Here is a 57,104-nt window from a genome sequence, read left to right as displayed (position 1 = left end):
AAATCGCCGGGGCCGCCACTGAAATAGAACAGCTGGTCGGGTTCCGGGCGATGGTTCCAGTCCGAGACGCTGTCCATCAACAACAGGCGCTGGAGATCGCCGCCGAGCCCGGCGGAAATCAGTTTTTCTTCAACCAGATGAACCGTCGCCACGATGCCCATGGCGAACGCCCCTGCCACCAACGCGCTCATCAACGCAAACGCGATGATGATCCGTTGGGCAAGGCTTTGCTTAAACTCCATCCCGGCCCTCGGCCAAGCGATACCCGACACCGTGCACGGTGTGCAGCAGCGGCTTTTCGAACGGTTTGTCGATCACCTGGCGCAATTGATGGACGTGGCTGCGCAGGCTGTCACTGTCCGGGCAATCATCGCCCCACAGCGCCTCCTCGAGGATTTCCCGGCGCAGCACATGGGGGCTCTTCTGCATCAGCACCGCCAACAGCTTCAGGCCTACGGGGTTGAGCTTGAGCAACTTGCCTTCACGGGTCACTTCCAGGGTGTCTAGGTCGTAGCTCAGGTCACCGACCTGCAACGCTCGCCGACCACCGCCCTGGGTTCGACGCATGACCGCTTCGATTCGCGCCGCCAATTCCGACAGCGCAAAGGGTTTGATCAGGTAATCGTCGGCCCCGGATTTGAAACCTTGCAGACGATCATCCAACTGGTCCCGCGCGGTGAGCATGATCACTGGCGTGTCGCGCCGGGCGTCTTCGCGCAGGCGCTTGCACAAGGTATAGCCGTCAATGCCCGGCAGCATGATGTCGAGCACGAGCAGGTCGTAATGCTCGGTCGCGGCCAGGTGCAACCCTGACAAGCCGTCCTGGGCACAATCGACGGTGTAGCCCTTGAGGCCCAGGTAATCGGCCAGATTGGCCAGGATGTCGCGGTTGTCTTCGACCAATAGAATTCGCATGGGCACCTCTGCGTACACGGGTAACGGCCGTCTTGGCCCGCGCAGCTTACGGCCAATGCTGCCTCAGGGCTAGGGTGGAAAGGGCCCGAGTCCGTACTTTCGACCTGTCATGATCCTAATGAGTTTTTCACTCTCGATTCACAACTTCGCTACACTGAAACAGCGAAACTTACGCGCTAGTGATTTGAAAAATAAAAGGAATGCGGTAAATGGACTTTGTGAAAACGGCGCCTGTGCGCTATCTGCTGCTGATCACCAGCACCTGGCTGGCGGTGTTCTTCCTGACCCGAACCGTTCTGCTGCTGGCCCATCTGGATGAGGCCGGAGGCGGTGCGTTTTCCGTGTTCGGCATCGGCTTGCTGTATGACCTGGGCTTTCTCGCCTATGCGATCCTGCCGATGGGCCTGTACCTGTTGCTCTGCCCGCCAGCGCTGTGGCGCCGGCGCGGTCATCGCTGGTTTCTCCAAGGGCTGCTGACACTCAGCATGTTCGTCATGCTGTTCACCTCGGTGGCCGAATGGTTGTTCTGGGATGAGTTCGGCGTGCGCTTCAACTTCATCGCCGTCGACTATCTGGTCTATTCCGACGAGGTGCTGAACAACGTATTGGAGTCGTACCCCATCGGCACCCTGCTGTCGATTATCGCCGCGTTGGCCCTGGGTTTGAGCCTGGCCTTGCGCAAACCGTTCAATGCAGCGTTGGACGCCCCGTTGCCACCCCTGCGCGGGCGCCTGGTCAATGCGCTGGGCCTGCTGGTGGTCGCCGGCCTGAGCCTTCAATTGCTCAGTCAGGACGCGCCACGCGCCCAGGGTGGGAATGCCTACCAGAACGAACTGGCGAGCAATGGCCCGTACCAGTTCTTCGCGGCGTTCCGTAACAACGAACTGGATTACGGACAGTTTTACAGCAGCTTGAGCCCGACCACCGTCGCCCAACAGATTCGCGCGGAACTGAACGAGCCCGATGCCCACTTCATCGGCGAAGACCCGCAAGATATCCGCCGGATGATCGATAACCCTGGCACCCTCCGCAAACCGAACATCGTGCTGGTGACCATCGAAAGCCTCAGCGCCAAATACCTGGGCAGCAATGGCGACAAGCGCAACCTGACCCCCAATCTGGATGCACTGCGCAAGCACAGCCTGTACTTCAACAACTTCTACGCCACCGGTACCCGCACCGACCGCGGCCTGGAAGCCATTACCCTGGCGATTCCGCCTACACCGGGACGCTCGATCGTCAAGCGCATCGGCCGGGAAAGTGGCTTCGCCAGCCTGGGCCAGCAATTGAGCGCGGTGGGCTACGACAGCGTGTTCGTCTACGGTGGGCGTGGCTACTTCGATAACATGAACGCGTTTTTCAGCGGCAACGGTTACCGGGTCGTCGATCAGACCAGCATCGATGAGTCCGAGATCCATTTCAAGAATGCCTGGGGCATGGCCGACGAGGACCTGTACAAGCAGACGTTGAAACTGGCCGATGCCAATCATGCCCAACAACGGCCATTCCTGTTGCAATTGATGACCACCTCCAATCACCGCCCGTACACTTACCCGGAAAACCGCATCGACATCGCCTCCGGTAACGGCCGTGACGGGGCAGTGAAATATACCGACTACGCCATTGGTCAGTTCCTCGAACAGGCCCGGCAAAAACCGTGGTTCGATAATACGATTTTCGTCTTCGTGGCCGATCACACCGCAGGCAGTGCCGGCAAGGAAGACCTGCCAATCAGCAACTATCAGATTCCACTGTTCATCTACGCACCCAAGCTGATCGAGCCCCGTGAGACCGACCAGCTCGCCAGTCAGATCGACCTTGCGCCGACCCTGCTCGGGTTGCTGAACCTGGATTACCAGTCGACGTTCTTCGGCCGTAACCTGTTGCAGGACAACCCGTTGCCGCCCCGTGTCGTGGTAGGCAACTATCAGCACCTGGGCCTGTTCGATGGCAAGGATCTGGCGATTCTCAGTCCGCGCCAGGGCCTGCGCCGGCATGACGATGCGTTGACCGAGAGCCGTGAATCCCGGGTGACCCACGACGATCCGTTGATCAGCCGTGCCATTACGTATTACCAAACCGCCAGTTATGGCTTCAAGCAACAGCTGCTTGGCTGGAAAGCACCCAAGGAGGGTGCCGAGCAAGTCAGCGAACGTTAACCGAACGGCCCCGGGCTGATGTCCCGGGGCGCCTTTCTTGTGCAGGATCTGTCATGTCGTCAAGCGTTCTACGCTCCTCCCCTCGTCCGCTGAATCTCTGGCTGTGCCTGGGGATTCCTGTTGTTACGGTGCTTGTTCTGATCTTGCTGGAATGGACCGATCTGGACATGGAGCTGGCTCAACTGTTCTATGACCCGACCGCTGGCAACTTCATTGGCCGCCACAGTTACTTCCTGGAGAACATCCTCCACGACCGCGCCAAGCAAGTGGTCATCGCCTTCTCGGTGTTCTCCATCATCGGTTTCATCAGCGCTTTTTTCGTCGACCGGCTCAAACCGTTCAAGCGGGAACTGGGCTGCCTGGTCCTGTCCCTGGCACTGGCCACATCATTCGTCACTCCGATGAAAGCCGTCACGGCCGTGCAGTGTCCCTGGAGCCTGAAAGAATTTGGCGGCAAGGAAACCTACAGTGAACTGCTGAGCCCACGCCCGGCCACCGATAAGCCCGGCCGCTGCTGGCCTGGCGGTCATGCCGCCACCGGGTTCACCCTGTTTGCGCTGTTCTTTGTACTGCGCGACCGCCGCCCACGCCTGGCCCGTCGCGCCTTCGTATTTGCCTTCGCCCTGGGTACGGTGTTTTCCGTGGGCAGGATGATGCAGGGCGCACATTTCTTTTCCCACAACGTCTGGACCGCGGTGTTCTGCTGGTTGATCTGCCTGGGTTGCTATTACTTCATCCTCTATCGCCCGGCCGTCAGGGCTGAGCGCGGGACCGAGGCACTGCCGGTCAACGCCTGAGCAGCAGTCAGCTGAAACCTGTGGGAGCGAGCTTGCTCGCGATGATGTAGGCACGTCCAACACCCTTGCAGGCTCGCCCACCGCTATCGCGAGCAAGCTCGGCTCCCACAGTGAGGACTCCAGGAAAAATCGGGGTACCTCAGGCGACAGCCAATAAAAAACCCCGCCTGCTTTCGCAGGCGGGGTTTTTCGTTACAGGGGTAAGGCTGGCTTACATCATGCCGCCCATGCCACCCATGCCGCCCATGTCTGGCATGCCGCCGCCAGCGCCACCGTCTTTCTTCGGTGCGTCAGCTACAGCCGCTTCGGTGGTCAGGATCAGACCACCGATGGAAGCAGCTGCCTGCAGAGCCGAACGGGTTACCTTGGTTGGGTCCAGGATGCCCATTTCGATCATGTCGCCGTATTCGCCAGTTGCAGCGTTGTAGCCGAAGCTGCCTTGGCCGTTCTTGACCTTGTCAACCACTACGCTTGGCTCGTCGCCGGAGTTGGCAACGATCTGGCGCAGCGGTGCTTCAACAGCGCGACGCAGGACAGCGATACCGACGTCCTGATCAGGGTTGTCGCCTTTCAGCTCGGTCAGGGCTTCCAGTGCGCGGATCAGCGCAACGCCACCGCCAGGTACCACGCCTTCTTCAACGGCTGCACGGGTCGCGTGCAGGGCGTCTTCAACGCGGGCTTTCTTCTCTTTCATTTCGACTTCGGAGCCAGCGCCAACCTTGATCACTGCAACGCCGCCGGACAGCTTGGCCAGGCGCTCTTGCAGTTTTTCACGATCGTAGTCCGAGGAAGTTTCGGCAACCTGGGCACGGATCTGGTTGATGCGTGCTTCGATGTCGCCTTGAACGCCAGCACCGTCGACGATGATGGTGTTTTCCTTGGACAGGGTGACGCGCTTGGCGTTACCCAGGTGCTCCAGGGTGGTGCTTTCCAGGCTCAGGCCGATCTCTTCGGAGATCACGGTACCGCCGGTCAGGACGGCGATGTCCTGCAGCATGGCCTTGCGACGGTCGCCGAAGCCAGGCGCCTTGACGGCGGCGACTTTGACGATGCCACGCATGTTGTTCACAACCAGGGTCGCCAGGGCTTCGCCTTCAACGTCTTCGGCCACGATCAGCAGTGGACGGCCGGCTTTGGCAACAGCTTCCAGCACTGGCAGCATTTCGCGGATGTTGGAGATCTTCTTGTCGACCAGCAGGATCAGCGGGCCGTCAAGCTCGGCAACCATGGTGTCCGGCTTGTTGACGAAGTACGGCGACAGGTAGCCACGGTCGAACTGCATGCCTTCTACGACCGACAGTTCGTTTTCCAGGCCCGAGCCTTCTTCAACGGTGATCACGCCTTCTTTACCGACTTTTTCCATGGCTTCGGCAATGATGTCGCCGATGGAGTTGTCGGAGTTGGCGGAAATGGTGCCAACCTGAGCGATGGCTTTGAAATCGGCGCAAGGCTTGGACAGGCCCTTCAGCTCTTTGACGATGGCGATGGTCGCCTTGTCGATACCGCGCTTGAGGTCCATCGGGTTCATGCCGGCAGCGACGGCTTTCAGGCCTTCGTTGACGATCGACTGAGCCAGGACAGTGGCGGTGGTGGTGCCGTCGCCTGCGTCATCGTTGGCACGGGAGGCAACGTCTTTGACCAGCTGCGCGCCCATGTTCTCGAAGCGGTCTTCCAGTTCGATTTCTTTTGCTACGGAAACGCCGTCCTTGGTGATGGTCGGAGCGCCGAAGCTCTTCTCGATGATCACGTTACGGCCTTTCGGGCCCAGGGTCGCTTTTACTGCGTCAGCCAGGACGTTGACACCGGTGAGCATTTTCTTGCGGGCGGAATCGCCGAATTTAACTTCTTTAGCAGCCATGATCGATATTCCTTAAATACTGTGTAGTAGCGGGAAAATGGACGGGGGAATCAGCCTTCGAGGACAGCGAGGATTTCGCTTTCGCTCATTACCAGCAGGTCTTCGCCGTCGACTTTCACTGTGTTGCTGCCGGAGTAAGGGCCGAACACAACCTTGTCACCCACTTTCACGGCCAGCGCACGCACTTCACCGTTGTCCAGCACACGGCCGGTACCTACAGCGAGAACTTCACCGTGGTTGGCTTTTTCAGCAGCCGAACCTGGCAGGACGATACCGCCAGCGGTTTTCTTCTCTTCTTCGCTGCGACGGATGACGACGCGGTCATGCAGAGGACGAAGCTTCATTGTCGATCTCTCCTAATTTCTGGTTTCATCGGCCGGTGTAGTCCCGGCGGGTTAAACAAAGCCGGCAAAGCCGGGTGCGGTTCGTCAGTCGAACCGCGGAAGTCTGTCCGGTGTTGCCACCGGAAACCTTGCGGTGACCCATACATAGGGGCGTACAAGCCGATTACAAGGGCGGGGTGGAAATTTTTTTACTTCCCGGAGCGGGAACGAACACGGCGCCCGAGGGCGCCGTGTCAGGGTGTTTACTTGGAATCGCGGTGTTCGAATTCGCCTTCGATCACGTTCGGCTCACGGCCCACGGGCTCTCGAGGCGACGGACCGCCACGGGGCTGGAGGTCGTCGGCGAACGCTCGCTGGCGCATCGCCTGCTCTTCGGCGCGCTGGCGCATCTTGTTGGCCAGCATCCGACGGCTGAACGGCAGCAACAGGACCAGGCCGAGCACGTCGCTGATGAAGCCGGGCAGGATCAACAGACCGCCACCCAAGGCCAGCATCAGGCCTTCGAGCATGGTCTGGGCCGGCAACTCACCGCGGTTCAGGCTTTCACGGGCACGCAGTGCCGTGGCGAGGCCGGCGATGCGCAGCACGAACACGCCGAGCATCGAGCCGAGAATGACCAGCAGCAGCGCCGGGAAAAACCCGATCGCAGCGCTGACCCTGACGAATACGAACAGCTCCAACACCGGGAACAGCAGAAAGAGCAACAAAAAAGGGCGCATCAAATGGTTCCTCAACGCAAGAATGCCTTGCTATCAAACCTTAAATGACGTCGCCCTTTCGTGAATTCAAGCGTTGGCCTCTGCATTTTTCGGCCATTGCGCGGCGTGAGCCAGGTAAACCAAGGCTTCGCGCACTTGTGTCGGCGTGTTGCAGGGCGTAGGAAACGCCAGCCAATACACGCCCTGGCCGATGCGCAGGTGCATGCCTTCGCTGTCGATACCCACCATCTGCGCCGGCTCACGGTCCGGCAGGCCGGCCAGTGCCACGTAATGGGCAATGGCCTTGGCGTGGTCGGCGTTCATGTGCTCGATCATGCCCGCCTCGGCCTGGCCGGCGAACGGGTTGGCGAGGGTGACCTGGTCGAGCCAGTGAATGGCACCGAAGCCGCCGATGTAGCGATGCCGTACCGGGTTGAGCACCCAGAAATCGAAATCGTGGGCCTGGTGATAGTCCTGCGACTCAGGGAAGTAGCGGTAGTAACGTTCGGCGGCGGCATCGATGGTGACGCGCTCTTCGAGCTTCTGCGCTTCGGCCAGGCAGGTCAGGCGTCCCACGGCCTGGACATCTTCAGCGCCGCGCTCGCCCACCAGCAGCGAGCACTTGGGATCCTTCTGCAGGTTGTGGGTGTGCTGGGCGATACGGCTGATCAGGATCAGAGGTCGGCCCTGCTCGTCCAGGCAATACGGCACGACGGAGCCGAACGGAAACCCGGGCATGGATTTGGAGTGGGTGGAGAGCATTCCACGGTATTCCTTGAGCAGCAGCTCTCGGGCATGCTTGACAGCTTCAACGCTCAATTTATGACTCCTTCGACTAAATTCGTCTTGAATGCGATCAGGCAGCTGGACTATGTTCCAGCGAGCCGTTGGGCAATGCTCGTGTGCAGAGGTCAATACCTCGCAGATGAGAGGCCGCCTGACCAGACCTCTTCAACCACACTGCCAACCCGGGACATGCACATGCAACTCACTGACAAAGTAATCATTATCACTGGCGGTTGCCAGGGCCTGGGGCGTTCCATGGCCGAGTATCTGGCGGGCAGAGGCGCGAAGCTGGCGCTGGTCGACCTCAACCAGGAAAAGCTCGACCAGGCGGTGGCCGCCTGCGTGGCCAAGGGCGTCGAAGCCCGGGCCTACCTGTGCAACGTGGCCGTTGAAGAGCAAGTGAGCGACATGGTCGCCCGGGTGGCCGAAGACTTCGGCGCGATCCACGGCCTGATCAACAACGCCGGGATCCTGCGCGATGGCCTGTTGCTCAAGGTCAAGGACGGCGAGATGAGCAAAATGAGCCTGGCCCAGTGGCAGGCCGTGATCGACGTCAACCTCACCGGCGTGTTCCTGTGCACCCGCGAAGTGGCGGCGAAAATGGTCGAGCTGAAGAACAGCGGCGCGATCATCAACATTTCTTCGATTTCCCGCGCCGGCAATGTCGGCCAGACCAACTACTCGGCCGCGAAGGCCGGCGTGGCGGCGGCCACCGTGACCTGGGCCAAGGAGCTGGCGCGCTACGGCATTCGTGTCGCCGGCATCGCCCCGGGTTTCATCGAGACTGAAATGACCCTGGGCATGAAGCCCGAGGCCCTGGAAAAAATGACCTCGGGGATCCCGCTCAAACGCATGGGCAAACCCGAGGAAATCGCTCATTCGGCGGCGTACATCTTCGAGAACGACTACTACACCGGGCGGATCCTGGAGATGGATGGCGGGCTGCGCATTTAAGAACCTTGCACGTCCCACTGTGGGAGCGGGCTTGAGCAAGCCCGCTCCCACAGTTGATCGCGTTTCAACCATCAATCATCGCTGACAGTGATGTTCGGCATCGCCGGTGCGGCCGCTTCCTGCAGCACGATCCGCGCGCCGACGTGGCGGGCCAGTTCCTGGTAGACCATGGCGATCTGGCTGTCCGGTTCGGCGATCACCGTGGGCTTGCCGCCGTCGGCCTGTTCGCGGATCAGCATCGACAGCGGCAGCGAGGCCAGTAGCTCGACACCGTACTGGCTCGCCAGTTTTTCCCCGCCGCCTTCACCAAACAGATGCTCGGCGTGTCCGCAGTTCGAGCAGATGTGCACGGCCATGTTCTCCACCACGCCCAGCACCGGGATGTTGACCTTGCGGAACATTTCCACGCCCTTGCGCGCGTCCAGCAGGGCCAGGTCCTGCGGCGTGGTGACGATCACCGCGCCGGCCACCGGGACTTTCTGCGCCAGGGTCAGTTGGATATCCCCGGTGCCTGGCGGCATGTCGATCACTAGGTAATCGAGGTCACCCCAGGCGGTTTGCGTCACCAGTTGCAACAGGGCACCGGACACCATCGGCCCGCGCCAGACCATCGGCGTGTTGTCGTCGGTGAGGAAGGCCATGGACATGACTTCCACGCCATGGGACTGGAGCGGCACGAACCACTTCTGGTCCTTGATCCGGGGCCGGGTACCTTCGGGGATACCGAACATGATGCCCTGGCTCGGGCCGTAGATGTCCGCGTCGAGGATCCCGACCTTCGCCCCTTCACGGGCCAGGGCCAGGGCCAGGTTGGCAGCGGTGGTGGACTTGCCCACCCCGCCCTTGCCCGACGCCACGGCGATCACGTTCTTGACGTTCGCCAGCCCCGGCACCTGGGCCTGGGCCTTGTGGGCGGCGATCACGCTGGTGATGTCGACCCGGGCGGCAGTCACACCGTCGAGGGCTTCGATCGCCATCTGCAGCATCTGCGCCCAACCACGCTTGAACAGGTCGGCCGCGTAGCCGATTTCCAGCTGGACGCTGACGCGATCGCCCTGGATATCGATGACGCGCACGCATCCGGCGCTGACCGGGTCCTGGTTCAGGTAGGGGTCGGTGTACTGGCGAAGGACGGCTTCCACCGCTGCGCGATTGACGGCGCTCATGGGCAACTCCGATAGCAAGACTGGAAAATCAAGGCCGCTATCCTACGCCGCCCATCCGTGGGAGCAAGGCTTGCCGGCGACGAAGTTCACGCGGTTTATCCTGAAACCGAAGCGCCCCCATTGCGGGCAAGCCTTGCTCCCACAGTTCGCCCCCCGTTGCGGGTGCATCCCGAAACAGGCCCGAAGGGTGAAAAAAAGCCGCTGGCGCTTTATAGTGGCCGACCTCCGTTTCATCAAGTAGCCGAGCCCCATGTCCGAGCCACGCAAGATCCTCGTCACCAGCGCCCTGCCCTATGCCAATGGTTCGATTCACCTCGGCCATATGCTGGAATATATCCAGACCGATATGTGGGTGCGCTTCCAGAAGCATCGCGGTAACCAATGCATCTATGTCTGCGCCGACGACGCCCACGGTTCGGCCATCATGCTGCGTGCAGAAAAGGAAGGCATCACCCCGGAACAACTGATCGCCAACGTCCAGGCTGAACACAGCGCCGACTTTGCCGAGTTCCTGGTGGACTTCGACAACTTCCACTCCACCCACGCCGAAGAAAACCGTGAGCTGTCGAGCCAGATCTACCTCAAGCTGCGTGACGCCGGGCACATCGCTACCCGCTCGATCACCCAGTATTTCGACCCGGAAAAGAAAATGTTCCTGGCCGACCGCTTCATCAAGGGCACCTGCCCGAAATGCGGCACCGAGGACCAGTACGGCGACAACTGCGAAAAGTGCGGCGCCACCTATGCACCGACCGACCTGAAGGACCCGAAATCGGCGATTTCCGGGGCCACGCCGGTGCTAAAGGACTCCCAGCACTTCTTCTTCAAGCTGCCGGATTTCCAGCAGATGCTGCAAACCTGGACCCGCAGCGGCACCCTGCAGGACGCCGTCGCCAACAAGCTTTCCGAATGGCTCGACGCCGGCCTGCAGCAGTGGGACATCTCCCGCGATGCGCCGTATTTCGGCTTCGAGATTCCCGACGAGCCGGGCAAGTACTTCTATGTCTGGCTGGACGCGCCGATCGGCTACATGGCCAGCTTCAAGAACCTCTGCAACCGCACGCCGGCGCTGGACTTCGATGCGTTCTGGGGCAAGGACTCCACCGCCGAGCTGTACCACTTCATCGGCAAGGACATCGTCAACTTCCACGCCCTGTTCTGGCCGGCGATGCTCGAAGGCGCGGGCTACCGCAAGCCGACCGGCATCAACGTGCACGGCTACCTGACCGTCAACGGCCAGAAAATGTCCAAGTCCCGCGGCACCTTCATCAAGGCCCGGACCTACCTGGACCACCTGTCGCCGGAATACCTGCGCTACTACTACGCGGCCAAGCTCGGCCGTGGCGTCGATGACCTGGACCTGAACCTCGAAGACTTCGTGCAGAAGGTCAACTCCGACCTGGTGGGCAAGGTCGTCAACATTGCCAGCCGCTGCGCCGGTTTCATCCACAAAGGCAACGCCGGCGTGCTGGTGGCGGGTAACGCTGCACCGGAGCTGACCGAGGCGTTCCTGGCCGCTGCGCCAAGCATCGCCGAAGCCTACGAGGCCCGCGACTTTGCCCGCGCCATGCGCGAAATCATGGCCCTGGCCGACCGCGCCAACGCCTGGATCGCCGATAAAGCACCGTGGTCGCTGAACAAACAGGAAGGCAAGCAGGCGGAAGTCCAGGCGATTTGCGCCCTGGGCGTCAACCTGTTCCGCCAGTTGGTGATTTTCCTCAAGCCGGTGCTGCCGCTGCTGGCCGCCGATGCCGAGGCGTTCCTCAACGTCGCGCCGCTGACCTGGAACGATCACCAGACCCTGCTGAGCAACCATCAGCTGAACGAGTTCAAGCCGCTGATGACCCGTATTGATGCCACCAAGGTGCAAGCGATGACCGACGCCTCCAAGGAAGACCTGGCCGCCAGCCAGACCGACACCGGGGCGCCGGCCGGCAACGGCGAACTGGCCAAGGACCCGCTGTCGCCGGAAATCGAGTTCGACGCCTTTGCCGCCGTGGACCTGCGCGTGGCGCTGATCGTCAAGGCCGAAGCCGTCGAGGGTGCGGACAAGCTGCTGCGCCTGACCCTGGACATCGGCGATGAACAACGCAACGTGTTCTCCGGGATCAAGAGCGCCTATCCGGACCCGGCCAAGCTCGAAGGTCGGCTGACCATGATGATCGCCAACCTCAAGCCACGGAAAATGCGCTTCGGGGTGTCCGAAGGCATGGTCATGGCGGCGGGCCCCGGCGGTGAGGAAATCTACCTGCTGAGCCCCGACAGCGGCGCCAAGCCGGGCCAGCGGATCAAGTAACGCAACGCCCTGCTGCACCGATCCCACAGTCGCTTCGCAGGCGGCTGTGGGATTTTCATATCTGGCCCACCCTCGTCGCGTGGCGGATAATGCCTAATCTTGTAACAGGTTGGTTGTCGCCCTACGCCCATGACCGAATTCGTCCTCACATTGCTCAGCACCGCCCTGATCAACAACCTGGTGTTGCACTGGCCGCTGGGCGTCGATCCGCTGCTGGACACCCATGGCAGGCGCCAGGTCCACGCCCTGGGGCTGGCGACGACTTGCCTGATGCTGACGGTGGGCACCCTGGGGTATCTGATCGACCACTGGCTGCTGGCGCCGACACACCTCACCTCCCTGCGCCTGCTGGTGTGGTTGCCCTTGAGCGCGCTGCTGATCGGGCCGTTGCTGCGCGTGCTGGCGCGCTGGCTGCCCACAGTGCCATTCGACGGGTTGTGGCCGCTGTTGCTCGGCAACGTCGGCGTATTGGGCATCACGCTGCTCAACGGCGAGGATGACCAGGGCCTGGGCCACGCCATTGCCTTGAGCCTGGGCGGCGGGTTGGGATTCTGGCTGGTGCTGAGCCTGTTCGAGGATTTGCGCCAGCGCACCTTCAATCACGCTATTGCCATGCCCTTTCGCGGCCTGCCGATTCAGTTGATCAGCGCCGGACTGATGGCAGTGGCCTTCCTTGGATTGCGCGGGCTGGTCAAAACATGAGTCTGATTCAACGTATCGACGCCCTGCTGCCGCAAACCCAATGCGGCAAATGCGGCCATCCGGGCTGCAAGCCCTACGCCGAAGGCATCGCCCAGGGCGAACCTATCAATAAGTGCCCGCCTGGCGGACATGAAACCATCGCGGCCCTCGCCGACCTGATGAAGGTGCCGGTGTTGGAACTGGACGCCAGCCGCGGCTCAGCGCCGGCGCAAATCGCCTTCATCCGTGAGGCCGAATGCATCGGCTGCACCAAGTGCATCCAGGCCTGCCCGGTGGACGCGATCGTCGGCGCGGCAAAGCTGATGCACACCGTCCTCATCGACGAATGCACCGGTTGCGATCTCTGCGTCGCGCCTTGCCCGGTGGATTGCATCGAGATGCGCCCCTTGCCGGCGTCGACCGTGCTGCCGATTGTCGGCGGCCTGGCCTTCAGCATCGAGGAGCACCAGGCACGCGCGGCCAAGCGCAACCATGCCCGGCGGCGTTTCGAACAACGCACTGCACGTTTGCGTCGCGAAGAAGCGCAGCGCCAAGCGGAGCGCCTGGCCCGCACCCAACGCGCCGCGCAACCCCAGCCCCACCTCGATCCCGTGCAAGCTGCACTGGAGCGTGTGCGCGCGCAAAAAGCGGCCAACGCCGATGCAGCCTTGAAAAAAGCCAAGATCGACCTGGCCATGAGCCGCGCGCAGCTGAATAAATCCTTGAAGGCCTTCGGTCACCCACCGACCTTCGAGCAGCAATCGCAACTGATCGTGCTGCAACGTCAATTCGAAGCGGCAGAACAGGCCCTGGCGCAACTGGAACGCACCGCGTCGCCGGTCGCTCCGGCCGCTCCAGCCCCTGCACCCGCGCAGAGCGCCGAACTGAAGCGCGCCAGGATCCAGTTGGCGATGCGCCGGGCCGAACTGAGCAAAGCCCGCGCGGCTGCAGCTACGCAGGACCAGGTGTTGGCGCTGGAGCAAGCGGTGCAAGACGCCGAGCGCCAGGTGGACGCCCATGCCGCGTCCTGAGCCCGTGGACGAACGGCTGCGCCAGGCGATGAAGCGGGTGCTGCTGGCGACGCTGCCGGGCGTGCTGGCGCTGCTGTGGTTCCAGGGTTGGGGCGTGGCGCTCAACCTGTTGCTGGCTGCCCTCACTGCGCTGGCGGTCGAGGCGCTCGTGTTGCGCCTGCGCCACCGGCCACTCACACCGGACCTGAACGACGGCAGCGCGCTGGTCAGCGCCACCCTCCTGGCCCTGGCCTTGCCGGCGTATTGCCCCTGGTGGTTGACCGTCACAGCGGCGGCCTGTGCACTGCTATTTGGCAAGCACCTGTGGGGCGGCGTCGGCAACAATCCGTTCAACCCTGCGATGCTCGGGTACGCGCTGGTGTTGGTGGCGTTTCCTGCCCACATGAGCCAATGGCCAGCGCCCCACGGCGTAGGTTGGGTGGAAGGCCTGCACCAGGTGTTCGGTGCCCAACCGCCGGCCGATGCCTGGGCCGGAGCGACGGCGCTGGACAGTCTGCGTATCAACCGGAGCCTGACCATCGATGAACTGTTCGCCAGCCACCCGGCGTTCGGCCATTTCGGTGGCCGGGGTGCCGAATGGGTCAATCTGGCGTTCCTGGCGGGCGGTCTGTTCCTGTTGCAACAACGGGTCTTCAGTTGGCACGCGCCGGCGGGCATGCTGGCAAGCCTGTTTCTCGTCAGCCTGCTGTGCTGGAACGGCTCAGGCTCCGATTCCCACGGCTCGCCGCTGTTGCATCTGCTCAGCGGTGCAACCATGCTGGGCGCGTTCTTTATCGCAACCGAACCGGTCTCGGGCGCCAGGGCGCCGCTCGCTCGCCTGTTGTTTGGCGCAGGCGTCGGGCTGCTGGTGTACCTGATTCGCACCTGGGGCGGTTACCCGGATGGCGTGGCCTTTGCGGTGTTGCTGATGAACCTCGGCGTTCCGGCACTGGATCGGTTTGCCGAAACGCGACAACAGCGGCTGCCCACATGAAAAACCCCGGAGGCCTCGCCATCCTGATCGTTTTGATTGGCCTGGGGTGCGGCGCCACTTACCTCACGCACCTTGGCACCGCCGGACGTATCGAGGCCAGGCAGCAAGCGCTCGCGAACAGGACGTTACTGGAGATATTGCCCGCCGGGCGCTATGACAACCAGCCCCTGACGCAGCCCGTCCTGACGGGCCCGGTGCCCCTGATCCATAGCACGCTGCTGAACGCCTACCTGGCGACCCACGGCGGCCAGCCCACTGCCGTGCTGTTACGTAGCGAAGCGCTGGGCTACGAAGGTCGCATCGAATTGCTGGTGGCGGTCGACTCGCACGGTCGATTGCTCGGGGTGAAAACCCTGCATCAAGCGGAGACACCCGGCTTGGGCGCGGCGATTGCCGACTGGCCGAATGCCTGGTTGCACAGCCTCACCGGCCAATCCCGCCAGGTGTCCGCCGACTGCGACTGGGCCTTGAAAAAGGACGGCGGGCAGTTCGATCAACTCGCCGGCGCAACCGTGACGTCCCGCGCGGTTCTCCAGGCCGTTCAGGATGCGCTGCGCTACTTCGATGCGCACCAGGCCCAATTGACCAGAGTGGCCGAGGATGAATAAACCATGGGCACTGACACGCGGGCTGCTGCTCGTGCCGTTGATCGGCGCGAGCGATTCGCTGGCTGGCGCGCTAGGCCTGTGGCTGGCCTGGGTTGTGATCAGCTTCGCTCATGGTGCAGCGATGGGAGGTGTCCGGCCCCGCCTGACGGCCGCTCAACGACTGCTCGCGTCCATCGTGCTGGCCGCCACCCTGACCGCCTGCGCAGGCTTCGCGCTCCAGGCCTGGGCGCTGGAGCTGTACCGCCCCCTTTATGTAGGCTGGATCGCCTTGAGCTGCGTGGCGCTGGAACAGGACGGTGGCTTCGTTGAGTCCCACTTGCCCGGACACCTGAGATTGGCCGGGCTGTTCGGCCTCTGGCTGATCGGGCTGGGTGTCGCGCGCGAGCTGATCGGCAGCGGATTGCCCCTGGCCCTGCTCGCCCCTGGCGGGTTCATCCTGCTTGGCCTGCTGCTGGCGGCCCGCCAAGCCTGGACCGCCGCAAAAAAACCTTTACCTACCGAGGAAACGCCGCGCCTATGAACGCCGCAAAACGCCTGGAAATATTTCGTCGTTTTCACGCAGACAACCCGGAGCCGAAAACCGAGCTGGCCTATTCCTCACCGTTCGAGTTGTTGATCGCGGTCATTCTGTCGGCCCAGTCCACCGACGTCGGCGTCAATAAAGCCACGGCCAAGCTGTTCCCGGTGGCCAATACGCCGGAGGCCATCTACGCCTTGGGCGTTGAAGGTTTGTCCGAGTACATCAAGACCATCGGCCTGTTCAACAGCAAGGCCAAAAACGTGATTGAAACCTGTCGCCTGCTGATTGAGCGCCATGGCAGCGTGATCCCACAAACCCGTGAGGCACTGGAAGCCCTTCCAGGCGTTGGTCGCAAAACCGCCAACGTGGTGCTCAATACCGCGTTTCGGCAACTGACCATGGCCGTCGACACGCACATTTTTCGAGTCAGTAACCGTACCGGGCTCGCACCGGGTAAAAACGTGGTGGAAGTCGAGCAGAAACTGATGAAATTCGTGCCCAAGGAATATCTCCTGGACGCCCATCACTGGCTCATTCTTCACGGACGCTACGTCTGCCTGGCCCGCAAGCCGCGCTGCGGCAGCTGTCCGATCGAAGATTTATGCGAATACAAGCACAAGACCTCCGACGATTGAGGCGCTATTGGATTTATTGATCCATCGATTGAAAAAATCTTTTTTACCCGCCCGTGGTTTATCGATATAAGGAGCGCCAATGGCAGTCTTAGCCTGGAGTCGAACCCATGAGTGCTGGCAAGGAACAACTGGACGTAGAAGACGAATTCATCGCCGTTGACGTTGACGACGCGGAACCTGTGGTCGTGGAAGTGGCGAAAACCAACCTGAGCAAACGCCGCACCATCGATAATCTGCTGGAAGAGCGCCGCTTGCAGAAGCAACTGGCCGATTACGACTTCGATCTCTGACACGTAAAAGCCTCCCAACGGAGGCTTTTTATTGAGTACGCGTGACCGCAAACCTCACACCAACCCATTACGCTGCGCCAACTCGATCAGATCGACCAGCGAGCGGGCATTGAGCTTCAACAATAAACGGGTTTTGTAAGTACTGACCGTCTTGTTGCTTAAAAACATTCCATCGGCAATTTCCTTATTGGTTTTTCCGCGAGCCAGTTGTTGCAGGACCATCATTTCCCGCCCGGACAACCGATCTACCATGTCCGACTCGCTGGCATTACCCAGGCTCGAACGCACGGTATGCAATGCCTGGTTGGGGAAATAACTGTAGCCGGAGAGTACCGCCTTGATCGCGCTCAATAACTCGGTAAGGTCTTGTTGCTTGCAGACATACCCGGCCGCACCGGTCTGCATGCAACGCATGGAAAAATGACCGGGTGACTGGGACGTCAAGACTAATACTTTCATCGCTGAAGGGATGGCGGTCAGCCGGGCAATGACCTCCAATCCGTCCAGTTTCGGAATACCGATATCCAGAATGACAATATCGGGCATGAGTTCACGCGCGTGTTGCAGCGCATCGACGCCGTTATCTGTTTCAGCAACCACTTCATAACCATGCCGCTCCATCAGCAAACGTACAGCAAGACGAATGACGGGGTGATCATCCACGATCAGCACTTTATTCATGGGCAAATCCAACTTCGCTGTTCGAATTTTTAGAGCACGCACAATAGCCTAGTCATTTCTCCCTTGGCATACCGCCCCCCCTAGGCCGTTTGCAGGCAGAGACGAAACCTACACGCTATACAGAAAAATCCTACAAAATACCGCGGAAAAAATGTGTCATGAATTTTTCTGCAGCATCGCAGCGACCTTTCTTAACCTTCCGGTAACCTGTGGTGAATGTGAATTTACACCCCGACGCCGACCTTTCGGACAGGTAAATGGCGAATGCATCGGCGCTGAAGAGCAACCCAATAATCGATTGACCGTCTATTTCCTGCCCTGCCCGACCCATCAAGACATTATAAGAAACAGCGGTGTCCTGGCGCGTGAGTAGTCATCGCTTGCCACCTCGCTCGTATTGGACTAATTATTAATAACCCTACCCACTTACTTATTAACAGAGACTTTCCATGAGCACTCATCATGAGCAAACCTTTGAAAAGCATTACCAACCCTCTGACCCTCATCGCCATATTTGCAACGTTATCCGAAACCTCGGCGGCGATTTCGCTGCCCTTCCTGGACGATGAAGATCGTGAATACTATCTTTGGTTCCTGATCTGCTTTCCGTTCTATTTGTTATTGCTCTTTTTCACCACGCTAAACTTCAACCATCGTTCGTTATATTCACCCTCGGACTTCTCCAAGGGCAAACACTTCATCAAGACCCTGAACACTACGACCTGCCGGCGTAAACGAATGTTGCGCCGGGCAAACAAGAATAAGGCGTTATTGACGGCGCTTCATCGACGCCGACGCGCATCACGGCAGGCCGTTTGCATCGTGTGCAGGCAATCGCAACACGTGCGATCAAAACGCCCCAGGCATGCTGCCAGCCTCATCGTGTACGTCATTTACAAAAGTGCAGGCGATGCACCGGACAAGCCGGATGAATAAGCAGCACGTACAAAAAGGATCGCCCAAAAAAACGGCCTGCGCAGGGCAGGCCGTTTTTTATGACAGGCAGGGTCAGAACAACTTGCGACCCTTGTTCGCCGCAATGCGCATGCGCAGGGCGTTGAGCTTGATGAAGCCGGCCGCGTCGGCCTGGTTGTACGCACCGCCGTCTTCTTCGAAGGTCGCGATGTTGGCATCGAACAGCGAGTCGTCGGACTTGCGCCCGGTGACGATCACATTGCCTTTGTACAGCTTCAGGCGCACAACGCCGTTCACGTTGACCTGGGAGGCGTCGATCATCTGTTGCAGCATCAGGCGCTCAGGACTCCACCAGTAGCCGGTGTAGATCAGGCTGGCGTACTTGGGCATCAGCTCATCCTTGAGGTGAGCGACTTCGCGGTCCAGCGTGATCGATTCGATTGCGCGGTGGGCGCGCAGCATGATGGTGCCGCCCGGGGTCTCGTAGCAACCACGGGACTTCATGCCGACATAGCGGTTCTCGACGATGTCCAGACGGCCGATGCCATGCTCGCCACCGATGCGGTTAAGCGTTGCCAGCACGGTTGCCGGGCTCATTTCCACGCCGTCCAGGGCGACGATATCGCCGTTGCGATAGGTCAGCTCCAGGTATTGCGGGGCATCGGGGGCCTTCTCCGGGGAAACGGTCCAGCGCCACATGTCTTCTTCGTGCTCGGTCCAGGTGTCTTCCAGCACGCCGCCTTCATAGGAAATGTGCAGCAGGTTGGCGTCCATCGAGTACGGGGATTTCTTCTTGCCGTGACGCTCGATCGGGATCGCGTGCTTTTCGGCATAGTCCATCAGTTTTTCACGGGACAGCAGGTCCCATTCACGCCACGGGGCAATGACTTTCACGCCGGGCTTGAGGGCATAGGCGCCCAGCTCGAAACGGACCTGATCGTTGCCTTTGCCGGTGGCGCCATGGGAAATGGCATCGGCGCCGGTTTCGTTGGCGATTTCGATCAGGCGCTTGGCGATCAACGGACGGGCGATGGAAGTACCCAGCAGGTACTCGCCTTCGTAAACGGTGTTGGCGCGGAACATCGGGAACACGAAGTCGCGGACGAACTCTTCGCGCAGGTCATCGATGTAGATCTCTTTGACGCCCATGGCCTGTGCCTTGGCGCGTGCAGGCTCGACTTCCTCGCCCTGCCCCAGGTCTGCGGTGAAGGTCACCACTTCGCAGTTATAAGTGTCCTGCAGCCACTTGAGGATCACCGAAGTGTCCAGGCCGCCGGAATACGCCAGAACGACCTTGTTTACGTCCGCCATGCCATCACTCCACGGGTTGTACGGAAAGCCGGGAAGTCTAACGTCCGCCGCGGATAATTTACAGAGGCGCGACAGCTTATGACGACGAAGCGACAGATTATGTCGACTGCGCGACGATCAACGGGGATCAGGATGCTCGCGCTGTCGCCGGAGCCAGTGCTTTGGACGGAGCTGCGGCGGGCGCAGGAACCTTGGCCGGTGCGGCAACAGGCGCGGGTTGCGCCGGGGTCGGTTGCACGGCCGGTGCTGGCGCCGACGCCGCACCAGGTGCTACGCGCGTCAACTGCACGACCACCCGACGGTTCTTGGCCCGATTGGCAGCATTGGTATTGGGCACCAGCGGATAGCGCTCACCGTGAAAACGCAGGGTGATCTGCGACTCCTGGAAACCATTGGCCTTGAAGAAGTCCTGGACCGCCAGGGCCCGGCGGCGCGACAGCTCGCGATTGGTCAGGCGGTTGCCGCTGTTGTCGGAGTGCCCGTCAAGCTCGACATGATTGACACTCGGGTCGGCCTTGATGAAATCGAGCATCACCTGCAACTGGGCCTTGGCACGGGCATCGAGCTCGACTTCCTCGCCCGGGAACGCGATCTGGGTCTGCTTCACCTGTTCGAAATTCTTTGGCAACAGTTTTGCCACGCAGCCTTGATAGTCATTGAAGGCCTTGTTGAAACGCACCGGCAGCAAACGGACCTCCGATACGCGCCCGTCCTCGGTGTTGCGACGCACCACCGGGCTGCGCCCCTCCATCAGCCCGCTGATCAGGCGGCCCGCCTGGACCTGGGAGCTGTTGAACAGCACGTCGCCACTGCCAATGCTGACCGAGCCCAGGTTGATATCGCCGCGCCCCGGTTGCCAGGGCGCAGCGGCCGCCAGCAAGGTCGCGGAGCCGCCACCCAGCATCGGGTTATAGGCCTTGAGGCGGAACGTGGCCTGCTCACCCGCCCGGCGCACGAACTCGCCCGTGCCGAAATCGGTGATCGGCTGGCTCAGCCGGCACTCGAACTTGTCACCTTCGACCGTCCACTCAATGCTCTCCAGACGGGTCTGGAAAGTGAGCGCCATCGCGGGAAGGCTGGCAAACACACTGAGCAGGGCTAGATAACGCTGGCGCACGGGAGGCTCCACTGGCTTTTATTACAAATATCGTCACCCGCTGAGCGTATGACGCAGGTCCCTGGCGATCCACCGATTCGTGGCACACCTGTAGGAGCTATCGGTCACTTGGGCCAGAACTTGATAGCGGGTGCCTGAATCGGTCTTTTCCGGTAGCATTCCCCAGAGTTTGACCCGCCTGGAAGCCCCCTAATGTCCGACCGCCTGACCCTGCTGCGTCCCGACGACTGGCATATTCATCTTCGCGATGGTGCTGTGTTGACCCATACCGTCGCCGATGTCGCGCGCACCTTCGGGCGCGCAATCATCATGCCGAACCTGGTGCCGCCCGTGCGCAACGCCGCCGAGGCCGATGGCTATCGCCAGCGTATCCTCGCCGCGCGCCCGGCCGGCAGCCGCTTCGAGCCGCTGATGGTGCTCTACCTCACCGACCGCACCCAGCCCGAAGAGATCCGCGACGCCAAGGCCAGTGGTTTTGTCTACGCCGCCAAGCTCTACCCGGCCGGCGCGACCACCAACTCGGATTCCGGCGTTACCAGCATCGACAAGATTTTCCCGGCGCTGGAGGCCATGGCCGACGTCGGCATGCCGTTGCTGATCCACGGTGAAGTGACACGCGCTGACGTCGATGTGTTCGACCGCGAGAAGATCTTCATCGACGAGCACATGCGCCGCGTCGTGGAGCGTTTCCCGACCCTCAAGGTGGTGTTCGAACACATCACCACCGGCGATGCCGTGCAGTTCATCAACGAGGCCCCGGCCAACGTCGGCGCGACGATTACCGCGCATCACCTGCTCTACAACCGCAACCACATGCTGGTGGGCGGGATCCGGCCGCACTTCTATTGCCTGCCGATCCTCAAGCGCAACACCCACCAGGAAGCCCTGCTCGACGCCGCCACCAGTGGCAGCGCCAAGTTCTTCCTGGGCACGGACTCGGCGCCCCACGCACGGGGAGCCAAGGAAGCGGCCTGCGGTTGCGCCGGCTGCTACACCGCCTACGCCGCCATCGAAATGTACGCCGAGGCGTTCGAACAGCGCAATGCGCTGGACAAGCTCGAAGGTTTCGCCAGCCTGCATGGCCCGCGTTTCTATGGTCTGCCGGTGAACACCGACCGCATTACCCTGGTCCGCGACGAGTGGACCGCCCCCGCCAGCCTGCCTTTCGGCGAGCTGACTGTCATCCCGCTGCGCGCCGGTGAAAAACTGCGCTGGCGCCTGCTGGAGGAAAACGCGTGAGTGAAGATCATTTCGACGATGAATTGGACGGCAACGGTGGTTCGGGCGGCGCCCGGCACCCAATGGCGGCCCGCTTCCGCGGCTACCTGCCAGTGGTCGTCGACGTAGAAACCGGCGGTTTCAACTCCGCCACCGATGCGCTGCTGGAAATCGCCGCGACCACCATCGGCATGGATGAAAAAGGCTTCGTGTTCCCCGACCACACCTATTTCTTCCGCGTCGAACCGTTCGAAGGCGCCAACGTCGAAGCCGCCGCCCTGGAATTCACCGGGATCAAGCTCGACCACCCGTTGCGCATGGCGGTCAGCGAAGAGACGGCCCTGACCGACATCTTCCGTGGCGTGCGCAAGGCGCTGAAGGCCAACGGCTGCAAGCGCGCGATCCTGGTCGGCCATAACAGCAGCTTCGACCTGGGCTTCCTCAACGCCGCCGTCGCGCGCATGGACATGAAGCGCAACCCGTTTCACCCGTTCTCCAGCTTCGACACGGCCACCCTGGCCGGCCTCGCCTACGGCCAGACCGTGCTGGCGAAAGCCTGCCAGGCGGCCGACATCGACTTCGACGGCCGCGAAGCCCACTCGGCCCGCTACGACACCGAGAAGACCGCCGAGCTGTTCTGCGGCATCGTCAATCGCTGGAAGGAGATGGGTGGCTGGCAGGATTTCGACGACTGAGGCCACAGGCCTTGCTCCCATGGGGCTCCTACAGATTTTTCCCCAAAAAAAACCGGCCAATCAAAGGCCGGTTTTTTTGTACCTGATGTGCTTACAGCTTGTCGCTGTGCTCGCCCAGGTAAGCGGCAACGCCTTCAGGCGATGCGGTCATGCCCTTGTCGCCTTTCTTCCAGTTGGCCGGGCAGACTTCGCCGTGCTCTTCGTGGAATTGCAGGGCGTCGACCAGACGGATCAGCTCTTCCATGTTACGGCCCAGCGGCAGGTCGTTGATGATCTGCGAACGGACCACGCCTTTGTCGTCGATCAGGAACGCGCCACGGAAAGCCACGCCGCCTTCGGACTCAACGTCATAGGCCTTGGCGATTTCGTGCTTCATGTCGGCAGCCATGGTGTATTTCACCTGGCCGATACCGCCATTGTTGATCGGGGTGTTGCGCCAGGCGTTGTGGGTGAAGTGCGAGTCGATCGAGACAGCGATCACTTCAACCTTGCGCGCCTTGAAGTCGTCCATGCGGTGATCCAGTGCGATCAGCTCGGACGGGCAGACGAAGGTGAAGTCCAGTGGGTAGAAGAACACCAGGCCGTATTTGCCTTTGATGGCCGAGGACAGGGTGAAGCTGTCGACGATTTCGCCGTTGCCGAGGACGGCCGGTACGGTGAAGTCAGGGGCTTGTTTGCCTACGAGTACGCTCATTGGATATCTCCTGGTGTAGTAACGTGAAAACAAGGTCCGGGCCAGCCTGTCACCCTCAGGCGACAGCCCTGTGACACGAACCCGCTTTACAAGGACCGACCATCATACACCGCGCATTTGGCCTGTCTTCAACGGTTTTTCCGCGATGCTGAAAATTTGCATGCCACGTGCGCGAGGGTGGATAAAACCGTTCGTCAGTCAGGCGCCGCTCAAGCGCAAGGCTTTCAGAAACCACTTTGACAATCATTCTCGTTAACATTAAGATCCGTCTCAATTGAGTCACAACCAGCGACGGTTCTCACTTATGTATGTCTGCCTCTGCACTGGCGTCACCGACGGGCAAATCCGCGAAGCGATCTATGAAGGTTGCTGCAGCTACCGCGAAGTCCGCCAAGCCACCGGCGTCGCCAGCCAATGCGGCAAATGTGCCTGCCTGGCCAAGGAAGTGGTACGTGAAACCCTCGCCAAAGTGCAGACGGCACAGGCCTCGATCCCCTACCCGGTAGAATTTACCGCGGCGTAATAAACGGACTTCCAAAGAACCGGACTCGATGTCCGGTTTTTTTATGCCCAAAAATCAAATAGTTAGCGCCAAGACGCGGAACACAAACATTCTTATTCCGATTAATTTTCATTTATTATTCAATAACTTAGGTTTGACACTGGTCTATGCGCGGCTCAAACTCCGCTGCATACACCGTTATCAAAGGACAGGCCTCATCATGAAAGGCGACATTACAGTCATCCAGCATCTCAACAAGATCCTTGCCAATGAACTGGTCGCGATCAATCAATACTTCCTGCATGCGCGCATGTATGAAGATTGGGGCCTGAACAAGCTGGGCAAGCACGAGTACCACGAATCCATCGACGAGATGAAGCACGCGGACAAGCTGATCAAGCGCATCCTGTTTCTCGAAGGCCTGCCGAACGTCCAGGACCTGGGCAAGCTGCACATCGGCGAACACACCCGGGAAATGCTCGAGTGCGACCTGCGCATCGAACGCACCGGCCATGCCGACCTGAAGGCCGCGATAGCCCATTGCGAAAGCGTTGGCGACTTCGGCAGCCGCGAACTGCTGGAAGACATCCTTGAGTCCGAGGAAGAGCACATCGACTGGCTGGAAACCCAACTGGGCCTGATCGACAAGGTAGGTCTTGAGAACTACCTGCAGTCGCAGATGGGTGAAGAGTAACTTTCCCGCCAGCGAGCCACTAAAAAGCCCCGCCCTCTTAACGAGAGGCGGGGCTTTTTATTGCCTGCGATCCAGGCCGCACTGAAAATCCACTGTGGGAGCGAGCCTGCTCGCGATAGCGGTGGGTCAGGTACAAAAATGCTGACTGACCCACCGTTATCGCGAGCAGGCTCGCTCCCACAAGGGGCCGTGTTCAGCCACAGAATCAGTGGTGAACAGCCCCCTCGGATCAGGCTTCGGTCTTGCTCGCCGCAGCCGCTTCCACCGCAGCCTTGATCGTGGCCTGCAAAGAGCCGTCTTCGGCCATCTCGGTCATGATGTCGCTACCGCCGATCAACTCGCCGCCTACCCACAGTTGCGGGAAGGTTGGCCAGTTGGCGTATTTGGGCAGGTTGGCGCGGATTTCCGGGTTCTGCAGGATGTCCACGTAGGCGAACTTCTCGCCACACGCCATCACCGCCTGAGCAGCCTTCGCCGAGAAACCGCATTGCGGAGCATTCGGCGCGCCTTTCATGTAAAGCAGGACGGTGTTGTTGGCAATCTGGTCTTTGATCGTTTCGATGATATCCATGGAGCACCTCGGCTTGAACTTCTGCGACTTAAGTCGTCGACACGGTGGCGCATTGTAACGGAAAGCCGAGTGCGCTGTCCCAGGGACAAATTCACGCAACGGCGACCCTCACCGGTACGCCGTTGAGCGCCGCGTTGCCGGACAGCTCATCGAGCAGGCATTCATCGGTCAAGTCATTGGCGCTGGAACCCGGCTGGCCACTGGCGATGGTCATCTGCACGCCCGGTCGGGCATGCCCCCAACCGTGGGGCAGGCTGACCACGCCTTTCATCATGTCCGCGCTGCTTTGCACCTCCACCTCAATGGCGCCTACCCGCGAACTGACCTGCACCCGCTGACCGTCGACAAGGCCCCGGCTGGCGAGATCCTCCGGGTGCATCAACAACTGATGACGCGGCTTGCCCTTCACCAGCCGATGGAAGTTGTGCATCCAGGAGTTGTTACTGCGCACGTGGCGGCGACCAATCATCAGCAGCTCATCCGCCGTCGGGGCCCGCAGTGCGGCAAAACGCGCCAGGTCGGCAAGAATCACCGCTGGCGCAGCCTTCACGCGCCGGTTTTCGGTTTTCAGGCGCGGGGCCAGGTTGGACTTGAGCGCGCCGAGGTCGATGCCATGGGGATGATCGAACAGCGTCGCCAGGGACAGCTTGTGCGGCGAGGCGTCGCCGTATGCCCCGGCTCGCAGTCCGAAATCGATCATTTGCGCCGGCGGCAGGGTGGGTTTGAGCTCCTTGCCGGTGCGGGCCGCGTAGGCCTTGGCCAGGCCGACAAAGATTTCCCAGTCGTGCAACGCCCCCTCGGGTTTGGGCAGGATCGCCCGATTGAAACGGGTCACGTTGCGCACCGCGAACACGTTGAACGTGGTGTCGTAATGGTCGTTTTCCAGCGCCGAAGTCGACGGCAGGATCAGGTCGGCATAACGTGTGGTTTCGTTGATGTACAAGTCAACGCTGACCATGAACTCCAGGCCGTCCAGCGCCTGCTCCAGTTGGCGGCCGTTGGGGGTGGACAGTACCGGATTGCCGGCCACGGTCACCAGTGCACGGATCTGCCCTTCTCCTTCGGTAAGCATTTCCTCGGCCAGGGCCGACACCGGCAACTCCCCCGCGTACTCAGGGCGCCCGGACACCCGGCTCTGCCAACGATTGAAATGCCCTCCCGAGGTGGTCGCCACCAGGTCCACTGCCGGCTCGGTGCACAGTGCCCCGCCCACCCGGTCAAGGTTGCCGGTGACCAGATTGATCACCTGGATCAGCCACTGGCACAACGTGCCGAACGCCTGGGTCGACACCCCCATCCGTCCGTAGCAGACCGCCGACGGCGCGGCGGCGAAGTCCCGGGCCAGTTGGCGGATCTGCTCCGCCGGCACCGCACACAGCGGGCTCATGGTTTCAGCCGTGAACGTGACAACGGCCTCGTGTACCGCGTCCAGGCCGTCTACCGGCAGGTGGCTGTCGCGGGTCAGGCCTTCGCTGAACAGCGTATTGAGCAGGCCAAACAGCAGCGCGGCGTCGCCACCGGGGCGGACGAAGACGTGTTGATCAGCCATGGCCGCCGTCTCGCTGCGGCGTGGATCGACCACCACAACCTTGCCACCACGGGCCTGGATCGCCTTCAAGCGTTTTTCCACGTCCGGCACCGTCATGATGCTGCCGTTGGACGCCAGGGGGTTGCCGCCCAGGATCAGCATGAAGTCCGTGTGGTCGATGTCCGGAATCGGTATCAGCAAGCCGTGGCCATACATCAGGTGGCTGGTCAGGTGATGGGGCAGTTGATCCACCGAGGTCGCCGAGAAGCGGCTGCGGGTCTTCAGCAGGCCGAGAAAATAGTTGCTATGGGTCATCAGCCCATAGTTGTGCACACTGGGATTGCCCTGGTAGACGCCCACCGCGTTCTGGCCGTGACGCGCCTGAATATCCGCCAAACGCTCGGCGACCAGCGCGAAAGCATCGTCCCAGGCGATGGGATGCCACTCGTTGCCAATCCGCCGCATGGGTTGGCGCAAGCGGTCCGGATCGTTCTGGATATCTTGCAAGGCCACCGCCTTGGGGCAGATATGACCCCGGCTGAAGCTGTCCAGCGCATCACCCTTGATCGAGGTAATGGCCAGGCCCTGGCCCTCGGTTTCGGTGGTTTCGAGGGTCAAGCCACAGATGGCTTCACACAGATGGCACGCACGGTGGTGGAGAGTCTTGGTCATGGCCAGTCTCTGTTTGATTCGTTGCGGGCGCTGTCGGCCGCGGGAATAAAACTATGGCGCGTGACTCCCCACAGCGCCAGCGACGTTCGTCCTGTGAATTGGCGAGCATCAGGCCCGCCGATGAAGCCGCCAGGTCAGCCGGGGGGCGGCGCCAGCAATTGGATTTCCTCGACGGTTTCCACCTGTTCCTGGGCGATTGGCACCCCGGTCAGTTCACCGATCAAGCGCCAGTGCGCGTCGATGCCGCCGCTGATGGTGGCCATGCGATCGATCATCCGACGCGCTGCGGCCTTGGTCACTTCGTCGTCACTGCGCAACAATTCGAATGACATCGACGTCACCGAAGCGGTCAGGTGCGTCAGCGAACGTGCCGTCAGCCCTAGCAGTTCCATCAGTTGTTGCTCTTTCGAATCCATTTCGGGGCTCCTGTCGCTCGGGATTCATTTATAACCCAGCCCATTGCAATAGGAAATGCTTCACAGTCACCGCCAGGCGGGCGGCCCCTCGCAATAGCCGGTCCTGAACGACCCCTAACCCCGGCGGGCCCACCTTGCTTGTTTGCCAAGCGGCGCAAGGGCAGTGTACAAATGGGTCGCTGCTGTCAGGAAACCGGCCTCCAACCAGTCATCGCAGTCCTGTGATGACCTTGCTGAATCCCCAAAAACCGTAGCCCTATTGGTAAGACGCGACATTTAATGTCAATATCGCGCCTTCCCCTATTTTCGTCGCCCCGTGCGGCTTTTGCCGCAGGTCTCGCCCGTTTTTTCATTAAACAAGGCTTTGAGCATCTGCGGTCAGTAACAAAAGGTAGTCAATCATGAGCGCAAGGCACTTTCTCTCCCTGATGGATCTCACGCCCGACGAGCTGCTCGGCCTGATCCGTCGAGGCGTGGAGCTCAAGGACCTGCGTAACCGCGGCGTACTGTTCGAGCCCTTGAAAAACCGCGTGTTGGGAATGATCTTCGAAAAGTCATCGACCCGCACCCGTATCTCTTTCGAAGCCGGCATGATCCAGATGGGCGGCCAGGCCATCTTCCTGTCGCCCCGGGACACCCAACTGGGCCGCGGCGAGCCCATCGGCGATGCCGCCATCGTCATGTCGAGCATGCTTGATGCCGTGATGATCCGCACCTTTGCCCACAGCACCCTGACCGAGTTCGCGGCCCACTCCCGCGTGCCGGTGATCAATGGCCTGTCCGATGACCTGCACCCCTGCCAGTTGCTGGCCGACATGCAGACATTCCTCGAACACCGTGGCTCGATCCAGGGCAAGACCGTGGCCTGGATCGGCGACGGCAACAACATGTGCAACAGCTATATAGAAGCAGCACTGCAATTCGACTTCCAACTGCGCATCGCCTGCCCCGAGGGCTACGATCCCGATGCCGGGCTGGTCGCCAAGGCCGGGGAGCGGGTGACGATCGTCCGTGACCCTAAGCTGGCCGTGGCCGGTGCGCACCTGGTCAGCACCGATGTGTGGATCTCCATGGGCCAGGAAGAAGAAACCGCCAAGCGCGTCCAGCTGTTTGCACCGCTCCAGGTCAACCGCGCCCTGCTCGACCTGGCGGATGCTGAAGTACTGTTCATGCATTGCCTGCCGGCCCACCGTGGCGAAGAGATCAGTTTCGACCTGCTGGATGACCCGCGCTCGGTGGCCTGGGACCAGGCAGAGAATCGCCTTCATGCACAAAAGGCCCTGCTCGAGTTTCTGGTCGAGCCGGCGTATCGCCACGCATGAGCCACTCCCTGTTGCTGAATTTGCACAACCTGGCGTGCGGGTATCAGGACCAGCGGGTGGTGCAGAACCTCAACCTGCACCTCAACGCTGGCGATATCGGCTGCCTGCTCGGCTCGTCCGGGTGCGGCAAGACCACGACATTGCGCGCCATTGCCGGTTTCGAGCCGGTGCATGAGGGCGAGGTCCAGCTGGCCGGGGAAACCATTTCCCGCGCAGGCTTCACCCTCGCCCCGGAAAAACGCCGCATCGGCATGGTGTTCCAGGACTATGCGCTGTTCCCCCACCTGAGCGTGGCGCAGAACATCGCCTTCGGCATCCGCAAGCATCCGAACAAGGAGCGCGTGGTTGAAGAACTGCTGGAACTGGTCAACCTGAAGAACCTCGGCAAGCGCTTCCCCCATGAACTCTCCGGGGGCCAGCAACAGCGCGTGGCCCTGGCCCGGGCACTGGCACCGGAACCGCAACTGCTGTTGCTCGATGAGCCGTTTTCCAACCTCGATGGCGAGTTGCGGCGCAAGCTGAGCCACGAAGTCAGGGACATTCTCAAGGCCCGCGGCACCAGCGCCATCCTGGTCACCCATGATCAGGAAGAAGCCTTCGCCGTGAGTGATCATGTCGGGGTGTTCAAGGAAGGCCGACTCGAACAGTGGGACACGCCTTACAACCTCTATCACGAACCGCTGACGCCATTCGTTGCCAGCTTCATCGGGCAGGGTTACTTCATTCGTGGCAGTCTCGAAAGCCCGGAGTCGGTGCAGACCGAATTGGGCCTATTGCGCGGCAACCGGGCCTACACCTGGCCCGTCGGCGCGGCGGTGGACGTATTGCTGCGACCGGACGACATCGTGTACGCCCCGGACAGCCCGCTCGCCGCACGGATCATTGGCAAGACGTTCCTCGGCGCTTCAACCTTGTATCGCCTGCAATTGCCGACGGGCGCGCAAGTGGAGTCGATCTTCCCCAGCCATGCCGACCATCTGGTCGGGGCCAGCGTCGGCATCCGCGTTGCAGCGGAACATCTGGTGCTGTTCCAGGCCTCGGGCAGCACGGCGGCGCATCTGCCGCTGCTGGAGAGTGGCGTGCGGCGGTACAGCACAGCTCATTGACAACCAATGTGGGAGCGAGCTTGCTCGCGATGGGGCGGGCACATTCAGCATCAAATGCTGGCTGAACCACCGCTATCGCGAGCAAGGTCGCTTCCACAGGCTCGCATTACTGGCCTGGATATTGAGGCTATCGGCTAGCCCAACGTCAAAGTCCCACTGGCCACCAACGTCGCATCCCCACCAATCTTCACCCGATCCCCTTCCAGCCGGCAAAACAGCGCCCCACCCCTTGCCGAACGCTGATAAGCCGTCAGGCCCAGCTTGCCCAAGCGCTTGGACCAATACGGAATCAGGCTGCAGTGCGTCGAGCCGGTCACCGGATCTTCGTTGATGCCTATAGCCGGGGCGAAATAACGCGAGACAAAGTCATGCTTGCTCCCCGGAGCGGTCACAATGGCGCCCGGCCAGGGCAGTTTTGCCAGGGCCGCCATGTCCGGCTTGCAATCGAGCACCGCCTGCTCCGACTCCAACACCACGAACAGCTCGTTGGAGCTCAGCACGTCCACCGCTTCAATATTCAGCGCGTTCTGGACTGCCAATGACACCCCCAACTCGGCAGGCACGATGGCCGGGAAATCCAGCCACAACCGCCCCCCTTCACGGGTGACGCTCAACGGACCGGACCGGCAGATGAAATCCAGGCGTTCGACGGGTTCGCGGTAGACCTCGAACAGCACATGAGCACTGGCCAACGTGGCGTGCCCGCACAGCGGGACTTCCGTGGTAGGCGTAAACCAGCGGATATGCCAACGCGGGCCTTCGCGCACCAGAAACGCGGTCTCCGCCAGGTTGTGCTCGGCGGCGATCTTCTGCATCAGCTCATCGGCGAGCCAGGCATCGAGCCGATAGACCATCGCCGGATTGCCGCCAAATGGCCGGTCACTGAACGCATCGACCTGATGAAAAGCAAGCTGCATGGCACTTCTCCTTTTTATTGATGCGCCAGCATGAGGTGCCGGAACAGTGGTATCCAGTGACAGATCGACAGAATTTTTACCCTACACCGCCAGATGAATCAGGACCGTCCAATATCGGCAAACGCCGCCCCGGTATGCTCTGCCAGCACTCCCGGCGCCAACTCCACTTCCAGCCCCCGGCGCCCCGCGCTGACAAAAATGCTGGCCTGCGACTGCGCGGATGCATCGATAAACGTACGCAGACGCTTCTTCTGCCCCAGCGGGCTGATGCCCCCGAGCAGATACCCGGTTGAACGCTGCGCGGCGGCCGGGTCAGCCATCTCCACCTTCTTCACCCCGGCAGCCTGGGCCAGGCCTTTCAAATCAAGGCTCCCGACTACGGGCACCACCGCCACCAGCAGCTCACCCTTTTCGCTCGCGGCCAGCAATGTCTTGAACACCTGCGCCGGCGCCAATCCGAGCTTTTCTGCAGCTTCCAAGCCATAGGACGCAGCCTTGGGATCGTGTTCATAGCTATGGATACGATGTTCGGCGCGCACTTTCTTCAACAGATCCAACGCGGGGGTCATGACCGCTCCTGACTAAGGACATCAACAAAGAGTGGAACGGATTCTAGGCCATCGCCAGCCAAAAGGCGTCGGATCGCATGCAAACGCCGGTGCTCAGGTGTTGTTGAAACAACCATTCACACCACGAATAGTTGAAATGTGACCGACGGTTCACTTTCGACCTTTGACACCGGCGTTTCTTGTCTATATTTTTTCGAAACTGAAAGCCATAACGCATGTCTCAAGCAGCAACCCGAGACCAGGATGGGGATCCTGCCTCGGTGAAAATCGCGCTATCGAGCTTTTATCGAACGCGCCGCAAAAGAACAAAAACCGAGGTACGAATGACTATTGCTTTACAACAGCCGTCTCTTTCAAGCCAATGCCTGGCCGAATTTCTGGGCACTGCGTTATTGATTTTTTTTGGCACCGGCTGCGTTGCAGCGCTCAAGGTCGCGGGTGCGAGTTTCGGCTTGTGGGAAATCAGCATCATCTGGGGCGTCGGTGTCAGCATGGCGATCTACCTCAGCGCGGGTATTTCCGGCGCGCATCTGAACCCCGCCGTCAGCATCGCCCTGTGCCTCTTCACCGATTTCGAAAAGCGCAAATTGCCTTTCTACATTGTTTGCCAAGTAGCGGGCGCCTTCTGCGGCGCGCTGTTGGTCTATACGCTGTATAGCAACCTGTTCTTCGATTTCGAACAGTCGCGGCACATGATCCGTGGCAGCGAGGCCAGCCTCGAACTGGCCTCGGTGTTCTCCACCTATCCGCATCCGGCCCTGTCCACCGGCCAGGCCTTCGTGGTGGAAATGATCATCACCGCGATCCTGATGGGCGTGATCATGTCGCTCACCGATGACAACAATGGCCTGCCACGCGGCCCATTGGCGCCGCTGCTGATCGGCCTGCTGATTGCAGTGATTGGCAGCTCGATGGGGCCCTTGACCGGCTTCGCGATGAATCCGGCGCGGGACTTCGGCCCTAAACTGATGACTTTCTTCACTGGCTGGGGTGAAATTTCCTTCACGGGTGGACGCGACATCCCCTATTTCCTGGTGCCGATTTTTGCACCGATCCTGGGGGCCTGCCTGGGAGCAGCGGCTTATCGTGGGTTGATTGCCCGCCATCTGCCCAGCGCTACAACTGCTACAAAGAATGCAGAACCGGCCATTGACGGCAAGCCCAGAACATCCTGAACAGTCGGCGCAAACTCCTGCCCTCCGAGCGTGCGCCACGGCCTCACCCCTTATTTTCGTCCCAAGGCAATCGACATGACCGACATCCAGAACAAGAACTACATCATTGCCCTCGACCAGGGCACGACCAGCTCGCGTGCGATCATTTTTGACCGTGACGCCAACGTGGTGTGCACTGCCCAGCGCGAATTCGCCCAGCATTACCCGCAGGCTGGCTGGGTCGAGCACGACCCGATGGAAATCTTCGCCACCCAGAGCGCGGTCATGGTGGAAGCCCTGGCCCAGGCCGGCCTGCATCATGACCAGGTTGCCGCCCTCGGCATCACCAACCAGCGTGAAACCACCGTGGTCTGGGACAAGACCACCGGCCGCCCGATCTACAACGCCGTCGTCTGGCAGTGCCGCCGCAGCACCGAAATCTGCCAGCAGCTCAAGCGCGACGGTCACGAGCAGTACATCAGCGAAACCACCGGCCTGGTCACCGACCCGTACTTCTCCGGCACCAAGCTCAAGTGGATCCTCGACAACGTCGAAGGCAGCCGCGAGCGCGCGCGCAATGGTGAGTTGCTGTTCGGCACGGTCGACAGCTGGCTGATCTGGAAATTTACCGGCGGCAAGGTCCACGTCACCGACTACACCAACGCCTCGCGCACCATGCTCTTCAACATCCACTCGCTGGAATGGGACGCGAAGATGCTCGACATCCTCGACATCCCCCGGGAAATGCTTCCGCAAGTGAAGTCGTCCTCGGAAATCTACGGCCGCACCAAAAGTGGCATTGCCATCGGCGGCATCGCCGGTGACCAGCAGGCCGCCCTGTTCGGCCAGATGTGCGTGGAACCGGGCCAGGCGAAAAACACCTACGGCACCGGCTGCTTCCTGCTCATGAACACCGGCAACAAGGCAGTCAAATCCAACCACGGCATGCTCACCACCATCGGCTGCGGCCCACGCGGCGAAGTGGCCTATGCCCTGGAAGGCGCGGTGTTCAATGGCGGCTCCACGGTGCAGTGGCTGCGCGATGAGCTGAAAATCATCAACGATGCCTTCGATACCGAGTACTTTGCCAACAAGGTCAAGGACAGCAACGGCGTGTACCTGGTGCCGGCGTTCACTGGCCTGGGCGCGCCGTACTGGGACCCCTATGCCCGCGGTGCGCTGTTCGGCCTGACCCGGGGCGTGCGTGTCGATCACATCATTCGCGCAGCACTGGAGTCGATTGCCTACCAGACGCGCGACGTACTCGACGCCATGCAACAGGACTCAGGTGAACGGCTCAAGGCCCTGCGTGTGGACGGCGGCGCGGTGGCGAACAACTTCCTGATGCAATTCCAGGCCGACATCCTGGGCACTCAGGTCGAGCGCCCGAAAATGCGTGAGACCACGGCATTGGGCGCCGCGTACCTGGCCGGCCTGGCCTGCGGCTTCTGGGGCAGTCTGGACGAACTGCGTGGCAAAGCGGTGATCGAGCGCGAATTCGAACCGCAACTGGACGAACAGGCGAAGGAAAAACTCTACGCCGGTTGGCAGAAAGCGGTCAGCCGCACCCGCGACTGGGAGCCCCACGAAGACGCTGAATAAGCCGACGCCGGGCTTCACTCGGGTCTGTAACTGGTCGGGAGCGGATTCCTGCGGCATCATGGGCATATTTCGGCAGCCCGAAGGACGCCCATGAATCTGCCTCCCCGCCAGCAGCAAATCCTCGAACTGGTCCGCGAACGCGGCTACGTCAGCATCGAGGAAATGGCCCAACTGTTTGTCGTGACCCCGCAAACCATCCGCCGTGATATCAATCAGCTGGCGGAAGCGAACCTGCTGCGCCGCTACCATGGCGGCGCTGCCTACGATTCCAGCGTGGAAAACACCGCCTACGCCATGCGCGCCGATCAGATGCGCGACGAGAAGCAACGCATCGCCGAAGCCATCGCCGCCCAGATCCCCGATCACGCCTCGCTGTTCATCAATATCGGCACCACCACCGAATCCATCGCCCGGGCATTGCTCAACCACAACCACCTCAAGGTCATCACCAACAACCTGCATGTGGCGTCGATCCTCAGCGCCAAGGATGACTTCGAAGTGCTCATCGCCGGCGGTAACGTGCGGCGTGACGGCGGCGTGGTCGGCCAGGCCAGCGTCGATTTCATCAGCCAGTTCAAGGTCGACTTCGCCTTGGTGGGCATCAGCGGTATCGATGAAGACGGCAGCCTGCTGGATTTCGATTATCAGGAAGTGCGGGTTTCCCAAGCGATCATCGCCAACGCCCGGCAAGTGCTGCTGGCGGCGGACTCCAGTAAATTCGGGCGCAACGCCATGGTCCGCCTCGGGCCGATCAGCCTGATCGACTGCCTGGTGACCGACCAGCAACCGGTGCCGGCGCTCGCGCAGTTGCTGAGCCAGCACAAGATCCGGTTGGAAGTGGTTTAGACCCACCTCATATCATCCTCCCCACCGACGCCATCGCGAGCAGGCTCGCTCCCACAGGAATACCCGTACCTGTGGGGGCGAGCCTGCTCGCGACGGCCATGTTCCTGTCGGCGCATTCAGCGCGGCCGCCCCGCAAATGTTCGATTTTTTTCCTTTAGCCCGCTTTCGATGAGTTTTTTCAATCGAAGTCGACTGGCTGTTGCCGTGTTTATGGGCTAGTATTTTCGCAAATGAACATTAATGTTCGAATTCAAATATTACGAAAAGAGCCCGAGGCCAGCCGATGTCCACTTCTACCTTGCCTACGCCCCCGCTCGCCGAGGTTTACGATATCGCCGTCATTGGCGGTGGGATCAACGGCGTGGGGATTGCCGCGGACGCCGCCGGTCGCGGTCTTTCGGTGTTCCTTTGCGAAAAGGACGACCTGGCCAGCCACACCTCCTCGGCCAGCAGCAAGTTGATCCATGGCGGCCTGCGCTACCTCGAACATTACGAGTTCCGCCTGGTGCGTGAGGCGCTGGCCGAACGCGAAGTGCTGCTGACCAAGGCGCCGCACATCGTCAAACAGATGCGCTTCGTGCTGCCCCACCGCCCCCACCTGCGTCCGGCCTGGATGATCCGCGCCGGCCTGTTTCTCTACGATCACCTCGGTAAACGTGAACAGCTTGCAGGCTCCAAAAGCTTGAAGTTCGGTGCCGACAGTGCGTTGAAAAGCGAGATCACCAAGGGTTTCGAATATTCCGACTGTTGGGTCGACGATGCCCGGCTGGTGGTGCTCAACGCCATGGCTGCCCGGGAAAAAGGCGCCCACGTGCACACCCGCACCCGCTGCGTGAATGCCCGTCGCAGCAAGGGCCTCTGGCACTTGCACCTGGAACGCGCCGACGGCAGCCTGTTTTCGATCCGCGCCAAGGCGCTGGTCAACGCCGCTGGCCCGTGGGTCGCCAAGTTCATTCGCGATGACTTGAAGATGGAGTCGCCTTACGGCATCCGCCTGATCCAGGGCAGCCACGTGATTGTGCCGAAACTCTACGAAGGCGAACACGCGCACATTCTTCAGAACGAAGACCAGCGCATCGTGTTCACCATCCCTTACCTGAACCAGTTCACCCTGATCGGCACCACCGACCGCGAATACACCGGGGACCCGGCCAAGGTGGCCATCACCGAAGACGAAACCGATTACCTGCTCAAAGTGGTCAACGCTCACTTCAAGAAGCAGATCAGCCGCGACGAGATCCTGCACAGCTATTCCGGCGTGCGTCCGCTGTGCAACGACGAGTCCGACAATCCGTCTGCCGTGACCCGCGACTACACCCTGGCGCTGTCCGGCGGCGGCGAAGAAGCCCCACTGCTCTCGGTGTTTGGCGGCAAGCTGACCACCTACCGCAAGCTGGCCGAGTCGGCCATGGCGCAACTGGCTCCTTACTTCACGCAGATGCGCCCGAGCTGGACCGCCAACGCTGCGCTCCCCGGCGGCGAGAACATGACTACTCCGCAAGCGCTGTGCTCAGCGATCCGCGACAAGTTCGACTGGCTACCAACCGACATCGCCCGCCGCTGGGCCACGACCTACGGCAGCCGCACCTGGCGCATGCTGGAGGGCGTGCACACCCTCGCCGACCTGGGCGAACACATCGGCGCAGGCCTCTACACCCGGGAAGTCGATTACCTGTGCAGCGATGAATGGGCGGTCAATGCCCAAGACATCCTCTGGCGCCGCAGCAAGCTGGGCCTGTTCACCACCCCGGCTGAACAGCAGAAACTGCAGCAATACCTGGAAAAGGTCGAGCACAACCGACGCAAGATTGAAGCGGCCTGATTGATAGCCTGCGTTACCAAAGCCCCTGGATCCCACGATTCAGGGGCTTTTTACTTTCTGAGACCCACACCGCCCCCTTGTGGGAGCGAGCCTGCTCGCGATAGCGGCGCAACATTCAACATTGATGCAGTCTGACCCGCTGCTATCGCGAGCAGGCTCGCTCCCACAGGGATTTACGTGCAGTGCAAACATTCGGTTTTCCGAACGCGACCCGCCAGTCGGTTCGGCTAACCGGATGATTCGGCCGCCACAAAACCTGAAACAAAACATTAATTTTCAATTAAAACAGTAGCTTAGTCAGAATCCACTGGCCTGGCACGAGTCATGCTCTACACTCTTTCGAGACGAATGCCTGCACGCCGCCGCAACAGGCGCTGCCCGGCATTTCGAAGCATCCAGGGCCGACGTACCGGCTGAAATAAAAAAAACAATGTCGAGGAAACATCGATGCGCATCGTTCCCCATCTCCTGGGCGCAGCCATTGCTGCCGCTCTGATCAGCACTCCGGTTTTCGCCGCCGAACTGACCGGCACGCTGAAAAAGATCAAAGAGTCCGGCTTCGTCACGCTCGGGCATCGCGACGCTTCCATTCCGTTTTCCTACATCGCAGACGCTTCCGGCAAGCCGGTCGGCTACTCCCACGACATTCAACTGAAAGTCGTCGAAGCCTTGAAAAAAGACCTGGACATGCCGGACCTGCAGGTCAAATACAACCTGGTCACCTCGCAAACCCGTATCCCGTTGGTGCAGAACGGCACCGTGGACCTGGAGTGCGGCTCCACCACCAACAACGTCGAGCGTCAGCAGCAGGTTGATTTCTCCGTGGGCATCTTCGAGATCGGCACGCGCCTGCTCTCCAAGAAAGACTCCAAGTACAAGGATTTCGACGATCTGAAAGGCAAGAACGTCGTGACCACCGCCGGCACCACCTCCGAGCGCCTGCTCAAGGCGATGAACGCCGACAAGCAGATGGGCATGAACGTCATCTCCGCCAAGGACCACGGCGAGTCGTTCCAGATGCTGGAATCGGGCCGTGCCGTTGCGTTCATGATGGACGACGCCCTGCTGGCCGGTGAAGCGGCCAAGGCCAAGAAGGCGAGCGACTGGGAAGTGACCGGTACGCCTCAGTCCTACGAAATCTACGGCTGCATGATGCGCAAGGGCGACGAGCCGTTCAAAAAGGCGGTCGACGATGCCATCAAGGCCACTTACTCCTCGGGCGAGATCAACAAGATCTACGACAAGTGGTTCACGCAGCCAATCCCGCCGAAAAACCTGAACCTGAACTTCCCGATGAGCGACGAGCTCAAGGCACTGATCGCCAATCCGACCGACAAAGCGGCTGACGACAAGAAGTCCTGATTTTTCTGACTAACCTTATCCCCTGAAAGGGCCCGGCCCTTTCAGGGGATGGTCACTCCCTGCTGGCGTATCTGGAAACACTCGAACCGGTGATTGTCGAGCCGATCGCGTGTGCCTGGCCTTTAAAGGCCAGGGTGGGAACGGAGCTTCCCCAGGCGGGCATTTGCACATCGAACGATCTGAGGGGAGACCCCGATGAATTACAACTGGGACTGGGGCGTATTCTTCAAGTCCACTGGCATCGGCAGCGAGATTTATCTCGACTGGTACATTGCCGGCCTGGGCTGGACCATCGCCATTGCCGTCGTCGCCTGGATCATTGCCCTGCTGCTGGGCTCGATCCTGGGGGTGATGCGCACCGTGCCGAACCGGCTGGTGTCGGGTATCGCCACCTGCTACGTGGAGCTTTTCCGTAACGTGCCGCTGCTGGTGCAGCTGTTCATCTGGTATTTCCTGGTGCCCGACCTGCTGCCGGAGAACCTGCAGGAGTGGTACAAGCAGGACCTGAACCCGACCACCTCGGCCTACCTGAGCGTCGTCGTGTGCCTGGGGCTGTTCACTGCTGCCCGGGTCTGCGAACAGGTGCGCACCGGTATCCAGGCGCTGCCGCGCGGCCAGGAGTCCGCCGCCCGTGCCATGGGCTTCAAGCTGCCGCAGATCTACTGGAACGTGCTGCTGCCCCAGGCCTACCGGATCATCATTCCGCCGCTCACCTCGGAATTCCTCAACGTCTTCAAAAACTCCTCCGTGGCCTCGCTGATCGGCCTGATGGAGCTGCTCGCGCAGACCAAGCAGACCGCCGAGTTCTCGGCCAACCTGTTCGAAGCCTTTACCTTGGCGACGCTGATCTACTTCACCTTGAACATGAGCCTGATGCTGCTGATGCGCCTGGTCGAGAAGAAAGTCGCGGTGCCCGGCCTGATCTCCGTGGGGGGTAAATAATGGAATTCGATTTCAGTGGTGTCGTACCGGCCATTCCGGGCTTGTGGAACGGCATGGTAATGACCTTGAAACTGATGGCCATGGGCGTCGTCGGTGGGATCGTCCTGGGGACGATCCTGGCGCTGATGCGCCTGTCCCACAACAGGCTGGTTTCCAATATCGCCGGCGCCTACGTCAACTACTTCCGCTCGATCCCGCTGTTGCTGGTGATCACCTGGTTCTACCTGGCGGTGCCGTTCGTGCTGCGCTGGATCACGGGCGAAGACACCCCGATCGGTGCGTTCGAGTCCTGCGTCGTGGCCTTCATGATGTTCGAGGCGGCGTACTTCTGCGAGATCGTGCGGGCCGGCGTGCAGGCGATTCCCAAGGGACAGATGGGCGCCGCCCAGGCGCTGGGCATGAATTATGGCCAGACCATGCGCCTGATCATCCTGCCCCAGGCGTTTCGCAAGATGACCCCGCTGCTGCTGCAACAGAGCATCATCCTGTTTCAGGACACCTCGCTGGTCTACACCGTCGGCCTGGTGGACTTCCTCAATGCTTCGCGGGCCAGTGGCGACATCATCGGCCGCTCCAATGAGTTCCTGATCGTCGCAGGTCTCGTGTATTTCACAATCAGCTTTGCCGCCTCGCTGCTGGTCAAGCGTCTGCAAAAAAGGTTCGCCGTATGATCTCTATCAAGAACATCAACAAGTGGTATGGGGACTTCCAGGTACTGACCAATTGCAGCACCGAGGTCAGCAAGGGTGAGGTGGTGGTGGTGTGCGGCCCTTCCGGTTCGGGCAAGTCGACGCTGATCAAGTGCGTCAACGCCCTGGAGCCGTTCCAGAAGGGTGACATCGTGGTCGATGGCACGTCCATCGCCGACCCGAAGACCAACCTGCCGAAGCTGCGTTCGCGGGTGGGCATGGTGTTCCAGCACTTCGAACTGTTCCCGCACCTGACCATCACCGAAAACCTGACCATCGCGCAGATCAAGGTGCTGGGCCGCAGCAAGGAAGAAGCCACCAAGAAGGGCTTGCAACTGCTTGAGCGCGTCGGCCTCTCGGCCCATGCCCACAAGCACCCGGGCCAGCTCTCCGGCGGCCAGCAGCAACGCGTGGCGATTGCCCGCGCCCTGGCGATGGACCCGGTGGTGATGCTGTTCGACGAACCGACCTCGGCCCTCGACCCGGAAATGGTCAACGAAGTGCTCGACGTGATGGTGCAACTGGCTCACGAAGGCATGACCATGATGTGCGTGACCCACGAAATGGGCTTCGCCCGCAAAGTGGCGAACCGGGTGATTTTCATGGACCAGGGCCAGATCATCGAAGACTGCAAGAAGGAAGAGTTTTTCGGCGACATCAGCGCCCGCTCCGAACGTGCGCAGCATTTCCTTGAGAAAATCCTGCAGCACTAAAAGAACAGTTGCTCAAGCCCCACCATCCCTGTGGGAGCGAGCCTGCTCGCGATGAGGCCAGATCAGTCGACCTCGATGTTGAATGTCAGTCCGCTATCGCGAGCAGGCTCGCTCCCACAAGGGAAATGCGCTGGTTCTTGAGCAAGTGTTGTGGTTGACCCAAGGCTTCTGTGATGAAATGCGACCCCACCCTCTATCGCGCCGCGCCGCCATCACTCGCCGTGAAACCCCGCCTGATTCGCCATCTGTTCCTGCCGCCGTTGATCATCGCGTTGATGATCGGCCTGGGTTATCTCGGCTTCTGGCTCAGCGAACACTACGGCGTGCGTGGCCTGGCCGAGAACGGCGAGCGCCAGCTGGAGCTGCATGCCCGTGCGGTCGAGAGCGAGATCAGCAAGTACACCTATCTACCGAGCCTGCTGGAGCTTGAATCCAGTGTCTCGACACTGCTCGACGACCCGACGCCCGAACACCGCAAGACCGTCAACGAATACCTCGAAGGCTTGAACCGGCGCAGCCGCAGCCGGGCCATCTACGTGATGGACACCACCGGCCGGGTCATGGCCACCAGCAACTGGCGTGACGTCGACAGTTACCTGGGCGAAGACCTGTCCTTCCGCGCCTATTTCCAGAACGCCGTGCGCGGCCAGCCGGGACGTTTCTACGGCATCGGCAGCACCAACGGCGAACCCGGCTATTACCTGGCCCACGGCCTGGAAGAGCAGGGCAAGATCATCGGCGTCGCCGTGGTCAAGGTGCGCCTCGAAGCCATGGAAGAGCGCTGGCAGAGGGCGCGCCTGGAAGCGTTCGTCAGCGACGAGAACGGCATCATCATCTTGTCCAGCGACCCGGCGCGACGGCTCAAGTCCGTGCGCCCCTTGAGTGATGAAACCAAGGAACGCCTGGCCCGCAGCCTGCAATATTACTGGTTCCCGCTGAACGAGCTGGTGCCCCTGGCCCGGGAACGCCTGGCCGAAGGTATGGAGAAACTGACGTTCCCGGCCAACACCGAACTGGTCTCCGACGAACGTGCCATCAGCTACTTGTCGCAGACCCGGCCGTTGAGCGACACGCCGTGGAACTTCACCCTGCTGACGCCCCTTGAAGACCTGCGGCGCCAGGCAATCAACCAAGGGATCCTGGTGGCGGTGGCCTTTGCCCTGGTGGCGTTCCTGCTGATCGCCTGGAACGAACGGCGCAAGGTCATCGCCACCCGCCTCGCGGCCCGGGAAGCCTTGCAGGAAGCCAACAACCAGCTCGAACGTCGGATTACCGAACGCACCACCGACCTGCGCGCCAGCAACGAGCGCCTCAAGAGCCAGATCCGCGAGCGACGCCAGGCTGAAGAAACCTTGCGCCGGGCCCAGGACGAGTTGGTCCAGGCCGGTAAACTCGCAGCCATTGGCCAGATGTCCACCAGCATTGCCCACGAACTCAACCAGCCGCTGGCGGCACTGCGCACCCTGTCCGGCAATACCGTGCGCTTCCTGGAACGCGGCCAATTGGATATCGCCAGCACCAACCTCAAGACCATCAACGAACTGATCGACCGCATGGGCCGGATCACCGCCAGCCTGCGCGCCTTTGCCCGACGAGGCGACGATCAAGGCCGCGCAAGCCTGGGCAAGGCCGTCGCGGCGGCATTGCAACTGCTCGGCGGGCGCCTGGAAAATTGCAACATCCAGATCCACAGCGGCTTCGATGACGTCCAGTTGCAAATCGACCAGACGCGCCTGGAGCAGATATTGGTGAACTTGATCGGCAATGCCCTGGACGCCATGCACACGCAGCCCGAGCCCCAGCTGTGGCTCGAAGGCGAAAGCAGCGACGGCAAATACCGCCTGCGGGTACGGGATAACGGCCACGGCGTCGACCCGGAAGCACGCAAGCATTTGTTCGAACCGTTCTTCACCACCAAGCCCGGCGAACAGGGCCTGGGCCTGGGCCTGACCCTCTCGGCCAGCCTGGCCGCCGCCGCTGGCGGGCACCTGGGCGTCGAATACCCGGTTGAGCGTGGCACCACCTTTGTCCTCAGTTTACCGTTGGTAAGCCTTTCCCCTGCCGAGCCGCTATGAACAACGACCTGAGCGTACTGATCGTCGAAGACGACCCCCATGTCCTGCTGGGCTGCCAGCAGGCCCTGAGCCTGGAAGACATTCCGTGCATCGGCGTGGGCAGTGCCGAGGAAGCCCTGGAGCGGGTCGGCGATGACTTCGCCGGCATCGTCATCAGCGACATCCGCTTGCCCGGCATCGATGGCCTGGAACTGCTGACCCGCCTCAAGGCCCGGGACAGTCGCTTGCCGGTGGTGCTGATCACCGGTCACGGCGACATCTCCATGGCCGTCGGCGCGATGCAAAAAGGCGCCTATGACTTCATGGAGAAACCCTTCTCCCCCGAACGCCTGGTGGACGTTGCCCGTCGCGCCCTGGAACAGCGCAGCCTGGCCCGCGAGGTGACATCGCTGCGCCGGCAACTGGCCGAGCGCGATTCCCTGGAACATCGGATCATTGGCCGCTCGCCAGCCATGCAGCACCTGCGTGCACTGATCGCCAACGTCGCCGACACGTCGGCCAACGTGCTGATCGAAGGTGAAACCGGCACCGGCAAGGAATTGGTCGCCCGCTGCCTGCACGACTTCAGCCGCCGCCACGACAAACAGTTCGTTGCACTGAACTGTGGCGGCCTGCCGGAGAACCTCTTCGAAAGCGAGATTTTCGGCCACGAAGCCAATGCCTTCACCGGGGCCGGCAAACGTCGGATCGGCAAGATCGAGCACGCCGATGGCGGCACGCTGTTTCTCGATGAAGTGGAAAGCATGCCCCTGCCGCTGCAGATCAAGTTGCTGCGGGTGTTGCAGGAACGCACCCTCGAACGGCTGGGCTCGAACCAGAGCGTGGCGGTGGATTGCCGGGTGATCGCCGCAACCAAGTCCGACCTCGACGAAATGGGCCGCGCCGGACAGTTCCGCAGCGACCTGTATTACCGCCTCAACGTGGTGACCCTGGAACTGCCGCCCCTGCGCGAGCGGCGCGAAGACATTCTGCAATTGTTCGAACACTTCCTCCAGCAATCGTCCCTGCGTTTCGACCGCACCGTGCCGGAACTGGACAACCAGACCCTGTCGAACCTGATGAGCCACGACTGGCCGGGCAATGTGCGCGAACTGCGCAACGTCGCCGAGCGCTACGCCCTCGGTTTGCCGGCGTTCAAGAAGCCCGGCGCCAGCAGCGGCAGCCAGGGCCTGGCCTTCGCCGAAGCGGTGGAAGCGTTCGAACGCAACCTGTTGGTGGACGCCCTGCAACGCAGCGGTGGCAACCTGACCCAGGCTAGCCAGGAACTGGGCATGGCCAAGACCACGCTGTTCGACAAAGTCAAAAAATACGGCCTGAGCCATTAACCGGGGCACACACCTGTGGATCTGATTTTCAAAGCGGCCCTGGGTGCCGCCGTGGTGGTGCTCCTGGCGATGCTCGCCAAGACCCGCAATTACTACATCGCCGGGCTCGTGCCGCTGTTTCCTACCTTCGCGCTGATCGCCCATTACATCGTCGGCAAGGGCCGCTCGGTGGAAGACCTGAAGACCACCATCGTCTTTGGCATGTGGTCGATCATTCCGTACTTCGTATACCTGGCGACCCTCTATGTGATGGTCGACCGGATGCGCCTGGAGGCATCGCTGGCGGTGGCGACGGTGGCGTGGCTGATGGCGGCGACGGTACTGGTCAGCGTCTGGGTGCGGGTTCATGCCTGAGCGTGGCCACCCCCTGTGGGAGCGAGCCTGCTCGCGATTAGCGGTTGATCAGTTTGCGACTGATGCTGGATGTGACACCGCCATCGCGAGCAGGCTCGCTCCCACATTGGTGCAACAGTGCTCGCCAGTGATGTGCCCACCCAATAGATGTGGGAGCGAGCCTGCTCGCGATAGCGTCGGATCAGTAACCCACGGTAAACCGCGTCCGCGAAAACTGCGGCGCCTGCACTTCGTCGATCATTGCAATGGCGTAGTCAGCGAAGCTGATCCAGCTGCGACCGGCTTCGTCGAACAGCAGGTGATCCTTGCCGAGGCGAAAGTGTCCGGTGCGCTCGGTCTCGACGAACTCCGCCGAGGGCGAGAGGAAGGTCCAGTCCAGGTCCTGCTCCTTGCGCAGCACATCGAGGAACAAGGCACCGGCGGTAGCTTCGGCGAGGTATTCCTCTGGAAAGCCATCGCTGTCGATCACCCGGCTGTTGTCCGGCAGCAGCAACGAGCCGGCCCCGCCCACCACCAGCAAACGCTTGACCCCGGCGGCCTTCACGGGCGCGATGACCTTGTCGGCCGGCACGGTGGAGAAGTGGACGGCGCTGATGACTACGTCGTGACCGGCGACCGCAGCGGTCAGGGCCTCGCTGTCCAGCACGTCCAGTTGCTGGCTGGCCACCCCGGCCCTTTCGCCGATTTTTGCCGTACTGCGAGCAATGGCCGTCACGCTATGACCGCGACGCAAGGCTTCTTCCAACAGTTGGCTGCCGGCACGGCCGGTGGCCCCGATGATTGCAATTTTGCTCATGCTGTTCTCCAGTAAATAACGATGCTTGAAAGCCATGCGGTTCTGGCAAGGAGCTTAGTTCGCGGACTCGCACTGAAAAATGCGATGCTGAGACATAGTTTGTTTCTGAAAGCGGGCAAATCATGGATCGTCTCCAAGCAATGCGGGTGTTCGTCACCGTGGTGGACCTGGGCAGCCAGTCGGCGGCGGCCGAGCATCTGGACCTGTCACGCCCGGTGGTGTCGCGCTATCTGGCGGAGCTGGAAGATTGGGTCGGCGCCCGGCTGATGCATCGCACCACCCGCAAGCTGAGCCTGACGGCCGCCGGCACGGAAATCCTGCCGCGCTGCCGGCAGATGCTGGACCTGTCCGGCGACATGCAAGCCGCCGTCAGCAAGCCCGACGATGCGCCACGGGGTCTGTTGCGCATCAGCGCCAGCACCTCGTTCGGCCAGGCGCAACTGGCGGAGGCCATGGCCGAATACGTCAAGCGCTACCCAGGGGTGAGCGTCGACCTGCAAATGCTCGACCGCACCGTGAACCTGGTGGACGAGCGCATCGACCTGGCAATCCGCATGAGCAACGACCTGGACCCGAACCTGATCGCCCGCCGCCTCACCGTCTGCCGCTCGGTGATCTGTGCCTCACCCGGTTACCTGAGCGAACACCCGACACCGCAGCGGGTGGAAGACCTGAGCCGGCACAACTGCCTGACCCACTCCTACTTCGGCAAGAGCCTGTGGCATTTCGAACAGGACGGCGAGCAGGTGTCGGTGCCGGTGCAGGGCTCCATCAGCGCCAACGAAGCCAGCACACTGCTGCGGGCCACCATGGCAGGCGCCGGCGTGGCGATGCTGCCCAGCTACCAGGCCGGCGCCCACATCAAGCGTGGCGAACTGGTCCGTCTGCTGGCCCACGCCGAGCCTCGGCAGATGAACATGTACGCGGTGTATGCCTCGCGCAAGCACATGCCGTCGGCGCTGCGCAGCCTGCTGGATTTCCTGGTGCTGAGATTCCCCGAAAAACCGGCGTGGGATGTAGGGCTGTAGAAAAAACCCGTCCCAACACTGCCCCCTGTGGGAGCGAGCCTGCTCGCGATGGCGGAGTGTCAGCCACATCAAGGCCAACTGATTCACCGCCATCGCGAGCAGGCTCGCTCCCACAGGGGGTTGTGTACGGCCTCGAATACCGCGGCAGGATTCCACCAACCGCCCGCCCCAAGGCATACTTGCCACCCTCCGTACGTCAGAACCCAAAGCCGCCCCATGCGTATCCACGTCAGTTTCATCGACCGCGTCGGCATTACCCAGGAAGTCCTGGCCTTGCTCGGTGGGCGTAATCTCAATCTGGATGCGGTGGAGATGGTGCCGCCCAACGTCTACATCGATGCGCCGACCCTCAGCCCGCAAGTGCTGGACGAGTTGCGCGAGGCGTTGTTCAGCGTGCGGGGCGTGCAAGCAGTGACCGTGGTCGACATCCTGCCGGGCCAGCGTCGGCACCTGCAACTCGACGCCCTGCTCGCGGCCATGACCGACCCGGTGCTGGCCCTGGACAGCGCCGGTAACGTACTGCTCGCCAACCCCGCGCTGATTGCCCTGTACGGCCGGGAACCGGCCGGCGAAAGCGTGGCCGCGCTGTTCGGTGACGAAGCGCTGCTGGGCGCCCTGCTGGAGAACGGCTTTCGCTTACCGTTGCGGGAAATCACCCTCAATGGCCAGACCTTGCTGCTGGACGCCACGCCCATCACCGACGCCGGCGCCCTGCTGACGCTCTATCCGCCGAATCGCATGGGTGAGCGCCTGTCGGCACTGCATCACGATCACGCTGAAGGCTTCGACGCTCTGCTCGGCGAATCCCCGGCGATCCGCACCCTCAAGGCCCGGGCCCAACGCGTGGCCGCCCTCGACGCGCCGCTGCTGATCCAGGGCGAAACCGGCACCGGCAAGGAACTCGTCGCCCGCGCCTGCCACGCCATCAGTGCCCGTCACAGCGCACCGTTCCTGGCCTTGAACTGCGCCGCGTTGCCGGAGAACCTGGCCGAAAGCGAACTGTTCGGTTATGCCCCCGGCGCCTTCACCGGCGCGCAGCGGGGCGGCAAGCCAGGCCTGATGGAACTGGCGAACCAGGGCACGGTGTTCCTCGATGAAATCGGCGAGATGTCGCCGTACCTGCAAGCCAAGTTGCTGCGTTTTTTGAACGACGGCAGCTTCCGCCGGGTCGGCGGCGACCGGGAAATCAAGGTCAACGTGCGGATCCTCAGCGCCACCCACCGCAACCTGGAGAAAATGGTCAGCGAAGGCTCGTTCCGCGAAGACCTGTTCTATCGCCTCAACGTGCTCAACGTCGAAGTCCCGCCACTGCGTGAGCGTGGCCAGGACATCCTGTTGCTGGCGCGTTATTTCATGCAGCAGGCCTGCGCGCAGATCCAGCGCCCGGTCTGCCGTCTCGCTCCCGGCACCTACCCGGCGCTACTGGGCAACCGCTGGCCAGGCAATGTGCGGCAATTGCAGAACGTGATCTTTCGCGCCGCCGCCATCTGCGAAAGCAGCCTGGTGGACATTGGTGACCTGGACATCGCCGGCACCTCCGTCGCGCGCCAGGGTGACGTGGACGTCGAAAGCCTGGAACAGGCCGTGGAAACCTTCGAGAAACACCTGCTCGAAAGCCTCTACGTCAACTACCCCTCCACCCGCCAGCTCGCCAGCCGTCTGCAGACTTCCCACACCGCGATTGCCCATCGGCTGCGCAAGTATGGGATTCCCAACAAGCCATAAGCCCCGCCCCACCCCACCCAAATCCCCTGTGGGAGCGAGCCTGCTCGCGATGGCGGTGGGTCAGCCAACATCCCCACCCCTGACACACCGCCATCGCGAGCAGGCTCGCTCCCACAGAGGATCGGTGGTGCTACACAAATCGAGCCAAAAACGACCTCTACCGTACTGAAAGCGCTACAGCGGAACGAAATCGCTACACCCGACGCTAAACTGCGCCGGATAAGGCTTTGATCCCGCAATGATTTTATCCAGGCCCAGAGCTGTAGCGATTTCGCTACAGACCAGCCTCTTCGCGCCCTTCCAAACCCTGCCAAATCATTGATTGCCAAGCACTTATCAACCTTGGCCGCGTTCTTGCTATGGGTATAGCCATTCGGCCGGGCCAAGACCCGCGCCTTTCTTCGCGTCCACCAGACGAATCTGGCCCCAGGAGTTTCCATGAGCGAGTTGCGTTTCACTGAAGATCACGAATGGCTGCGCACCGAAGCCGACGGCAGCGTTACGGTCGGCATCACCGCGTTTGCCCAGAACGCCTTGGGCGATGTGGTCTATGTTCAGTTACCGGAACTGCAAACCTACGCCAAGGGTGCCGAGGCCTCGACCGTGGAATCGGTGAAGGCCGCCAGCGGCGTCTACATGCCTCTGGACGGTGACGTGCTGGAAATCAACCCGGCCCTGGAGAGCAATCCGGAACTGGTCAACGAAGATCCGCTGGGCGAAGGCTGGTTTTTCCGCTTTATGCCCGCCAATCCTGCTGAAGTTGGCCAACTGCTGAATCAGGATGCCTACGACCGTCTGATCAAAGCCAACGCCGAAGCCTGAGGAGCGCCACATGACCGTTAATCTGGGCACCGCCAACGAATTCATCGCCCGTCACATCGGCCCTCGGGCCAGTGACGAGCAAGCCATGCTCGAGCGCCTGGGCTACGACTCCCTGGAAGCCCTGAGCGCCAGCGTCATCCCTGAAAGCATCAAGGGTACCAGCGTGCTGGACATGGGCGACGGCCAGAGCGAAGCCGATGCACTGGCCTCGATCAAAGCCATCGCGGCCAGGAACCAGCTGTTCAAGACCTACATCGGCCAGGGCTACTACAACTGCCACACGCCGGCGCCGATCCTGCGCAACCTGCTGGAAAACCCGGCCTGGTACACCGCCTACACCCCGTACCAACCGGAAATTTCCCAGGGTCGTCTCGAAGCGCTGTTGAATTTCCAGACCCTGATCAGCGACCTCACCGGTCTGCCGATCGCCAATGCCTCGTTGCTGGACGAAGCCACCGCCGCCGCCGAAGCCATGACCTTCTGCAAGCGCCTGAGCAAGAACAAGGGCAGCAACGCCTTCTTCGCTTCGTGCCATTGCCACCCACAGACCCTCGACGTGCTGCGCACCCGTGCCGAGCCCCTGGGGATCGACGTGGTGGTCGGCGACGAACGCGAACTGAGCGACGTCAGCCAATTCTTCGGCGCCCTGCTGCAATACCCGGCCAGCAACGGTGACCTGTTCGACTACCGCGAACTGACCGAACGCTTCCACGCCGCCAATGCCCTGGTTGCCGTTGCGGCTGATTTGCTGGCCCTGACCCTGCTCACCCCACCGGGTGAGTTCGGCGCCGATGTGGCCATCGGCAGCGCCCAGCGCTTCGGCGTGCCACTGGGCTTCGGCGGCCCGCACGCGGCGTATTTCTCCACCAGGGACGCCTTCAAGCGCGACATGCCGGGCCGTCTGGTCGGTGTGTCCGTGGACCGTTTCGGCAAGCCGGCCCTGCGCCTGGCTATGCAGACCCGCGAGCAACACATCCGCCGCGAGAAGGCCACGAGCAACATCTGCACCGCCCAGGTGCTGCTGGCCAACATCGCCAGCATGTACGCCGTGTACCACGGTCCCAAGGGCCTGGTGCAGATCGCCAACCGCATCCATCACCTGACCGCGATCCTCGCCAAGGGCCTGGGCGCGCTGGGCCTGAGCGTCGAGCAAGAGAGCTTCTTCGACACCCTGACCCTGCACACCGGCACGCAAACCGCCGCCCTGCATGACAAGGCCCGTGCCCAGCGCCTCAACCTGCGCGTGGTGGATGCTGAACGCCTCGGCCTGTCCCTGGACGAAACCACCTGCCAGGCTGACATCGAGACCCTCTGGAGCGTGTTGGCCGATGGCAAGGCCCTGCCGGACTTCGCCAGCCTCGCCGCCAGCGTGCAGAGCCGCATCCCGGCCGAACTGGTGCGCCAATCGGCCGTCCTCAGCCACCCGGTGTTCAACCGCTACCACTCCGAAACCGAGCTGATGCGCTACCTGCGCAAGCTCGCCGACAAGGACCTGGCCCTGGATCGCACCATGATCCCGCTGGGCTCCTGCACCATGAAGCTCAACGCTGCCAGCGAAATGATCCCGGTGACCTGGGCCGAATTCGGCGCCCTGCACCCGTTCGCCCCGGCCGAACAAAGCGCCGGTTACCAGCAGTTGACCGATGAGCTGGAAGCCATGCTCTGCGCCGCCACCGGTTACGACGCGGTGTCGCTGCAACCCAACGCTGGTTCCCAGGGTGAATACGCCGGTCTGTTGGCGATCCGTGCCTACCACCAGAGCCGTGGCGAAGACCGCCGCGACATCTGCCTGATCCCGTCCTCGGCCCACGGCACCAACCCGGCCACCGCCAACATGGCCGGCATGCGCGTGGTGGTCACCGCCTGCGACGCCCGCGGCAACGTCGACATCGAAGACCTGCGCGCCAAGGCCATCGAGCACCGCGAACACCTCGCCGCGCTGATGATCACTTACCCGTCGACCCACGGCGTGTTCGAAGAAGGCATCCGCGAAATCTGCGGCATCATTCATGACAACGGCGGCCAGGTGTACATCGACGGCGCCAACATGAACGCCATGGTCGGCCTCTGCGCGCCGGGCAAGTTCGGTGGCGACGTGTCGCACCTGAACCTGCACAAGACCTTCTGCATTCCCCACGGCGGTGGCGGCCCGGGCGTCGGCCCGATTGGCGTGAAGTCGCACCTGGCGCCGTTCCTGCCGGGCCACGCGAACATGGCGCGCAAGGAAGGCGCAGTGTGCGCGGCGCCGTTCGGCAGCGCGAGCATCCTGCCGATCACCTGGATGTACATCCGCATGATGGGTGGTGCCGGCCTCAAGCGTGCGTCGCAGCTGGCGATCCTCAACGCCAACTACATCGCCCGGCGCCTGGAAGAGCACTACCCCGTGCTCTACACCGGCAGCAACGGCCTGGTGGCCCACGAGTGCATCCTCGATTTGCGCCCGCTCAAGGACAGCAGCGGCATCAGCGTCGATGACGTGGCCAAGCGCCTGATCGACTTCGGCTTCCACGCCCCGACCATGTCGTTCCCGGTGGCCGGCACGCTGATGATCGAGCCGACCGAGAGTGAATCCAAGGAAGAACTGGATCGCTTCTGCGACGCCATGATCTGCATCCGCGAGGAAATCCGCGCCGTCGAAAATGGCAGCCTGGACAAAGACGACAACCCGCTGAAAAACGCCCCGCACACCGCAGCGGAACTCGTCGGCGAATGGGCTCACCCCTACAGCCGCGAGCAGGCGGTGTACCCGGTGGCGTCGTTGATCGAAGGCAAGTACTGGCCGCCGGTGGGCCGGGTCGACAACGTGTTCGGCGACCGCAACCTGGTCTGCGCCTGCCCGTCGATCGAAAGCTACGCTTGATTGTTGAGGGAGGCGGGTCAAACCGCCTCTCCCAACAACACCGCCTATGCCCCTGTGGGAGCGAGCCTGCTCGCGATTGCGGTATGACAGCCAATACAGATGTTGACTGACACTGCGCAATCGCGAGCAGGCTCGCTCCCACAGGGGATGTGTGCCACACCCTGAATCGATCCTCATAAAAAGAAACCGGAGAAACACCATGTCGTTAAGCGTGTTCGACCTGTTCAAGATCGGTATCGGCCCGTCCAGCTCCCACACGGTCGGCCCGATGCGTGCCGCCGCCCGTTTCGTCGAGGGGCTGCGCCGTGATGACCTGCTTGAAACCATCACCAGCGTCAAGGTCGAGCTCTACGGCTCCCTCGGCGCCACCGGCAAGGGCCACGGCAGCGACAAGGCTGTACTGCTGGGCCTGGAAGGTGAACACCCGGACACCGTGAACACCGAAACCGTCGCCGCCCGCCTGCAAGACATTTGCAGCAACGGTCGCCTGAACCTGCTCGGTCAACACCCCATCGAATTCAATGAAAAGCTGCACCTGGCGATGATCCGCAAACCGCTGGCCTTTCACCCCAACGGCATGATCTTCCGCGCCTTCGACGCCGCCGGCCTGCAAGTGCGCAGCCGCGAGTACTATTCGATCGGCGGTGGTTTCGTCGTCGATGAGGGCGCGGCCGGCGCCGACCGTATCGTCGAAGATGCCACGCCCCTGACCTTCCCGTTCAAAAGCGCCAAGGACCTTCTGGCACATTGCAGCACTTACGGCCTGTCCATCAGCCAGGTGATGCTGACCAACGAAAGCGCTTGGCGCCCCGAAGCGGAAACCCGCGCCGGCCTGCTGAACATCTGGCAGGTTATGCAGGACTGCGTGGCAGCAGGCTGCCGCAACGAAGGGATCCTGCCCGGCGGGCTGAAGGTCAAGCGGCGGGCAGCGGCGTTGCACCGCCAGTTGTGCAATAACCCCGAAGCCGCCCTGCGCGATCCGCTGTCGGTGCTGGATTGGGTCAACCTTTACGCCCTGGCCGTCAACGAAGAAAACGCCTACGGCGGGCGGGTCGTCACCGCACCCACCAACGGCGCGGCGGGGATCATCCCGGCCGTGCTGCATTACTACATGCGCTTTATCCCCGGGGCCAACGAAGACGGCGTCGTGCGCTTCCTGCTGACCGCCGCCGCCATCGGCATCCTCTACAAGGAAAACGCGTCCATCTCCGGCGCCGAAGTTGGCTGCCAGGGTGAAGTCGGCGTGGCTTGCTCCATGGCTGCCGGCGCCCTCTGCGAAGTGTTGGGCGGTACGGTGCAGCAAGTGGAGAACGCCGCCGAGATCGGCATGGAACACAACCTCGGCCTGACCTGCGACCCCATCGGTGGCCTGGTGCAGGTGCCGTGTATCGAGCGCAACGCCATGGGTTCGGTGAAAGCCATCAACGCGGTGCGCATGGCCATGCGCGGCGACGGGCATCACTTCGTCTCCCTCGACAAAGTCATCCGCACCATGCGCCAGACCGGCGCCGACATGAAAAGCAAATACAAGGAGACCGCCCGCGGCGGTCTGGCGGTCAACATCATCGAATGCTGATGCGCCTCTCTTCATTTTTCCAGGAGCTGATATGTCCACCGAACAACTGTTGAAGACCCCGTTGCACGCACTGCACCTCGAACTCGGCGCCCGCATGGTGCCATTCGCCGGCTACGACATGCCGGTGCAGTACCCACTGGGCGTGATGAAAGAGCACCAGCACACCCGCGATCAGGCCGGGCTGTTCGATGTGTCCCACATGGGTCAGATCCGCCTGACCGGCGCCGACGCCGCCAAGGCCCTGGAAACCCTGGTACCGGTGGACATCATCGACCTGCCAGTGGGCATGCAGCGCTACGCCATGTTCACCAACGACAATGGCGGCATCCTCGACGACCTGATGGTCGCCAACCTGGGCAACGAGGAACTGTTCCTGGTGGTCAACGCCGCGTGCAAGGACCAGGACCTGGCCCTTTTGCGCAGCCATATTGGCAACCAGTGCAGCATCGAGCCGCTGTTCGAAGCCCGCGCCCTGCTCGCACTGCAGGGCCCGGCCGCCGTCACCGTGCTCGCGCGCCTGGCGCCGGACGTGGCAAAAATGACCTTCATGCAGTTCCAGCGCGTCACGCTGTTGGGCGTGGAGTGTTTTGTCAGCCGCTCCGGCTACACCGGTGAAGACGGCTTCGAAATCTCCGTGCCCGCCGCCGACGCGGAAAAACTCGCCCGCGCCCTGCTGGCCGAGCCGGAAGTCGCCGCCATCGGCCTCGGCGCCCGTGACTCCCTGCGCCTGGAAGCTGGCCTGTGCCTGTATGGCCACGACATGAACACCGAGACGACGCCGATCGAAGCCAGCCTGTTGTGGGCCATTTCCAAGGTGCGGCGTGCCGACGGTGCCCGCGCCGGCGGATTTCCCGGTGCTGAGGCCGTTTTCGCCCAACAACAGGGCGGCGTCAGCCGTAAACGCGTTGGCCTGCTGCCCCAGGAACGCACACCTGTGCGCGAAGGTGCGGAAATCGTCAATGAAGCCGGCGAGATGATCGGGACCGTGTGCAGCGGCGGTTTCGGCCCGACCCTGGTTGGCCCCTTGGCAATGGGTTATCTGGACAGCGCCTATGTCGCACTGGATACGCCCGTGTGGGCGATAGTTCGTGGGAAAAAGGTGCCTTTGCTTGTCAGCAAAATGCCATTCGTTGCACAGCGCTATTACCGTGGTTGATTGACTGTTTCTATAAGTAACGCGATTGCGTTATACGTGCACTAATGTGTAACGCAATCGCCATAAAAAGGTGCATCTAACTTGCCCCGGCATGTTGCTTATAACAGTCCGGAACTATGCAACCGTTCCACCGAACAAGCCCAGGCCAGCGAAGCGCCTATAAGCCAGCAAGCTGAGCAAATACGGGCCCTTCAGGGGGGTTGTTTTTTTGTTCATGGTTGGCGTAGAGTCTGATCACTGTGTTTGCATGGGTCGCTTGGAATCGTGACCTGGGCAGTAGCTTATGAAGTTCGCTACATCCCGCTCGACGTCTCTTACTTTCCTGCAACCCAGCCCAGTACTCTTTCATGTGAAAGAGGCTGTCATTAATTTAGCGTCAAGGAAATAAGAATATGTCGAATCGTCAGAGCGGTACCGTCAAGTGGTTCAACGACGAAAAAGGGTTTGGTTTTATCACCCCTGAAAGCGGTCCGGATCTGTTCGTGCACTTTCGCGCGATCCAGGGCAACGGCTTCAAGAGCCTGAAAGAAGGCCAGAAAGTCACTTTCGTTGCAGTGCAAGGCCAGAAAGGCATGCAGGCTGACGAAGTACAAGCAGAAGCCTGATCTTTGTAACGAAAAAGCCCCTGATACTGATATCAGGGGCTTTTTTGTGCGCGCAAGTCTATAAAATGGCTTCTTTTTTCATCCGAGGCCGTCATGCCGAAACACCTGCTCATTCCCCAGGGTGACTTTCCCCCCGTCGGCCTGGGTCGCCGCCTGGCAGCGATGTTTTATGACTTTCTGCTGTGCACGGCGCTGCTGATCGTCACCAGCGGTGCCTACAAGATGATCCAGATGGCGATCATCGGCGAAGAAAAAATGCACACCCTGACCGAAGCTGGCGCCCTGGACGGCGACCCGCTGCTGTCCACGGTGCTGCTGTTCGTGCTGTTCGCGTTCTTCGCCAAGTTCTGGACCCACAACGGCCAGACCCTGGGCATGCAGGTGTGGGGCATCCGTGTACAGAACGCCGATGGCACCGCCATCAGCCTGTGGCAGGCGCTGTTACGGTTCGTGGTATCGATTGCGTCGTGGCTGCTGGTGGGGCTGGGCTTTATCTGGGCGCTGTTCGACAAGCGCAAGCGCAGCTGGCATGACATCTACTCGGACACGCAGTTGGTGCGGGTTCCAAAGAAGACCAAGTGATTCAACTGCCTCGTTCCCACGCTCCGCGTGGGAATGCCTCTACGGACGCTCCGCGTTCGGCTTTTGGGGACGCCGAGCGTCCCGGGCTGCATTCCCACGCGGAGCGTGGGAACGATCAAACCATTCACCCGTCAGGCGTTACCCGCCAGCTTCATCCGCGCCGCCTGGGTGAAGTCCAGCATGCGCTTGAGCGGGCGGATGGCCTGGGGAATCAGCGCCGGGTCGACGAAGATTTCGTTGGTCCCTTCCTGCAGGCTCTTGAGCGTGCGCTCCAGGGTGTTCATTGCCATCCACGGGCAGTGTGCACAACTGCGGCAGGCGGCGCCGTTGCCGGCCGTAGGGGCTTCGATGAAAACCTTGTCCGGGCACAGCTGCTGCATCTTGTAGAAAATGCCGCGGTCGGTGGCCACGATCAACGTCTTGTTCGGCAAGCTCTGGGCCGCGGCAATCAACTGGCTGGTGGAGCCCACGGCGTCCGCCAGCTCGATCACTGAAGTCGGCGACTCCGGATGCACGAGAATCGCGGCGTCCGGGTACAGCGCCTTCATGTCCTCCAACTGCTTGGACTTGAACTCTTCGTGAACGATACAGGCGCCGTCCCAGAGCAACATGTCGGCGCCGGTCTTGCGCTGGATGTAAGTGCCCAGATGCTTGTCCGGCCCCCAGATGATCGTCTCGCCGTTGTCCATCAGGCTTTCGACGATCTCCAGCGCGCAACTGGACGTTACCACCCAGTCGGCCCGGGCCTTGACCGCCGCCGAAGTGTTGGCATACACCACCACGGTGCGCTCCGGATGCTGGTCGCAGAACGCCGAGAACTCGTCCACCGGGCAACCCAGGTCCAGGGAGCAGGTGGCTTCCAGGGTCGGCATCAATACGCGTTTTTCGGGGTTGAGGATCTTGGCGGTCTCGCCCATGAACTTGACCCCGGCAACCACCACGGTCTTGGCCGGATGGGCGTTGCCGAAGCGGGCCATTTCCAGGGAGTCGGACACGCAGCCCCCGGTCTCCTCGGCCAGGGCCTGGATGACCGGGTCGCAGTAAAAATGCGCAACCAATACCGCGTCCTGAGCCTTGAGCTCGGCAGCGATGGCAGCACGGTACCCGGCTTCCTGTTCGGCGGTCAGCGGTTTGGGCTGCTTGGCGTCGAGGTGGGCCTGGACCAGAAGGCGTTCGGAAATTTGCGTCATGTTCGCAAGACCTGCAAGCGCGTTTAGCGCGAAAGTCGAGTATACACCCCGGCTCCGGACCACTCGGGTACCGCCGGGAAAGTGGGTATCAATCAGGCACGGGACAGCGTGAAGCCGGCAAGGCTACAGAATATCCCGCCGATGCAAAAGATGATTCTGACCTGTGCCCGCAACAGCTCGTTGAGGGCTGCGCAATCGTCCTGATTCCTGATGATGTGAATGACCTGTGGGAGCGAGCCTG

Annotated in this window: 54 protein-coding genes and 1 pseudogene (1 of these 55 running past the window's edge); 37 read left to right on the top strand and 18 right to left on the bottom strand. The window is 61.5% G+C overall.

Annotation, left to right across the window (positions count from 1 at the left end; genetic code table 11):
- Positions 1-242: the 5' portion of a sensor histidine kinase gene (locus tag J7E36_RS14805; protein WP_215004125.1), read on the bottom strand. Its footprint begins 1,036 nt before the window's first position; only the first 242 of its 1,278 coding nucleotides appear in the window; it begins with the start codon at positions 240-242; the stop codon falls past the left edge of the window.
- Positions 232-915, bottom strand: coding sequence for a two-component system response regulator ColR (colR, locus tag J7E36_RS14800; RefSeq protein ID WP_215004123.1), 684 nt, complete (start codon positions 913-915; stop codon positions 232-234). Before colR ends, J7E36_RS14805 begins: the two co-directional genes overlap by 11 nt.
- 209 nt (positions 916-1,124) lie before the next feature.
- Between colR and J7E36_RS14795 the strand changes: the two genes are divergently transcribed.
- Positions 1,125-3,074 carry an LTA synthase family protein gene (locus J7E36_RS14795; RefSeq protein WP_215004121.1) on the top strand — a complete coding sequence of 650 codons (1,950 nt, stop codon included), beginning with the start codon at positions 1,125-1,127 and terminating at the stop codon, positions 3,072-3,074.
- 53 nt (positions 3,075-3,127) lie between these two features.
- Positions 3,128-3,871 carry a phosphatase PAP2 family protein gene (locus tag J7E36_RS14790; protein WP_215004119.1) on the top strand — a complete coding sequence of 248 codons (744 nt, stop codon included), beginning with the start codon at positions 3,128-3,130 and terminating at the stop codon, positions 3,869-3,871.
- Positions 3,872-4,082: 211 nt separating this feature from the next.
- On the opposite strand, the gene groL is transcribed toward J7E36_RS14790, so the two are convergent.
- From groL to J7E36_RS14770, 4 genes are all read right to left on the bottom strand, one after another.
- A complete protein-coding gene (gene groL / locus J7E36_RS14785; RefSeq protein WP_215004117.1) occupies positions 4,083-5,729 on the bottom strand; it encodes a chaperonin GroEL in 1,647 nt (548 codons plus the stop codon).
- A 50-nt stretch (positions 5,730-5,779) separates the two neighbouring features.
- A complete protein-coding gene (locus J7E36_RS14780; protein WP_215004115.1) occupies positions 5,780-6,073 on the bottom strand; it encodes a co-chaperone GroES in 294 nt (97 codons plus the stop codon).
- Between the two features lie 242 nt (positions 6,074-6,315).
- Positions 6,316-6,792, bottom strand: a complete 477-nt coding sequence (locus tag J7E36_RS14775; RefSeq protein WP_215004113.1) for an FxsA family protein — start codon at positions 6,790-6,792, stop codon at positions 6,316-6,318.
- Between the two features lie 66 nt (positions 6,793-6,858).
- The gene (locus J7E36_RS14770) at positions 6,859-7,590 is read right to left on the bottom strand and encodes a HugZ family protein (RefSeq protein ID WP_215004111.1); all 732 of its coding nucleotides are present in this window, start codon (positions 7,588-7,590) and stop codon (positions 6,859-6,861) included.
- Positions 7,591-7,752: 162 nt separating this feature from the next.
- Here J7E36_RS14770 and J7E36_RS14765 point away from each other — a divergent pair, with 162 nt between their 5' ends.
- The gene (locus J7E36_RS14765) at positions 7,753-8,511 is read left to right on the top strand and encodes an SDR family oxidoreductase (protein WP_215004109.1); all 759 of its coding nucleotides are present in this window, start codon (positions 7,753-7,755) and stop codon (positions 8,509-8,511) included.
- 71 nt (positions 8,512-8,582) lie between these two features.
- Here the strand turns inward: J7E36_RS14765 and apbC are convergent, their stop codons facing one another.
- Positions 8,583-9,677: an iron-sulfur cluster carrier protein ApbC gene (gene apbC / locus J7E36_RS14760; RefSeq protein ID WP_215004107.1), complete on the bottom strand. Its 1,095-nt coding sequence runs from the start codon at positions 9,675-9,677 to the stop codon at positions 8,583-8,585.
- A 250-nt stretch (positions 9,678-9,927) separates the two neighbouring features.
- Here apbC and metG point away from each other — a divergent pair, with 250 nt between their 5' ends.
- The 8 genes from metG (at position 9,928) to J7E36_RS14720 (ending at position 16,711) form a co-directional block, all read left to right on the top strand.
- Positions 9,928-11,973 (top strand): methionine--tRNA ligase, encoded by a 2,046-nt coding sequence (gene metG, locus J7E36_RS14755; RefSeq protein WP_215004105.1) that lies wholly within the window; start codon positions 9,928-9,930, stop codon positions 11,971-11,973.
- 129 nt (positions 11,974-12,102) lie between these two features.
- Positions 12,103-12,675 (top strand): Rnf-Nqr domain containing protein, encoded by a 573-nt coding sequence (locus J7E36_RS14750; protein ID WP_215004103.1) that lies wholly within the window; start codon positions 12,103-12,105, stop codon positions 12,673-12,675.
- Positions 12,672-13,685 carry an electron transport complex subunit RsxB gene (rsxB, locus tag J7E36_RS14745; RefSeq protein WP_215004101.1) on the top strand — a complete coding sequence of 338 codons (1,014 nt, stop codon included), beginning with the start codon at positions 12,672-12,674 and terminating at the stop codon, positions 13,683-13,685. Before J7E36_RS14750 ends, rsxB begins: the two co-directional genes overlap by 4 nt.
- Entirely contained in the window at positions 13,672-14,658 is a 987-nt protein-coding gene (locus J7E36_RS14740; protein ID WP_215004099.1) for an RnfABCDGE type electron transport complex subunit D, read from the top strand. Before rsxB ends, J7E36_RS14740 begins: the two co-directional genes overlap by 14 nt.
- Positions 14,655-15,266 carry an RnfABCDGE type electron transport complex subunit G gene (locus tag J7E36_RS14735; RefSeq protein ID WP_215004097.1) on the top strand — a complete coding sequence of 204 codons (612 nt, stop codon included), beginning with the start codon at positions 14,655-14,657 and terminating at the stop codon, positions 15,264-15,266. The genes J7E36_RS14740 and J7E36_RS14735 overlap by 4 nt, the downstream gene beginning before the upstream one ends.
- A complete protein-coding gene (locus tag J7E36_RS14730; RefSeq protein ID WP_215004095.1) occupies positions 15,259-15,786 on the top strand; it encodes an Rnf-Nqr domain containing protein in 528 nt (175 codons plus the stop codon). The genes J7E36_RS14735 and J7E36_RS14730 overlap by 8 nt, the downstream gene beginning before the upstream one ends.
- The gene (gene nth, locus J7E36_RS14725) at positions 15,783-16,421 is read left to right on the top strand and encodes an endonuclease III (protein WP_215004093.1); all 639 of its coding nucleotides are present in this window, start codon (positions 15,783-15,785) and stop codon (positions 16,419-16,421) included. The genes J7E36_RS14730 and nth overlap by 4 nt, the downstream gene beginning before the upstream one ends.
- Positions 16,422-16,528: 107 nt before the next feature.
- Positions 16,529-16,711 carry a PA3496 family putative envelope integrity protein gene (locus J7E36_RS14720; RefSeq protein ID WP_215004091.1) on the top strand — a complete coding sequence of 61 codons (183 nt, stop codon included), beginning with the start codon at positions 16,529-16,531 and terminating at the stop codon, positions 16,709-16,711.
- A gap of 54 nt (positions 16,712-16,765) precedes the next feature.
- On the opposite strand, the gene J7E36_RS14715 is transcribed toward J7E36_RS14720, so the two are convergent.
- Positions 16,766-17,392: a response regulator transcription factor gene (locus J7E36_RS14715; protein ID WP_215004089.1), complete on the bottom strand. Its 627-nt coding sequence runs from the start codon at positions 17,390-17,392 to the stop codon at positions 16,766-16,768.
- A gap of 462 nt (positions 17,393-17,854) precedes the next feature.
- Between J7E36_RS14715 and J7E36_RS14710 the strand changes: the two are divergent.
- Positions 17,855-18,106: pseudogene (locus J7E36_RS14710) on the top strand (hypothetical protein); the annotation flags it as partial.
- A 294-nt stretch (positions 18,107-18,400) separates the two neighbouring features.
- On the opposite strand, the gene J7E36_RS14705 reads toward J7E36_RS14710, so the two are convergent.
- Positions 18,401-19,618: an argininosuccinate synthase gene (locus J7E36_RS14705; protein WP_215004087.1), complete on the bottom strand. Its 1,218-nt coding sequence runs from the start codon at positions 19,616-19,618 to the stop codon at positions 18,401-18,403.
- A gap of 127 nt (positions 19,619-19,745) precedes the next feature.
- Complete coding sequence (locus tag J7E36_RS14700) at positions 19,746-20,735, bottom strand: flagellar protein MotY (protein WP_215004085.1); 990 nt, start codon at positions 20,733-20,735, stop codon at positions 19,746-19,748.
- A 192-nt stretch (positions 20,736-20,927) separates the two neighbouring features.
- Between J7E36_RS14700 and pyrC the strand changes: the two genes are divergently transcribed.
- Both pyrC and rnt read left to right on the top strand, forming a co-directional pair.
- On the top strand, positions 20,928-21,974 hold the full coding sequence (gene pyrC / locus J7E36_RS14695; RefSeq protein ID WP_215004083.1) for a dihydroorotase: 1,047 nt from the start codon (positions 20,928-20,930) through the stop codon (positions 21,972-21,974).
- Positions 21,971-22,648, top strand: a complete 678-nt coding sequence (gene rnt, locus J7E36_RS14690; RefSeq protein ID WP_215004081.1) for a ribonuclease T — start codon at positions 21,971-21,973, stop codon at positions 22,646-22,648. Before pyrC ends, rnt begins: the two co-directional genes overlap by 4 nt.
- A gap of 91 nt (positions 22,649-22,739) precedes the next feature.
- Here rnt and J7E36_RS14685 read toward each other — a convergent pair whose 3' ends face one another.
- Entirely contained in the window at positions 22,740-23,342 is a 603-nt protein-coding gene (locus J7E36_RS14685) for a peroxiredoxin (RefSeq protein WP_215004079.1), read from the bottom strand.
- A 304-nt stretch (positions 23,343-23,646) separates the two neighbouring features.
- Here J7E36_RS14685 and J7E36_RS14680 point away from each other — a divergent pair, with 304 nt between their 5' ends.
- Together J7E36_RS14680 and bfr are read left to right on the top strand one after the other, a co-directional pair.
- On the top strand, positions 23,647-23,865 hold the full coding sequence (locus J7E36_RS14680; protein ID WP_003178704.1) for a bacterioferritin-associated ferredoxin: 219 nt from the start codon (positions 23,647-23,649) through the stop codon (positions 23,863-23,865).
- A gap of 199 nt (positions 23,866-24,064) precedes the next feature.
- Complete coding sequence (bfr, locus tag J7E36_RS14675; protein ID WP_003178701.1) at positions 24,065-24,538, top strand: bacterioferritin; 474 nt, start codon at positions 24,065-24,067, stop codon at positions 24,536-24,538.
- Between the two features lie 229 nt (positions 24,539-24,767).
- Here bfr and grxD read toward each other — a convergent pair whose 3' ends face one another.
- From grxD to J7E36_RS14660, 3 genes are all read right to left on the bottom strand, one after another.
- On the bottom strand, positions 24,768-25,109 hold the full coding sequence (grxD, locus tag J7E36_RS14670) for a Grx4 family monothiol glutaredoxin (RefSeq protein ID WP_215004077.1): 342 nt from the start codon (positions 25,107-25,109) through the stop codon (positions 24,768-24,770).
- 91 nt (positions 25,110-25,200) lie between these two features.
- Positions 25,201-27,309: a molybdopterin oxidoreductase family protein gene (locus J7E36_RS14665; RefSeq protein ID WP_215004075.1), complete on the bottom strand. Its 2,109-nt coding sequence runs from the start codon at positions 27,307-27,309 to the stop codon at positions 25,201-25,203.
- A gap of 134 nt (positions 27,310-27,443) precedes the next feature.
- Positions 27,444-27,725, bottom strand: a complete 282-nt coding sequence (locus J7E36_RS14660; RefSeq protein WP_215004073.1) for a hypothetical protein — start codon at positions 27,723-27,725, stop codon at positions 27,444-27,446.
- Between the two features lie 401 nt (positions 27,726-28,126).
- On the opposite strand from J7E36_RS14660, the gene argF reads away from it, so the two are divergent.
- Together argF and J7E36_RS14650 are read left to right on the top strand one after the other, a co-directional pair.
- On the top strand, positions 28,127-29,047 hold the full coding sequence (gene argF, locus J7E36_RS14655) for an ornithine carbamoyltransferase (RefSeq protein ID WP_215004071.1): 921 nt from the start codon (positions 28,127-28,129) through the stop codon (positions 29,045-29,047).
- A complete protein-coding gene (locus J7E36_RS14650) occupies positions 29,044-30,153 on the top strand; it encodes an ABC transporter ATP-binding protein (protein WP_215004069.1) in 1,110 nt (369 codons plus the stop codon). Before argF ends, J7E36_RS14650 begins: the two co-directional genes overlap by 4 nt.
- A gap of 134 nt (positions 30,154-30,287) precedes the next feature.
- Here the strand turns inward: J7E36_RS14650 and J7E36_RS14645 are convergent, their stop codons facing one another.
- Positions 30,288-31,070, bottom strand: coding sequence for a PhzF family phenazine biosynthesis protein (locus J7E36_RS14645; RefSeq protein WP_215004067.1), 783 nt, complete (start codon positions 31,068-31,070; stop codon positions 30,288-30,290).
- A 98-nt stretch (positions 31,071-31,168) separates the two neighbouring features.
- On the bottom strand, positions 31,169-31,639 hold the full coding sequence (gene ybaK / locus J7E36_RS14640) for a Cys-tRNA(Pro) deacylase (protein ID WP_215004065.1): 471 nt from the start codon (positions 31,637-31,639) through the stop codon (positions 31,169-31,171).
- Between the two features lie 323 nt (positions 31,640-31,962).
- Between ybaK and J7E36_RS14635 the strand changes: the two genes are divergently transcribed.
- The 11 genes from J7E36_RS14635 (at position 31,963) to J7E36_RS14585 (ending at position 44,523) form a co-directional block, all read left to right on the top strand.
- Complete coding sequence (locus J7E36_RS14635) at positions 31,963-32,814, top strand: MIP/aquaporin family protein (RefSeq protein WP_215004133.1); 852 nt, start codon at positions 31,963-31,965, stop codon at positions 32,812-32,814.
- Positions 32,815-32,889: 75 nt separating this feature from the next.
- Positions 32,890-34,395 (top strand): glycerol kinase GlpK, encoded by a 1,506-nt coding sequence (gene glpK, locus J7E36_RS14630; RefSeq protein ID WP_215004063.1) that lies wholly within the window; start codon positions 32,890-32,892, stop codon positions 34,393-34,395.
- Between the two features lie 90 nt (positions 34,396-34,485).
- On the top strand, positions 34,486-35,241 hold the full coding sequence (locus tag J7E36_RS14625; protein ID WP_215004061.1) for a DeoR/GlpR family transcriptional regulator: 756 nt from the start codon (positions 34,486-34,488) through the stop codon (positions 35,239-35,241).
- Between the two features lie 283 nt (positions 35,242-35,524).
- On the top strand, positions 35,525-37,063 hold the full coding sequence (gene glpD, locus J7E36_RS14620; protein ID WP_215004059.1) for a glycerol-3-phosphate dehydrogenase: 1,539 nt from the start codon (positions 35,525-35,527) through the stop codon (positions 37,061-37,063).
- 447 nt (positions 37,064-37,510) lie between these two features.
- A complete protein-coding gene (locus J7E36_RS14615; protein ID WP_215004057.1) occupies positions 37,511-38,425 on the top strand; it encodes a glutamate/aspartate ABC transporter substrate-binding protein in 915 nt (304 codons plus the stop codon).
- A gap of 195 nt (positions 38,426-38,620) precedes the next feature.
- Positions 38,621-39,367 (top strand): amino acid ABC transporter permease, encoded by a 747-nt coding sequence (locus tag J7E36_RS14610; protein WP_215004055.1) that lies wholly within the window; start codon positions 38,621-38,623, stop codon positions 39,365-39,367.
- Entirely contained in the window at positions 39,367-40,038 is a 672-nt protein-coding gene (locus J7E36_RS14605; protein ID WP_215004053.1) for an amino acid ABC transporter permease, read from the top strand. Before J7E36_RS14610 ends, J7E36_RS14605 begins: the two co-directional genes overlap by 1 nt.
- A complete protein-coding gene (locus tag J7E36_RS14600) occupies positions 40,035-40,769 on the top strand; it encodes an amino acid ABC transporter ATP-binding protein (protein ID WP_003204983.1) in 735 nt (244 codons plus the stop codon). Before J7E36_RS14605 ends, J7E36_RS14600 begins: the two co-directional genes overlap by 4 nt.
- A 173-nt stretch (positions 40,770-40,942) precedes the next feature.
- Positions 40,943-42,844 (top strand): sensor histidine kinase, encoded by a 1,902-nt coding sequence (locus J7E36_RS14595; protein ID WP_215004051.1) that lies wholly within the window; start codon positions 40,943-40,945, stop codon positions 42,842-42,844.
- Complete coding sequence (locus J7E36_RS14590) at positions 42,841-44,169, top strand: sigma-54-dependent transcriptional regulator (RefSeq protein ID WP_215004049.1); 1,329 nt, start codon at positions 42,841-42,843, stop codon at positions 44,167-44,169. The genes J7E36_RS14595 and J7E36_RS14590 overlap by 4 nt, the downstream gene beginning before the upstream one ends.
- A gap of 24 nt (positions 44,170-44,193) precedes the next feature.
- A complete protein-coding gene (locus tag J7E36_RS14585) occupies positions 44,194-44,523 on the top strand; it encodes a GlpM family protein (RefSeq protein ID WP_215004131.1) in 330 nt (109 codons plus the stop codon).
- A gap of 181 nt (positions 44,524-44,704) precedes the next feature.
- Here the strand turns inward: J7E36_RS14585 and J7E36_RS14580 are convergent, their stop codons facing one another.
- On the bottom strand, positions 44,705-45,319 hold the full coding sequence (locus J7E36_RS14580) for an NAD(P)-dependent oxidoreductase (RefSeq protein WP_215004047.1): 615 nt from the start codon (positions 45,317-45,319) through the stop codon (positions 44,705-44,707).
- A 122-nt stretch (positions 45,320-45,441) separates the two neighbouring features.
- On the opposite strand from J7E36_RS14580, the gene J7E36_RS14575 reads away from it, so the two are divergent.
- The 8 genes from J7E36_RS14575 (at position 45,442) to J7E36_RS14540 (ending at position 55,673) form a co-directional block, all read left to right on the top strand.
- On the top strand, positions 45,442-46,347 hold the full coding sequence (locus J7E36_RS14575) for a LysR family transcriptional regulator (RefSeq protein ID WP_215004045.1): 906 nt from the start codon (positions 45,442-45,444) through the stop codon (positions 46,345-46,347).
- A 216-nt stretch (positions 46,348-46,563) separates the two neighbouring features.
- Positions 46,564-48,072 (top strand): sigma-54-dependent transcriptional regulator, encoded by a 1,509-nt coding sequence (locus J7E36_RS14570; protein WP_215004043.1) that lies wholly within the window; start codon positions 46,564-46,566, stop codon positions 48,070-48,072.
- 438 nt (positions 48,073-48,510) lie between these two features.
- On the top strand, positions 48,511-48,894 hold the full coding sequence (gcvH, locus tag J7E36_RS14565; protein WP_215004041.1) for a glycine cleavage system protein GcvH: 384 nt from the start codon (positions 48,511-48,513) through the stop codon (positions 48,892-48,894).
- Positions 48,895-48,904: 10 nt separating this feature from the next.
- Positions 48,905-51,754: an aminomethyl-transferring glycine dehydrogenase gene (gene gcvP / locus J7E36_RS14560; RefSeq protein WP_215004039.1), complete on the top strand. Its 2,850-nt coding sequence runs from the start codon at positions 48,905-48,907 to the stop codon at positions 51,752-51,754.
- Between the two features lie 199 nt (positions 51,755-51,953).
- A complete protein-coding gene (locus tag J7E36_RS14555) occupies positions 51,954-53,330 on the top strand; it encodes an L-serine ammonia-lyase (protein WP_215004037.1) in 1,377 nt (458 codons plus the stop codon).
- A 31-nt stretch (positions 53,331-53,361) separates the two neighbouring features.
- On the top strand, positions 53,362-54,486 hold the full coding sequence (gcvT, locus tag J7E36_RS14550) for a glycine cleavage system aminomethyltransferase GcvT (RefSeq protein ID WP_215004034.1): 1,125 nt from the start codon (positions 53,362-53,364) through the stop codon (positions 54,484-54,486).
- 392 nt (positions 54,487-54,878) lie between these two features.
- Positions 54,879-55,091: a cold-shock protein gene (locus tag J7E36_RS14545; RefSeq protein ID WP_215004032.1), complete on the top strand. Its 213-nt coding sequence runs from the start codon at positions 54,879-54,881 to the stop codon at positions 55,089-55,091.
- Positions 55,092-55,184: 93 nt separating this feature from the next.
- The gene (locus J7E36_RS14540; protein WP_215004030.1) at positions 55,185-55,673 is read left to right on the top strand and encodes an RDD family protein; all 489 of its coding nucleotides are present in this window, start codon (positions 55,185-55,187) and stop codon (positions 55,671-55,673) included.
- Positions 55,674-55,804: 131 nt separating this feature from the next.
- Here the strand turns inward: J7E36_RS14540 and nadA are convergent, their stop codons facing one another.
- The gene (nadA, locus tag J7E36_RS14535; RefSeq protein WP_215004028.1) at positions 55,805-56,863 is read right to left on the bottom strand and encodes a quinolinate synthase NadA; all 1,059 of its coding nucleotides are present in this window, start codon (positions 56,861-56,863) and stop codon (positions 55,805-55,807) included.
- Positions 56,864-57,104: the final 241 nt, after the last annotated feature.

The organism is Pseudomonas fluorescens (assembly GCF_018614775.1).
Lineage (GTDB): Bacteria > Pseudomonadota > Gammaproteobacteria > Pseudomonadales > Pseudomonadaceae > Aquipseudomonas > Aquipseudomonas fluorescens_BY.
The sequence above is the reverse complement of the archived record's forward strand: the minus strand, read 5'-3'. Positions and strand labels throughout refer to the sequence as shown.

Coding starts and splice junctions, on each gene's coding strand:
- J7E36_RS14605 (WP_215004053.1), top strand. CDS start 39,367: ATGGAATTCGATTTCAGTGGTGTCGTACCGGCCATTCCGGGCTTGTGG.
- J7E36_RS14650 (WP_215004069.1), top strand. CDS start 29,044: ATGAGCCACTCCCTGTTGCTGAATTTGCACAACCTGGCGTGCGGGTAT.
- nth (WP_215004093.1), top strand. CDS start 15,783: ATGAACGCCGCAAAACGCCTGGAAATATTTCGTCGTTTTCACGCAGAC.
- argF (WP_215004071.1), top strand. CDS start 28,127: ATGAGCGCAAGGCACTTTCTCTCCCTGATGGATCTCACGCCCGACGAG.
- J7E36_RS14645 (WP_215004067.1), bottom strand. CDS start 31,070: ATGCAGCTTGCTTTTCATCAGGTCGATGCGTTCAGTGACCGGCCATTT.
- J7E36_RS14660 (WP_215004073.1), bottom strand. CDS start 27,725: ATGGATTCGAAAGAGCAACAACTGATGGAACTGCTAGGGCTGACGGCA.
- J7E36_RS14590 (WP_215004049.1), top strand. CDS start 42,841: ATGAACAACGACCTGAGCGTACTGATCGTCGAAGACGACCCCCATGTC.
- J7E36_RS14780 (WP_215004115.1), bottom strand. CDS start 6,073: ATGAAGCTTCGTCCTCTGCATGACCGCGTCGTCATCCGTCGCAGCGAA.
- J7E36_RS14795 (WP_215004121.1), top strand. CDS start 1,125: ATGGACTTTGTGAAAACGGCGCCTGTGCGCTATCTGCTGCTGATCACC.
- J7E36_RS14790 (WP_215004119.1), top strand. CDS start 3,128: ATGTCGTCAAGCGTTCTACGCTCCTCCCCTCGTCCGCTGAATCTCTGG.
- J7E36_RS14595 (WP_215004051.1), top strand. CDS start 40,943: ATGAAATGCGACCCCACCCTCTATCGCGCCGCGCCGCCATCACTCGCC.
- J7E36_RS14705 (WP_215004087.1), bottom strand. CDS start 19,618: ATGGCGGACGTAAACAAGGTCGTTCTGGCGTATTCCGGCGGCCTGGAC.
- colR (WP_215004123.1), bottom strand. CDS start 915: ATGCGAATTCTATTGGTCGAAGACAACCGCGACATCCTGGCCAATCTG.
- J7E36_RS14600 (WP_003204983.1), top strand. CDS start 40,035: ATGATCTCTATCAAGAACATCAACAAGTGGTATGGGGACTTCCAGGTA.
- J7E36_RS14545 (WP_215004032.1), top strand. CDS start 54,879: ATGTCGAATCGTCAGAGCGGTACCGTCAAGTGGTTCAACGACGAAAAA.
- J7E36_RS14540 (WP_215004030.1), top strand. CDS start 55,185: ATGCCGAAACACCTGCTCATTCCCCAGGGTGACTTTCCCCCCGTCGGC.
- gcvP (WP_215004039.1), top strand. CDS start 48,905: ATGACCGTTAATCTGGGCACCGCCAACGAATTCATCGCCCGTCACATC.
- J7E36_RS14570 (WP_215004043.1), top strand. CDS start 46,564: ATGCGTATCCACGTCAGTTTCATCGACCGCGTCGGCATTACCCAGGAA.
- rsxB (WP_215004101.1), top strand. CDS start 12,672: ATGAGTCTGATTCAACGTATCGACGCCCTGCTGCCGCAAACCCAATGC.
- J7E36_RS14765 (WP_215004109.1), top strand. CDS start 7,753: ATGCAACTCACTGACAAAGTAATCATTATCACTGGCGGTTGCCAGGGC.
- apbC (WP_215004107.1), bottom strand. CDS start 9,677: ATGAGCGCCGTCAATCGCGCAGCGGTGGAAGCCGTCCTTCGCCAGTAC.
- J7E36_RS14555 (WP_215004037.1), top strand. CDS start 51,954: ATGTCGTTAAGCGTGTTCGACCTGTTCAAGATCGGTATCGGCCCGTCC.
- J7E36_RS14665 (WP_215004075.1), bottom strand. CDS start 27,309: ATGACCAAGACTCTCCACCACCGTGCGTGCCATCTGTGTGAAGCCATC.
- grxD (WP_215004077.1), bottom strand. CDS start 25,109: ATGGATATCATCGAAACGATCAAAGACCAGATTGCCAACAACACCGTC.
- J7E36_RS14735 (WP_215004097.1), top strand. CDS start 14,655: ATGAAAAACCCCGGAGGCCTCGCCATCCTGATCGTTTTGATTGGCCTG.
- gcvT (WP_215004034.1), top strand. CDS start 53,362: ATGTCCACCGAACAACTGTTGAAGACCCCGTTGCACGCACTGCACCTC.
- J7E36_RS14720 (WP_215004091.1), top strand. CDS start 16,529: ATGAGTGCTGGCAAGGAACAACTGGACGTAGAAGACGAATTCATCGCC.
- nadA (WP_215004028.1), bottom strand. CDS start 56,863: ATGACGCAAATTTCCGAACGCCTTCTGGTCCAGGCCCACCTCGACGCC.
- glpK (WP_215004063.1), top strand. CDS start 32,890: ATGACCGACATCCAGAACAAGAACTACATCATTGCCCTCGACCAGGGC.
- J7E36_RS14730 (WP_215004095.1), top strand. CDS start 15,259: ATGAATAAACCATGGGCACTGACACGCGGGCTGCTGCTCGTGCCGTTG.
- J7E36_RS14615 (WP_215004057.1), top strand. CDS start 37,511: ATGCGCATCGTTCCCCATCTCCTGGGCGCAGCCATTGCTGCCGCTCTG.
- J7E36_RS14715 (WP_215004089.1), bottom strand. CDS start 17,392: ATGAATAAAGTGCTGATCGTGGATGATCACCCCGTCATTCGTCTTGCT.
- J7E36_RS14685 (WP_215004079.1), bottom strand. CDS start 23,342: ATGAGCGTACTCGTAGGCAAACAAGCCCCTGACTTCACCGTACCGGCC.
- J7E36_RS14750 (WP_215004103.1), top strand. CDS start 12,103: ATGACCGAATTCGTCCTCACATTGCTCAGCACCGCCCTGATCAACAAC.
- J7E36_RS14740 (WP_215004099.1), top strand. CDS start 13,672: ATGCCGCGTCCTGAGCCCGTGGACGAACGGCTGCGCCAGGCGATGAAG.
- J7E36_RS14575 (WP_215004045.1), top strand. CDS start 45,442: ATGGATCGTCTCCAAGCAATGCGGGTGTTCGTCACCGTGGTGGACCTG.
- J7E36_RS14625 (WP_215004061.1), top strand. CDS start 34,486: ATGAATCTGCCTCCCCGCCAGCAGCAAATCCTCGAACTGGTCCGCGAA.
- bfr (WP_003178701.1), top strand. CDS start 24,065: ATGAAAGGCGACATTACAGTCATCCAGCATCTCAACAAGATCCTTGCC.
- metG (WP_215004105.1), top strand. CDS start 9,928: ATGTCCGAGCCACGCAAGATCCTCGTCACCAGCGCCCTGCCCTATGCC.
- J7E36_RS14610 (WP_215004055.1), top strand. CDS start 38,621: ATGAATTACAACTGGGACTGGGGCGTATTCTTCAAGTCCACTGGCATC.
- J7E36_RS14635 (WP_215004133.1), top strand. CDS start 31,963: ATGACTATTGCTTTACAACAGCCGTCTCTTTCAAGCCAATGCCTGGCC.
- J7E36_RS14580 (WP_215004047.1), bottom strand. CDS start 45,319: ATGAGCAAAATTGCAATCATCGGGGCCACCGGCCGTGCCGGCAGCCAA.
- J7E36_RS14680 (WP_003178704.1), top strand. CDS start 23,647: ATGTATGTCTGCCTCTGCACTGGCGTCACCGACGGGCAAATCCGCGAA.
- glpD (WP_215004059.1), top strand. CDS start 35,525: ATGTCCACTTCTACCTTGCCTACGCCCCCGCTCGCCGAGGTTTACGAT.
- pyrC (WP_215004083.1), top strand. CDS start 20,928: ATGTCCGACCGCCTGACCCTGCTGCGTCCCGACGACTGGCATATTCAT.
- gcvH (WP_215004041.1), top strand. CDS start 48,511: ATGAGCGAGTTGCGTTTCACTGAAGATCACGAATGGCTGCGCACCGAA.
- J7E36_RS14775 (WP_215004113.1), bottom strand. CDS start 6,792: ATGCGCCCTTTTTTGTTGCTCTTTCTGCTGTTCCCGGTGTTGGAGCTG.
- groL (WP_215004117.1), bottom strand. CDS start 5,729: ATGGCTGCTAAAGAAGTTAAATTCGGCGATTCCGCCCGCAAGAAAATG.
- ybaK (WP_215004065.1), bottom strand. CDS start 31,639: ATGACCCCCGCGTTGGATCTGTTGAAGAAAGTGCGCGCCGAACATCGT.